Origin of the sequence: Micromonospora halophytica, assembly GCF_900090245.1 — a bacterium.
GTDB lineage: Bacteria > Actinomycetota > Actinomycetes > Mycobacteriales > Micromonosporaceae > Micromonospora > Micromonospora halophytica.
Genome location: NZ_FMDN01000006.1, coordinates 171,403 through 226,563, shown reverse-complemented (window position 1 = coordinate 226,563; position 55,161 = coordinate 171,403). Strand labels below are relative to the sequence as shown.

The window sequence follows — 55,161 nt, the reverse complement described above, 5'->3', positions numbered from 1 at the left end:
CACGAGGTGGTCACCTACGCCTCGGCCGCGTCCCGCAGGGGTGGCACCCGTGGGACGATCATGCGGAGAGGCTTCCGCAGGCGTGGCGACCAGGCAACTCGATATTGGTGACGCGGTGTGCGGGCCGACGGCCGCATGAGCGACATTTTCGCAGGTGCGAGACCATGCAGATATGAGTGCTGTCGTCCTTTCCCCGTTGATCCTTTAGGCTTCGACGCGTGACAACCCGGTCCGCGCTCGGCGGCCGAGCGGTCTATCCCGGCACCTTCGACCCGCTCACGCCCGGGCACCTCGACATCATCGATCGGGCCCGCCGACTGTTCGGGCAAGTCACTGTGCTTGTCGCCATCAACCGAGCCAAGACGCCCGCGACGGCACCGACTGCCAGAGCGGCGGCGATCCGGGACGCTCTTCCGAGTGACTGGGACAACGTCGACGGAGACGGCATGATCATGCAAGTCACGGCCATTCCGGGTGCTCCGCCGCAGGTCGGAGCACCCGACGTGATCACTTGGCGTTGAAGTAGTTCGCCTCCGGGTGGTGCACCACGATCGCGTCGGTGGCCTGCTCCGGCACCAACTGGAACTCCTCCGACAGCTGCACCCCGATCCGCTCCGCGCCCAACAGCTCCACGATCTTCGCCCGGTCCTCCAACTCCGGGCAGGCCGGGTAGCCGAACGCGTACCGGCAGCCCCGGTAGTCGTTGCGCAGCAGGCCGGCCAGGTCCGCCGGGTCGTCGGCAGCGACCGTACGCCCGCCGGGCAGGGTCAGCTCACTGCGGATGCGCCGGTGCCAGTACTCGGCGAGCGCCTCGGTGAGCTGCACGGACAGGCCGTGCACCTCCAGATAGTCGCGGTACTCGTTGGCGGCGAACATCTTCGCGGTGTACTCGCTGATCGGCTGCCCGACGGTGACCAGCTGCAACGCCACCACGTCGAGCTGGTCGCCCCTGGGCCGGAAGAAGTCGGCCAGGCAGAGCCGGCGCTCCTGCCGCTGCCGGGGGAAGGAGAACCGGGCCCGCTCGGTGCTGGCGTTCTCGTCCAGCACCACCAGGTCGTTGCCCTCGGCGTACGCGGGGAAGTAGCCGTAGACGACGGCCGCCTCCAGGACCTGGTCGGCGATCAGCCGGTCCAGCCAGTAGCGCAGTCGCGGGCGACCCTCGGTCTCCACCAGCTCCTCGTACGACGGGCCCTGGCCGCCGCGCGCGCCGCGCAGCCCCCACTGGCCGAGGAAGGTGGCCCGCTCGTCGAGCAGCGCCGAGTAGTCGGCCAGCGGCACACCCTTGACCACCCGGGTGCCGAAGAACGGCGGGGTGGGCACCTCCACGTCGGTGGCCACGTCCGAGCGGACCGAGGCGTCGTCCAGCTCGGGCAGGACCTCGCTGACCATCGCCTTCTGCCGCTCCCGGCGGGCCCGCCGCGCCTCGAGCGCCGCCTCCCGCTCGGGGTCGACGACCGGCGCGCCGCCACGCTTGGCGGTCATCACCCGGTCCATCAGGGACAGCCCCTCGAAGGCGTCGCGGGCGTAGTGCACCTGGCCGGGGAACATGCTCCGCAGGTCGTCCTCGACGTACGCGCGGGTGAGCGCGGCGCCGCCGAGCAGCACGGGCCAGCGCTCGGCGACCCCGCGCGAGGCCATCTCGGCGAGGTTCTCCTTCATGATCACAGTGCTCTTGACCAGCAGCCCGGACATCCCGATCGCGTCGGCCCGATGCTCCTCGGCAGCGTCGAGGATCGCGTTGATCGGCTGTTTGATGCCGATGTTGACGACCTCGTAGCCGTTGTTGGACAGGATGATGTCGACCAGGTTCTTACCGATGTCGTGCACGTCGCCCTTGACGGTGGCGAGCACGATGCGGCCCTTGCCCTCGTCGTCGGCCTTGTCCATGTGCGGTTCCAGGTAGGCCACCGCGGTCTTCATCACCTCGGCGGACTGGAGCACGAACGGCAGCTGCATCTGCCCGGAGCCGAACAGCTCACCGACGACCTTCATCCCGTCGAGCAGGATGTCGTTGATGATGGACAGCGGCGTGCGGCCCTCGGCCATCGCGGTGTCCAGATCGGCCTCCAGGCCGTTGCGCTCCCCGTCGATGATCCGCCGCTTCAGCCGCTCGTCCAGCGGCAGCGCGGCCAACTCCTCGGCCCGGCCGGCCCGCGCCGAGGCGGCGTCGACGCCCTCGAAGACCTCGATGAACCGCTGCACCGGGTCGTACCCCTCGCGGCGCCGGTCGTAGACCAGGTCCAGCGCGATCTGCCGTTGCTCGTCGGGGATCTTCGACATCGGCAGGATCTTGCTGGCGTGCACGATCGCCGAGGTGAGCCCCGCCTGCACACACTCGTGCAGGAAGACCGAGTTGAGCACCTGCCGGGCGGCCGGGTTGAGCCCGAAGGAGACGTTGGAGATCCCGAGGGTGAAGTTGACCCCCGGATAGCGGGCGGCGATCTCCCGGATCGCCTCGATCGTCTCCAGCCCGTCCCGGCGGGTCTCCTCCTGACCGGTGGCGATGGGGAAGGTCAACGCGTCGATGAGGATGTCGGAGCGGCGCATCCCCCACCGGCCGGTCAGGTCGTCGATCAGCCGGGAGGCGATGCGTACCTTCCAGTCCCTGGTGCGGGCCTGGCCCTCCTCGTCGATGAGCAGCGCCACCACGGCGGCGCCGTGCTCCTTGACCACCGGCATCACCCGCGCGTAGCGGGACTCCGGGCCGTCACCGTCCTCGAAGTTGACCGAGTTGACCACGCACCGTCCGCCGAGCATCTCCAGCCCGGCCTCGACCACGGCCGGCTCGGTGGAGTCCAGCATGATCGGCAGGGTGGACGCCGTGGCGAACCGGCCGGCCAGCTCGCGCATGTCCGTGGTGCCGTCCCGGCCGACGTAGTCGACGCAGAGGTCCAGCAGGTGCGAGCCGTCCCGGGCCTGGCTGCGGGCGATCTCCACGCAGGCCTGCCAGTCGGCGGCGAGCATCGCCTCCCGGAACGCCTTCGAGCCGTTGGCGTTGGTCCGCTCCCCCACCATCAGCACGCTGGCGTCCTGGGCGAACGGCACGTGGTGGTAGATCGAGGAGACGCCCGGCTCGGGCCGGGGCTCGCGGGCCACCGGTGTCGCGCCGCGCAGCCGCTCGACGAGCATCCGGATGTGCTCCGGGGTGCTGCCGCAGCAGCCACCCACGAGCGAGACGCCGTACTCGGTGACGAAACGCTCCAGGGCGTCGGCCATCTCGACCGGGGTGAGCGGGAAGTACGCGCCGTCGGCGGTGAGCACGGGCAGGCCGGCGTTCGGCATCACCGACAGCGGGATCCGGGAGTTCTGGGACAGGTGGCGCAGGTGCTCGCCCATCTCGGCCGGGCCGGTGGAGCAGTTGAGCCCGATCAGGTCCACCCCGAGCGGCTCGATGGCGGTCAGCGCCGCACCGATCTCGCTGCCCAGCAGCATGGTGCCGGTGGTCTCGACGGCGACGTGGCAGATGATCGGCACCCGCTGACCCAGCTCGGCCATCGCCCGCTTCGAGCCGACCACTGCGGCCTTGACCTGGAGCAGGTCCTGACAGGTCTCGACGATCAGGGCGTCCGCGCCGCCGGCGATCAGGCCGGTGGCGTTCTCCTGGTACGCGTCGCGCAGCGTCGCGTAGGCCGTGTGGCCCAGGGTGGGCAGCTTGGTGCCCGGGCCGATCGAGCCGAGCACGAAGCGGGGCTGCTCGGGAGTGGCGTACGCGTCGGCGGCCTCCCGGGCCAGCCGGGCGCCCGTCTCGGACAGCTCCCGGATCCGCCCCTCGATGCCGTACTCGGCCAGGTTGGCCAGGTTGGCGCCGAAGGTGTTCGTCTCGATGCAGTCCGCCCCGACCGCCAGGTACGCCTCGTGCACCCCGCGCACCACGTCGGGACGGGTGACGTTGAGGATCTCGCTGCATCCTTCGAGGCCGTCGTAGTCGTCGAGGGTCAGGTCCGCGGCATGCAGCATCGTCCCCATCGCGCCGTCGGCGATGAGGATCCGGTCGGCAAGCACATCCAGCAACGAAGTCCGCACGCCTTCAGGTTAATCCGACCATCCGGGCGACCGCTGCAACCCACTGGCGGGTCCCACATTCTGTCAGCGGAATCACCGTTTCCGATTCGTACCGGTTCGCCGCCTGGCGGATCGGCGGACCGGCGCGGCCGACGGGCCGTGTCCAGCCACGGCACGTAGGCTGACGGACGTGAAGGACATCAGCGACGCGACCGTGCGACAGCTCCAGGTCGCGGCGCGGCGTCAGACGCGCCGAGCTGGAGTTGTCGTAGGCGGACGGACGAGCGGGCGGACGCCCGGCGCCGTCCCCGACGAGCAGGGTGAGGTGACGGCGTGACCGAGTTCGACGGGCTGCCGGTGCTGCGGTCCCCGGTGGCGATCGCCGCCTTCGAGGGGTGGAACGACGCCGCGGACGCCTCGACCGCCGCCGTGGAGCACCTGGAACAGGTCTGGCAGGCCCGACCGGTCACCGAGCTGGACCCGGAGGACTTCTACGACTTCCAGGTCAGCCGACCGACGATCAGCATGGCCGACGGCGAGACCCGGCGGGTCGAGTGGCCCACCACGCGGTTCATGGTGGCCAGCCCGGAGGGCACCGAGCGGGACGTGGTGCTGATCCGGGGCATCGAGCCGAGCATGCGCTGGCGCACCTTCTGCGAGCAGGTGCTGGAGATCTGCCACAGCCTGGAGGTGGAACGGGTGGTGCTGCTCGGCGCGCTGCTGGCCGACGTGCCGTACACCCGACCGTTGCCGATCAGCGGCAGTGCCTCCGACGCGGCGGCAGCCGAGCGCTACCAGCTCACCCCCACCCGCTACGACGGACCGACCGGAATCGTCGGGGTACTGCACGACGCGTGCATCCGGGCCCAGGTGGACGCCGTCTCGTTCTGGGTGCACGTACCGCACTACGCGAACAACCCGCCCTGCCCGAAGGCCACCCTCGCGCTGCTGCACCGGGTGGAGGACGTGCTGGATCTGCCGGTGCCGATGGCCGACCTGGCCGAGGAGGCCGCCGAGTGGGAGCAGCGGGTGCGCGGCGCGGCCGAGCAGGACGCCGAGCTGGGCGAGTACGTCCGTGAGCTGGAGGAGCGCGTCGGCGACGCCGGCATCACCCCGCTGACCGGCGACGAGATCGCCCAGGAGTTCGAGAAGTACCTGCGCCGCCGGGGTGGCTCGGCGGGCCCGACCGCAGGCTCCTGGTAGCCCCTCCCCCTACACCGACCCGGCCCCCGGACGACGAAACGTCCGGGGGCCGGGTCTTTTCGCGTGTCCGGGGTGGCGACGTCACCACCTCTACGGCATCCTAGGAACCTAGCTGTCAAGAGGAGGCGGGCGTGCAGATCAACCCGGGGGCCGCCGAGTTCCCGCACCGGCAGATCGCCGCGCAGCTCAAGGCCCAGGTGCGCCGCGGCGACTGGGCACCGGGCGAGCGGCTGCCGTCCATCCCGGCCATCGCCGAGATGTTCGGCGTGGCGAAGCAGACCGTGCAGCGCGCCGTCGACCAGTTGCGGGTCGAGGGCATCCTGATCACCAAGCCCGGCTCCGGCACGTACGTCCGCGGCACCCGGCGCCGGCTCAACCGGCTCTCCCGCGGCCGGTACGGCGGCTTCCGCGGCTACCACACCGACCTCGCCGCCCGATACCGACAGCAACTCGTCCAGGTCGGCCGCGCGCCGGCCCCGCCGGAGGTGGCCGACGCGTTCGGCGTACCCGACGGCACCGACCTGCTCTGCCGCCGGCACCTGGTGCGCACCGACGACTCACCGGTCGAGGTGGGCGCCTCCTGGTTCCTGCCGAAGGACACCGCCGGCACCTCGCTGGAACGCGCCGAGGCGTTCGGCCGGCCGCTCTACCAGGAGGCCGAAGAGGCCACCGGCCGGCGGTACGTCTCGGCGACCGACACCATCAGCGCCCGGCAGCCCAGCCGGGAGGAGGCCGAGACCCTCCAGATCCGCCCCGACACACCGGTGCTGCACCTGCTGCACGTCGCCTACGACGGTGACCGCAAGCCGATCGAGGTCGCCCAGGCCACCTGGCCCGGCCCGATGACCACCCTCACCGAGGAGTACCGCATCCCCGCCCCGGCCCCGGAACAGGACCCCGACCCCGGCCTGGTGCTCGGCTGACCGCGGCTTCGACGATCTTGCAGTTCGGGCCGCGACGAAAGGTGCGGAAGCCGCGAGTCGGCGGCCGGAACTGCAAGATCGACGGCAGGCAGGGGCGAGCGACGGGGCGAGGGTTCAGAGGCGGACGCCGAGCAGGGCGTCCACGGTGGTGGTGAAGAGCGCCGGGGCCTGCGGGTCGTCGGCGGCGCCGGCGAGGGTCCGCTCGGCCCAGTCGTCGGCCAGCGCGAGCGCTCCCGGGGTGTCCAGGTCGTCGGCGAGCCGGGCGCGTACCCCCGCCAGGAACGCCTCCCCGGACGGCCCGATCGGCGCGGCGGCAGCCCGCCGCCAGCGGGCCAGCCGCGCCTGCGCGGCATCGAGCAGCTCGTCGGTCCAGGTGCGGTCGGCGCGGTAGTGGCCGGACATCAGCCCGAGCCGGACAGCCATCGGGTCGACCCGGTCGGCCCGCAGCCGGGAGACGAAGACCAGGTTGCCCTTGGACTTCGACATCTTCTCGCCGTTGAGGCCGATCATGCCGGCGTGCACGTAGTGATCGGCGAAGGGCGCCGCGTCGGTGAGCCGTTCGGCGTGCGCGGCGGAGCACTCGTGGTGCGGGAAGAGCAGGTCGTTGCCGCCGCCCTGCACGTCGATCCGGTCGCCGAGCAGGTTCAGCGCGATCACCGCGCACTCGATGTGCCAGCCGGGGCGGCCGGCCCCCAGCTCGCCACCGGGCCAGGACGGCTCCCCCTCGCGGGCCCCGCGCCAGAGCAGCGGATCCAGTGGGTCACGCTTGCCGGCCCGGTCGGGGTCGCCACCACGCTCCGGGAAGATCTCCAGCATCTGCTCCCGGGTCAGGTTGGACTCGTAGCCGAACGCCGGTGCGGCGCTGACGTCGAAGTAGACGTCGCCGGTACCGTCGTCGAGCCGGTACGCCGCGCCGTCCTTGAGCAGCACCTGCACCTTCTCGGCGATGTCCGGGATCGACTCCACCGCGCCGACGTAGTGCGCCGGCGGGATGATCCGCAGCGCCTCCATGTCCTCGCGGAACAGCGCGGTCTCCCGCATGGCCAGGACCTTCCAGTCCTCGCCGTCGCGCTCGGCCCGCTCCAGCAACGGATCGTCGATGTCGGTGACGTTCTGCACGTACCGGACGGTCAGGCCGGCGTCGCGCCACATCCGCTGCACCAGATCAAAAGTGATCATGGTGGCGGCGTGCCCCAGGTGGGTGGCGTCGTAAGGGGTGATACCGCAGACGTACATGCGGGCCGCGCCGTCGGGCCGGCTGGGGTGGACACCGCGCCGGGCCGAGTCGTACAAGCTCAGCGGCCCGCCGTTCCCCGGCAGCCGTGGCACCTCGTGTCCCGCCCAAGACTCCATGACCGTCAGCCTAACGAGCCGTCAGGCCGCGGGTGGGCACCCTCCGGGTGATCAACACGACAACGGCTCACATGGGCGGCCAGGGCATCGCCGGCCAGTCCTGCGGTGGTTGCGGGTAGCGACCGGTCTCGCGCAGCCGGTCGATACGGGCGGCCAGCTCGGCGACCTCACCGAGGGTCAGGTGCTCGGCCAGCTCCTCGCCCAGCTCACCGGCGACCAGACCGGCGAGGGTGTCGAGCATCTGGACCACGTCCGGCGGCAACTGTCGGCCCGCCCAGCCCCACAGGACCGTACGCAGCTTCTCCTCGACGTGGAAGCAGACGCCGTGGTCGACGCCGTAGAGCCGGTCGTCCGGGCCGACCAGCACATGCCCACCCTTGCGGTCGGCGTTGTTGAGCACCGCGTCGAGCACCGCGAGCCGGGCCAGCCGCGGGTCGTCGGCGTGGGCGAGCGCGTACGCGGCCCCGTCGTCGTCCCGGGCGGCCGCGACCGGGAACCAGCGCGGCGGCACCGCCGCGGCGGGGACGAACCCGACCAGCGGCTCCGCGTCCTCCGGCTCGTCGATCCAGAGCTGGCAGGAGCCGGGGCCGAACGGCCCGTCCCGCAGCACCGTCGGCGGCACCAGGCCCCACCCGGTGGCCCGGGAGACCAGGTACGCCGAGACCTCCCGCCCGGCCAGGGTGCCGTCGGGGAAGTCCCAGAGTGGACGCTCCCCGCGTACCGGCTTGTAGACGCAGCGGGCGGTTCGCCCGTCGAGGGTCAGAATCCCGCGCAGGGTCGTGTTGGAGGCGTCGACCAGCCGCCCCTCGATGTCGAGCTCGCCGTCGCGCAGCAGCCGGAGCGCCGCACTGCCGTCGTGGCGGGGCTGCAACTCCGACGAGGTCACCGGTGGTAGCCGTTGTGCCGCGGGCAGAGGTGACCGGCGGGGTCGAGTGGCTGCCCGCAGAGCGGGCAGGGTGGCCGACCGGCGTTGACCACCCGGCGGGCCCGCTCGATGAACTCACGGGTCGCCTCGGGGGTCAGCCGCACCCGGAGCCGGTCGAGATCCTCGTCCGGCTCCTCGTCGTCCTCGTCGTCCTCGTCGTCGCCGCCGAGCTCGACCTCGACCTCCGTCTCACCGGCGGCGATCGCCTCGATCACCACGGTCGCGCTGTCGACGTCGAAGGCCAGGCCGAGGGTGCCGACCCGGAACTCCTCGTCGACCGGGGTGTCCAGCGGGTCGTTGTCACCGAGCGCGGCCGACGCCTCGGGCAGCTGGACACCGAAGCGGCGCTGGGCCTCGGCGAGCAGCTCCTCCAGCTTCTCGGCGAGCAGGGACACCTGCACCTTCTCCAGCGCGACGCTGACCAGCCGGCCGCCGCCGCGCGCCTGCAGGAAGAACGTGCGCTCCCCCGGCGGCCCGACGGTCCCGGCGACGAACCGCTCCGGCGGCTCGAAGGCGTGCACCTGGTGGGTCATGCCCACGACCCTATCCGGCGGGCGGAAGCGTCGCGTACCGCACCGAGGGTGGTTCAGCCGAGGGCGAAACGCCGCGGGCGGCGCGCGAACGCCCCCGGCGTGGCGGCGCCGCTCAGCCGGCGGCCCCCGCGCCGCCACCCACGGCGGCGTCGGAGTCGGCCCGCCGACTGGCCCGCCGGCGCCGCTTCGGCGGCGGCGGCACCAGCGCGGCCAGGTCACCGCCGGTGTCGTTGAGCCGGACCAGGAAGGGGCGCAGCGGGGTGTAGCGGATCGCGGTGACCGACGCCGGGTCGGCGACGATGCGCTGGAACAGATCCAGGTGTACGCCGAGCGCGTCCGCCACGATGGCCTTGATCACATCGCCGTGGCTGCACGCCAGCCAGACCGCCTCGGGGCCGTGCTCGGCGGTCACCCGGGCGTCCCAGGTGCGCACCGCGGCGACCGCCCGGGCGGCCATCGCGGCCATCGACTCCCCCGCCGGGAAGACCACGGCGCTGGGGTGCTGCTGCACGACCGGCCAGAGCGGCTCCTTGGCCAGCTTCTTCAGCGGCTGCCCCTCCCAGGCGCCGTAGCCGCACTCGATCAGCCCCTCCTCGACCACCGGCGCGGCCTGCGGCAGCGCCAGCTCCAGGGTCTGCCGGCAGCGGATCAGCGGGCTGGTGACCACCGTCGCCAACGGCAGCCCGCGCAGCCGCTCGCCGACGGCGGCGGCCTGGGCACGGCCGGTGTCGTCGAGCTCGACCGGCTGGCGGCCGGCCAGCCCGCCGTCGGCGTTCGCCGTCGTCCGGCCGTGTCGCAGAAGCAGAAGGGTCGCCACGCCGTCCACCCTACGGGCGGCCCGGACAGCCGGCGGCCCCCGGCACACAGGTGGTGTCGGGGGCCGCCGGCGATGTCGCGTCCACCCGGCGTACCGACGCCGGGCGGCTGGCTCAGGTGGCGCTGATCGTGCCGGTGAGCAGCAGCGCGAGCACCAGCGTGCCGAGCGCCACCCGGTAGAGCACGAAGACGTACAGGGTGTGGTGGGCGACGTAGCGCAGCAGCCAGGCGATGGCCGCGTAGCCGATCGCGAAGGCGATCACGGTGGCCACCACCATCTGCGCCACGGTCGGCACCGAGGTGCCCGGCGCGGCCGGTTCGAACACGTCACCGACGCTGAAGATCCCCGACATCACCACCGCCGGGATGGCCAGCAGGAAGGAGTACCGCGCCGCCGCCTCCCGGGTCAGGTTGAGCAGCAGGCCGGCGGTGAGCGTGCCGCCGGAGCGGGACACCCCCGGGATCAGCGCCATCGCCTGGGCGAAGCCCATCACGACGCCGTCGCGCATCCGGAAGTTCTCCAGCGTGCGGGTCTGCCGGCCCCAGTACTCGGCGAAGGCCAGCACGAAGGCGAAGACGATCAGCGTGGTGGCGACCACCCACAGGTTGCGGGCGGTCTCCCGGATCTGGTCCTTGAAGAGGAACCCGAACAGCCCGATCGGGATCGAGCCGACGATGACGTACCAGCCCATCCGGTAGTCGAGGCTGGCGCGCACCGAGCGGTCCCGCAGGCCGACCAGCCAGGTCCGGGTGATCCGCCAGATGTCCTTGGCGAAGTAGATCAGCACCGCCGCCTCGGTACCCAGCTGGGTGACCGCGGTGAAGGAGGCGCCGGCGTCCCGGTCGAAGAAGATCGCGGAGGTGATCCGCAGGTGTCCCGACGAGCTGACCGGCAGGAACTCGGTGAGTCCCTGGACGATGCCCAGGACGATGGCTTCGACCCAGGTCACTCGCCGACCCCGGAGAGGTCGAGGGCCTCGGCCACGGTACGCAGGGTCTGCACGCCGCTGTCCCGGTCGGCCACGAAGAGGGTCACCGACAGGGTGGTCACCCCGGCGGCGGCGTACTCCCGCATCCGCTCGGCGATACGCTCCTTCGGGCCGAGCAGCGAGGTGCGGTCGATGAACTCCATCGGCACCGCCGCGGCGGCGTCACGCTGCCGCTTGGCCAGGTAGAGGTCCTGCACCTCGCGGGCCGCGTCGCCGTAGCCCATCCGGGTGGCGAGCTGGTTGTAGAAGTTCTGCTGCCGGCTGCCCATGCCGCCGACGTAGAGGGCGGCGTACCACCGGACCAGCTCCGCGCAGGAGGCGATGTCGTCGCCGACCACCACCGGCACCGAGGGGACGACGTCGAAGCCGGCCAGCTCCTTGCCGGCCTTCGCCCGGCCGGCGCTGACCGAGGCGAGCTGCTCCTCGGCGAACTCGGGAGCGTAGAAGACGGCGAGCCAGCCGTCGGCGATCTCGCCGGCCAGTTCGAGGTTCTTCGGGCCGACGGCGGCCAGGTAGATCGGGATGTGCTCGCGCGGCGGGTGGAAACCCAGCCGCAGCGCCTTGCCCGGCCCGTCGGGCAGCGGCAGGGTGTAGTGCTCGCCGTCGTAGGCGACCTCCTTGCGGGCCACCGCGAGCTTCACGATGTCGACGTACTCCCGGGTCCGCGCGAGCGGCTTGGCGAAGCGTACGCCGTGCCAGCCCTCGGAGACCTGAGGACCGGAGACGCCCAGGCCGAGCCGGAACCGGCCGCCGGAGAGCGCGTCGATGGTGGCCGCGGTCATCGCGGTCATCGCCGGGGTCCGGGCGGGGATCTGCATCACCGCGCTGCCCACGTCGATCCGCTCGGTCTGGCCGGCCATCCAGGCCAGCATGCTCGGCGAGTCGGAGCCGTAGGCCTCGGCGGCCCACACCACCGAGTAGCCGAGCCGGTCCGCCTCCTGGGCGAGCGCGAGGTGGTCGGCGGGTGTGCTCCACGCCGTCTGATATCCGAGGCTGAGCCCGAGTCGCACTGGTCCTCCCCCATCCGCAGCACAGGTCGCACCAGGGTACGCAATGGCGGAGGTGGCCCCGATCACCGGCTCACCCCACCCGTGCGGGCGGTCGACGACCGGCACGGACCCCGCCGACGGTCGGATCGGCGACGCAGGGGCCAGACATGACGGGAGCGAGGATATCCGTGACGCCGGGTTCGAAATAAGGTTCACCCATGCAACAGCGACCGCTCGGCCGAAGCGGGCTGGCGGTTTCCCGGCTCGCGCTCGGCACCATGACCTGGGGTCGGGACACCGATGCCGACGACGCGGCCGCCCAGCTGAAGAGTTACCTCGACGCGGGCGGCAACCTGGTCGACACCGCCGACGTCTTCGGCGACGGCGACGCCGAGTCGGTGCTCGGCTCGCTGCTCGGTGCTCTCGTCCCCCGCGACGAGGTGCTCATCGCCACCAAGGCGGGCCTGCGGCCGGGCAGCGGACGGCGGCGCGACGGCTCCCGGGGCCACCTGCTGCGCACCCTCGACGCGTCGCTGCGCCGGCTGGGCACCGACCACGTCGACCTGTGGCAGGTGCACGGGTACGACCCGGACACCCCGCTGGAGGAGACCCTGGCGGCGCTGGATCACGCGGTGGCCAGCGGCCGGGTCCGCTACGTCGGCGTGTCGAACTTCTCCGGCTGGCAGACCGCCCGCGCCGCCGCCTGGCAGGCCGCCTGGCCGGGGCGGGCTCCGGTGGTCGCCGCACAGGTGGAGTACTCGCTGCTGGAGCGGGGCGTGGAGCGGGAGGTGCTGCCGGCGTGCGCGGCGCTCGGGCTGGGCGTGCTGCCCTGGTCGCCGCTGGGCCGGGGGGTGCTCACCGGCAAGTACCGCAACGGGCGGCCCGCGGACTCCCGGGCCGCCTCGGCGCACTTCGAACGCTTCGTCACCACCTACCTGGAACCGCGCTGCTCCAGCATCGTGGAGGCGGTCGCCATCGCGGCCGGCGGGCTGGGCGTCTCACCGCTGGAGGTGGCGCTGGCCTGGATCCGGGACCGGCCCGGGGTGACCGCGCCGATCCTGGGCGCGCGCACGGTGGGTCAACTGCTCGGCGCGTTGCAGGTGGAACGAATGACCCTGCCGGAGGAGATCACCACCGCGCTGGACGACGTCTCCGCCGTGCCGGTGGGCTACCCCGAGCGGGACGGCTGAGCGCTCAGCGGCCGGCGGGCCGCTTGCCGGGGACGCCCTCCAACGCCTGGAGGAAGCGGTTCTGGTCGTCCCTGGTGGTCGGGTTCACCACGTGGATCCAGGAGCCGTCGTCGAAGACGATCGTCGCCGGGAACTGCAGCAGCCGGGTGGGGCCGTAGTCGAAGTCGATCCGGGCCAGGCGGCGCCGCTCGACGCTCCACAACAGCCGGGGCCGACGCCCGTCCGGCTGGCCCGGGGCGGGACGCTCGGGCAGCTCCAGCACGTGCAGGTGGGTGTCGGTGACCGCGACCGGGGTGTCGGTGAACCGGGCCAGGAACAGCAGCATGCCGCCGGCGAGGCTGGTCAGGTCGCCGCTGAACGCGTACCGGTAGTGGTAGGTGAACTCGGCGAGCTGGTCGGCGAGCGGCTCGTACGCGTCGAAGCCGAACAGGGCCCGGAACGCCTCCTGCTCTCCGGTGAGCGGCAGCGGCCGCCTCGGCGGCACGAGCTGCCCGTCCCGTACCCGCCCGGCATCCGTCCCGCCTGCCACCACCGCCTTGGCGGGCAGGGTGAGCACACCGGCGGCGATCCGCACCGGGGTGATCACCGCGTCGACCCAGGCGACCGGGTTGACGATGTTCAGCAGCCCGAACAGCACCCGGGGGTCGAACGAGTCGGCGAGGGCGTCGCCCACCTGGTCGGCGAACTGCGCGCCCATCTTGTGGTACTCGTCGCTGTAGAAGCCGAACTGGCTGACGTAGCGGACCTGCTGGCCGGGCACCAGGGGCGCCACCAGCAGCCGCTCCGGCTCGTCGGTGCCGCGGAATTCCTCGCGCAGCTCCCGGGCCTTGTCGCGGACGCTGCGCGCCTGACCCACCACCGAGCCGGTCAGCCGGGTGATCCGGTTCCACGCTCCGGTCATGTCGTCCTCTCCGTCATGGCGGTCGCCTGCGCGCCGGTGGCCGGGCCCGGTGGGTGGTCCGAGGACATTGTGGCCGACCCGGTCGAGCCGGACCCACCGCCGGGCGAGCGCGGCGCGTGCTCGTGTCCGTGCCCGCCGCGACCGTGCCGGTGCCCGCGGTGGAGCGGCCCCTCGCCGACACCGGCGATCCCGATCGGATGATCCCCCGCCGGGACGGCCCGGACGGCTACCGGCCCGCCGGTTGCCCGGCGGGCGGCTGCCCGAAGACGTTCTGGTCGATCCAGTCGGCCCCGCTCTGCACGGCCTCCTGCACCTGGTCGCCGACCTGCTCGGAGCCGGGCACGGACAGCCCGGTGCCGATCGCGACGGTGCCCCAGGTGACGCCGTGGATGACGGTGTTGGGGATGTTCCAGGGCAGGTTGGTCGCCCAGTCCCGGGCGATGATCTTGCCGCCGTCGACGAGGCCGTTGTTGCGCAGCGCGCCCATCCGGTCGAACATGCCCATGTCGAACGGCGAGCCGGACTTGCCGAGCTTGAAGGTGCCCTTCGCCGGGTCGGTAACCTTGTGGTACCACTTGTCCGCCTTGCCGGCGGCAGCCCGCTTGTCGGCGTACTTCTGGCCCTTCATCAGGGCCTTCTGCTTGTCCGCGAGCTTGTTCAGGTGCCGGCCCAGCTTCTGCAGCTGGGTGATGATCTTCTCCAGCTTGAGGATGATCCGCTCCAGCAGCCGGACCACCTTCGGCAGGTGGGTCGCCAGCGGCCGGATGGCCTTCACGGCCCGGGCCAGAGTGATCATGAAGCGGGTGGCGGTGACCGCCATGCCGGTGGCCCAGGACGCGCCGGCCGTGAACGGCGCCATCAGCAACGCGGTGATCAGGGTGACCAGCAGGAAGTTGACGAACTCGACGCAGATGTCGACCAGCACCTCGTGGGTGATCTGCAACCCGTCGGCGACCCCCCGGAGGTACTCCGCGGTCGCCGTGAACTGGTCTGCCACGTCCAGCAACTGCTGCTCGGTCCCGGCGAGGCGCTGCCCGTACGCGTCGCCCGCCGGTGAACGCCAGCCGGACCGCTCGGCCTCACGGACGCTGCGGTGGTTGAGCGCGATCTCGCGTACCCGGGCTGCGACCGCGTCCCACTGCGTCGCGTGCGCCCGCAGCACCTCGGGGTCGCCGTCGACCATGTCGACCAGCTGGATCAGCGGCCAGGCGAGGGTACGACAGACACTGTCGACCGCCTTGTCCACCGTGGACAGTGCGCCGTCGATGTTGTTCCAGAGCTCGACGGCGCTGCCCGCGGGCCCGCTCATCGGCCCAGCCCCGAGCGGATCGCGGTGAAGCCGGCGTCGATCTGCTGCTCGTTGCGCTCGTACGAGTCCGCCGTGGCCCCGAGCGAGGTCCCCACCCGGTCGAAGGCGTCCTGCCCGGCACGGAACATCTCCATGCCGCCGCGCACCTGCTCGGCGTACTTGTCGCGCAGGATGTCGCTGGCGAAGGGCAGGTGACCGAACGCACCGGGGGGCACCTCCGCGGCCCCCGCGATGGCGGTGTGCAGCCCGCCCAGCCCGGCGGCGGCCTCCGCCGCGGCAGCCTGCAGGCGACGGACCGTCGCCACGTCCACTTCGATGTCCGGCATCGCCGCTTCCCCCTGTCAGTCGGCGCAGTGACGATACGATCCACCGGCCGTCGGCCGCCACCCCGGTCGACGCCAGGACGGGGAGGAACGAGGGATGACCGATCCAGCATCCGCTTTCGACGCGCTCGCCGGCCGGCTGGCCGCCATCGAGCAGCAGTTCGCCGGCCTGCAGGACGAACTGGCCGCCTTCCGTGCGACCGGGACCGACGACACCGGCCTGGTCACGGTGACGGTCGACGTGGCCGGAGAGCTGACCGACGTGACGTTCGAGCCGGTCGCCCTGCGCGCCGGCAGCCAGGGACTGTCCGACATGGTCCTTCAGGCGTACCGCAAGGCCCGGACCGCGGCGACGGAGCAGATCCAGGAGCGCACCGAGGGGCTGGACGTGAAGCTGGGGTCGAGCCTCGGCGACCTGTTCGGCGCGCCCGGCGACTTCTCCGCGCTCGGCCGCCTCGACGAGACGATGGGCCGACTGGAACGGTTGGAGCGCCGCCTGCCGGGGCAGTCGGCATGACCTCCCCGGGCTGGCCGCAGATCGTGGCACGGCTGCACGACTCGCTGGTCCGCTGCGACCGCGACACCGACCTCGAACTCGCCGTCGGGACCCGCCGCCTGCACCTGGCGGTGCGGCGGGCGACCGTGCGGGGGATCTGCCCGCCGCACGACGCGCGGCAGTTGGCCGACCTCGGCTGGCACGCCACACCGGACGGCAGCGCCTTCTGGTACGAGACACCCCGCACGCCGGAGGCGCTGCGTTGGTGGAGCGGCTTCGCCTGCCGTACCGCGGCGGCCGTGCTGACCACCGACCCCGCCGCGCTGGCCTGCCGGGTCCTGCCGGCGGGCGAGCCGATCACCGACCCCGTCGCGGCCACCCCGGTCGCGGACCCACCACCGGGACACGGCGGGACCTCACCCGCCGACGCCGTGCCGCCCGGCGGCGGGGCGGACCGGACGGCCGGGGGACGGCACCGGGCCGACGACGACCCCGGGCCGGACGCCGGCTCCCCGGCGGGGCGGGAGGCCACGGCCGACGCCACCGGCCTGCTCGCCGAGGCGGCGGCCCGCCACGACCTGCCCGGCTACCTGGGCGTGCTGCTCACCGGCGGGGTGTGCGTGCCGTTGGCCGGCGAGCCGACGCCCGACCGGGAGTTCCCCTGGACCGTCGTGCTGGGCGCGGGCGGAGAGCCACTGCTGCCGGTCTTCACCTCGCCGGACACGCTCACCGCGTTCGCCGGCGCCGGCGTGCCGTTCGTCGCGGCACCCGCCGCCGACCTGCTGGCCGACTGGCCGGACCGGGGCTGGGGGCTGTCCGTCGACCCGGGCGCCCCGCACGGGCTGACGCTCAGCGCGCCGGCGCTGAGCGCACTGCTGGCCGCCAACGACGTCGCCGGGCTCGTCGCACCGGACGGCGCGCGCACCGCGCCGAGCCCGGCCGGGGTCGGCAGCGCGCCCGACCCTGCCGGTGCCGCGCCCGGCCCGGCCGGACTCGGCGCCGCCCCGCCCGGGCCGTCCGCCGACGGAGGTCGGTAGCCGGGCCGAGGGTCCGGTCGCACTCGCCGGTCCGTGGTGGCGGGGCAGGCCAGGACGGTGACCCTGCGTGCCCTCGTCGTCCCGGATCGTGGCAAAGACGCGCGCAGCGGGGTCATGTCGACCGATCCCCATTTACCGACCGTCGGGCACCCATAATTCGATCAACCCGGCAGGGCTGTTGTGCCCCGAAACCCGGGGTTGAGCCACACAGCGGCACTCACGGGGCATTTATCTCGTCCGTTTTCCGACACCCGCCACGGATATCCGAATACAGACCATCAGCGCGTCCAGGTTTTGACAGAACTAAATATTGAGAGCCATTGTTCGCGGTGCTCTAATGAGTGCGACGTGAGCAAGCTCGCCGCGTCGTCCCTCTCAATTCGTTGGAGGAAACCGTGGACCGTAAGACCGACGTCAAGCGCAAGCCGGCCAAGGTCGTCGTGCGCAAGCTGGAGAAGCTCGAGACCACCGCCGCCATCATCGACCCGGGCTGCCGCAACGACCTCTGCGGCTGATCACGTTCCCGACCGGGGCGCGGCTCGCCGCGCCCCGGTCACCCTTCGCGGAGGAGGTCACGGATGCTGCGCCCCCGGATCAAGGGCATCCACAAACCCGTACGGCTGAGCCCCACGCTGATCAGCATCGGCGGTCGGCAGATGGGCATCGGGGCGGAGATCGACGACGAGGACGGCTCGCTGTGGGCGCTGCTCGCCCTGATGGACGGCACCCGCACCCGCGCGGAGATCATCGCCGCGATGCTCGCCCGGCACCCCGGGATGGAGCCGGAGGAGGCGGACGACGCGCTGCGGACGATCATCGACGCCGGCTACGTGGAGGACGCCGCCGCCCCCGTGCCACCCGCCCTGAGCCCGGCCGAGATCGACCGCTACGACCGCGCGCTGACCTACCACGCCTGGGTCGACCTGACCCCCCGTCGGTCCCGGTACGAGGTGCAGGCCCGGCTGAAGGCGAGCAGCGTCGTGGTCGTCGGGCTGGGCGGCACCGGCTCGGCCGTCGCCTCGTCCCTGGTCGCCGCCGGCATCGGGACGGTGCACTGCGTCGACTTCGACCGGATCGAGCCGGCCAACCTGACCCGGCAGCTGCTCTACACCGAGGACGACGTGGGCCGGCCGAAGCTCGACGTGGCCGTGCGGCGGTTGGCCCGGATGAACCCGTACGTGACGGTCACCGGCACGGAGACCCGGGTGGACTCCGTCGAGTCGGTCGCCGCGCTGATGGCCGGGCGGGACCTGCTGGTGCTCTGCGCCGACCAGCCACTGCACGCGATCCGGGACTGGACGAACCGGGCCGCCCTGGAGACCGGCACACCCTGGATGATCGCCCAGTACGCCGGTCCGATGGCGGTGGTCGGCCTCTTCGTACCCGGGCAGACCTGCTGCCAGGCCTGCCTGCCCAGCGTCAACGACCGGCTGCGGGAGCACCACGGCGCCGAGCCGGAGGAACTCTTCCCGTTCACCGGCCACGCGGTGATCGCCCCGACGGCCAACCTCACCGGCCACCTGGCCGCGCTGGACGCGGTCTACCACCTCGGCGGCATCCCCACGACGACCCGGGGGCGGATGTTCCACCTGAGCCTGACCGACCTGACCTACCACTACGTGGTGAACCCGCGCCCGGGGCGCACGTGCGGAACCTGCGGCTGGGTCGAGGAGGAGGCGTGAGTGGGCTCGGGCTCGACAGCCGGCCCCGCGTCGGCAACCTGGTCGTCCGGCAGGAGGACGAGGACGAGTACGTCGTCGGCGACCCCGCCACCGGCACCTTCGTCGTCGTCGGCGAGGTGGGGGCCCGGCTGGTCGAACTCTTCGCCGCCGGCCGCTCGGTGGCCGAGGCCGCCGACGAGGTGGAGCGCCAGACCGGCGAGCCGGTCGATGCCCTGGACTTCGTCGAGGTGCTGGTCGAGGCGGGCGTCATCGACGGCCGTCCGGACGACGCGGCGGCGGCCCCGCCGGCCCGGTACTGGTCGGTGTCGCGGATCCCCGCCCGCCTGGTCCGGCCCCTGTTCGGCCGGGTGGCATGGACCGGTTACGTCGCCGCGCTGCTGGCCACGCTGGTGATGTTCGCCGCCGAGCCGTCCCTGCTGCCGCACTACGAGGACACCTTCATCTTCCCGGACGTGGTGCTGAGCCTGCTGATCACCAACGTGGTGGTGGTCGTCCTGACGATCGTGCACGAGGTGTGGCACGCCCTGGCCGGGGCGGCCGTCGGGGTGCCGTCCCGGTTGCGCGTGGAGCGGCGGGGCATCTTCCCGGTGCTGGAGACCGACCTGACCGGGCTGTGGGCGCTACCGCCGGAGCGGCGCTACGGTCCGTTCCTCGCCGGCATGGCCATCGACTCGGTACTGCTCTTCGCCGCGGTCGCGCCCCGTTTCGCCTGGTCGCGCGGCTGGGTCGAGCTGCCGCCGGAGCTGGTCCGGTTCCTCGCCATGGTGGTGTTCAGCCAGGCGGTCAAGCTGGCCTTCCAGACGCTGGCCTACCTGCGCACCGACATGTACCTGGTGATGGCGACCGCCACCGGGTGCCGGAACCTGCATCAGATCACCCGGTTGTCCCTCAAACGCCGGATACGCCGGCTCACCGCCGAGGAGAACGCCATTCTGCACAACGCGCACGGAACCGATCTTCGGGTGTCGCGCTGGTACCGGCTGCTCTACCTGGCCGGTCTGATCTGGATGATCTGGTTCGCGATCCACTTTCTGTGGCCGAGCGCGAAAGTCACGTTCGGCTGGGCCGCCGGAGTGCTCATCGGCGCACCACTCGCCAGCGCGTACTGGTGGGAAGGGATCGCGCTACTCGTATTCGCCTCCTTCAACATCCTGCTGCCCCTCGGCGTGATCGTGCGCAATCGTCGCCGGACGAGAAAGGCCCTCGCATGAAACGCAGATGGCTCGGCACGGTGGTCAGCGCCGTCGTCACCGTGCTCAGCGTCGCCACCATGTCGAGCCTGGGCGTCGGGGTGCTCCTCGGCCTGACCGACGACACCGCCGCGCTTTCCTGCGACCGGGTGCCCGGCACCCCGCAGCCGTTCGAGGGCGAGCGGCACATCCCGTACGAGGGCGCGCCGCACGAGCCGTACCGGACCATGCCGCCCACCTCCGGGCCGCACTCCCCCCGGGTGGTCGTCCCGGGCATCTACCGCGACCCGGTGCCGGCGGAGTTGCAGGTGCACGTGCTGGAGCACGGACATGTGCTGGTGCAGTACGCCCCGGACGTCCCGGCGGCCGACGTCGACGCGCTGGAACGCCTCGGCCGACGCCACCCCCGGGACGTGGTGGTCGCGCCGTACCCGGCCCTCGGGCAGGGCATCGGGCTCACCGGCTGGCAGCGCCTGCACCGGCTCGACCGGCTCGACGAGCGGGCCGTCGAGGAGTTCGTCACGAAGGTGGCGGGGCGCTACGACCACGGCTGGCAGGACGGGGCCACCGACTGCGTGTCGTCGTGAGCCGCCGCGTGCTCACAGCCGCTTGCGCATCTGCACCGCGGTGACCTCGTAGCCCAGCTTCTCGTACAGGGCGCGCGCCCCGGTGTTGAAGCCGAAGACGCTCAGCCCGATCGACACCGCGCCCCACTCCCGGCACACCTGCTCGGCCGCCTCGGCGATCGCCCGGCCGTAGCCGCGCCGGCGCAGCTCGGGGCGGACCTCGAAGTCGTAGCCGAAGGCGTGCAGGCCGTCGGAGCGCCGCTCGACGTGCAGCCACAGCACGCCGACCTCGTCGTCGCGGTCGTACGCCGTCCAGAGGTGGTGGCCCTCGGTACGCAGCCCGTCGGGCAGCAGCCGAGCGCAGTCCTCACCCGCCTTGCGCCGTGCCTCGGGCAGGGCCATTGCGCCGCTGGCGGCGATGTTCGCGGCGTAGTCGTCCTCGGCCCGCTCGCGGTAGCGGAGGTACTGCGCGTCGGTCATCGGCTCCAGCCGGACGGTCACCATGCCCGCACCCTAGGCGCCGGTCCGGGCGGCGGGCCGCCCTGGGGGACGAATCGGACACGACGCCCGGGCCCGCCCGCCGGACGCGGCGTCGGGCAGCGGCGCGAGCCAACCACCGGGGGTGGCGAACGGCCGCCGGGCTGGGCAGCATGGAACACATGGACTACGAGTACGCGCCGCTGCGGTTGCCGCCGAACGTCGACCGGTTGACCGCCGCGGCGCAGCTGGCGATCCAGGCGGAGTTCTCCGGATGGGAGCTGGCCCGGGTACGGCTGTTCCGGGACGGTACGCGGCAGGTCGTGCTGCGCCGTCGCCGGGTCGCCCAGCCGCAGCCGGGCCTGTCCTACTGAGCGGGTACGCCGACCGGCGTGGCCGCGCGCGTCCCCGGGACCCGGACCAGCCGGTCGGGCCCCGGGAACGGCATGACCAGGTGTGCCTAGTGCTGGTGCCCGGCGTGGTCGTGCTCGTGCTCGTCCTCGTCGAGGAAGGGGTGCTCGTCGAGCCGCCCCACCAGGCGGTCGTCGGCAGCCGGCTGGAACGGACCCACCGCGTCGTCGTCGTCGAAGGACTCCAGGTCGACCGGGGTGCCGACCTCGCTGACCATCACCACGCCGTCGAGCGGCTCCAGCTCCGGCACGTCCAGCGCGCTCAGCGAGCCGTCGCCGCTCTGCAGCAGCTCCAGCACCGCCTCGCCGACCCCCTCGACCGGCGCCGGCTCGTCGTCCTCGGGCGTGCCCTCGCGGCGGGCCGCCTCGGCGACCCGGATCAGCGCGGAGACACTCGGCACCCGGTAGTCGCGGCGCTGGCGCACCGAGATGACCTGCGGGTGCGCGTCGGTGGCCTCGGCCCCCTCGGCGCCGCCGAACCGCTCGTCGGCCTCGTCCGGGTCGATCGACTCGACGTCCCAGGGGGTGACCTCGCCGAACGCGTCGAGCAGCTGCTCGTCGTAGGCGTACGAGGCGTTGTTCAACGCCACGTACGCCTGCCAGACGTCGTCGTCGTCGATCCGCCCCTGGGCCGCGCGCACGGCCGCCAGGTGGGCCCGGGCGGCGTCGATCACACGCTCGAGAGCGGCGTCCAGCTCACCGTGCTGGTCGGTCATGAGGTGATCCCTTCGAAAATGGAGCAGGTCGCGGCACCGGACGAGGTCAGCAGGCGCGCAGGAACCGGTCCAGAACCCGCACGCCGAACTGTAGCCCGTCCACCGGTACCCGCTCGTCGATGCCGTGGAACAGGGCGGAGAAGTTGAGATCGGCCGGCAGCCGCAGCGGGGAGAAGCCGAAACAGCGGATGCCGAGCTGCGAGAACGCCTTCGCGTCGGTGCCGCCGGAGAGCATGTAGGGCACCGGCCGGGCGCCCGGGTCCTCCGCCCGCAGCGCCGCGGACATCGCCTCGACCAGGTCACCGTCGAAGGTGGTCTCCAGGGCCGGCTGACGCTGGACGTACTCGATCTCGATGTCCGGACCGACCAGCTCGCGCAGCTGGCGCTCCAGCATCTCCGACTGGCCGGGCAGGCTGCGGCAGTCGATGGTGGCGGTGGCCCGGCCGGGGATGACGTTGTCCTTGTAGCCGGCGGCGAGCCGGGTCGGGTTGGCGGTGCTGCGGATGGTCGCGCCGATGATGTTGGCGATCGGGCCGAGCTTCGCGATCGCGGTCTCCGGGTCGTCCGGGTCCAGCTCCACGCCGAGGACGTCGGAGACCTCCTCCAGGAAGGCCCGCACGGTCGGGGTGACGGTGACCGGGAACTTGTGCCGCCCCACCCGGGCGACCGCCTCGGCCAGTGCGGTGACGGCGTTGTCGTCGTGGACGAACGAGCCGTGCCCGGGGCGGCCCTTGGCGTGCAGGCGCAGCCAGTCCAGCCCCTTCTCGGCCGTCTCGATCAGGTAGAGCCGCTGCGAGTCGTTGATCGAGTAGGAGAAGCCGCCGACCTCGCCGATCGCCTCGGTGCAGCCGTCGAAGAGCTCCCGGTGGCGCTGCACCAGGAAGTGCGCGCCGTAGTCGCTGCCCGCCTCCTCGTCGGCGGTGTAGGCGAGCACGATGTCGCGCGGCGGGCGGACCCCGGTGCGCTGCCAGTGCCGCACCACGGCCAGCACCATCGCGTCGAAGTCCTTCATGTCGATCGCGCCCCGGCCCCAGAGGTAGCCGTCGCGGACCTCGCCGGAGAACGGGTGGACCGACCACTCGTCGGCGTCGGCCGGCACCACGTCGAGGTGGCCGTGCACCAGCAGGGCGTCGCGGCCCGGGTCGGTGCCGGCGATCCGGGCGACCACGTTGGCCCGCCCCGGCGCCGACTCGTGGATCTGGGCGTCGAGACCGACCTCGGCGAGCTTCTCCGCGACGTACTCGGCCGCGCGGCGCTCCCCGGCGCTGGTGGCGTTGTCACCGGTGTTGGTGGTGTCGATACGCAGCAGGTCACGGCAGAGTTCCACGACCTCGTCGGTGGGGTCGGGTCGGGCGGAAGCGGCGTCGCTCGTCATCGCCTCTTTCTACCAGTCGGCCCGTGCGCCACGGCGGCCCGGCCGCCGGTGGCCGGGCCCGCGTGCCCGGCGCGGCGAGTTTCACCATCAGCGGGTACGGGTACCGCGTCGGCGTCCCCGCACCGCCCGTCGCGCCGGCCGTTCCCCCAACGCCCCCGGCCGCCCGCCGAGGAGGGCACCATGTCCGTTCCCCTGCCCCCGCTGCCCCCCGCCGCCGACGACGCCTACCGGCCCGGCGGTCACAGCGTGGCCGACCTCGCCGACACCGAGCACCGTCAACTGCTCGGCCTCGCCGGCCAGGTCGACGACCCGGAGCTGGACGGCGAAGGACGCCGGGAGGTCGTCGAGGTGCTGACCGCCGCGGTCTCGCGCCACCTCTCCGCCGAGGAGCAGTACCTGCTGCCGGCCGTGCGGGCCGCGCTGCCCGAGGCCGCCGACCGCGTCGAGGCGGTGCTGGCGGGGGACGCCGCGCTGCTCACCGTGCTGAAGGCGGTCACCGGCCCGCAGGACGGCACGTTGGCCGAGGTGGCCGAACGGGTACGCCACCACGTCGACGAGGTGCGGGTGCTGACCGCGCGGCTGCGCGAGGTGACCTCCGACGCCGACCTGATCCGGCTGGGCAACCGCTGGGAGATCGCCGAGGAGGCCGCCCCGACCCGCCCGCACCCCGGCACCCCGGCGAGCCCGCCGTGGAACCGGGTGGTCGAACCGGCGCTGGGTGTGGTGGACAAGGTGCGCGATGCGGTCACCGGACGGCGCACGTACCCGGCCGATCTCCACCGCGACTCGGGGGAATGACGTACGCCGATCCGTTCGGGGCCTTCCCCCGGCCGGTGCGTGGTCCTACCGTCACCTTATGAACCTGGAGCTGCGGCACCTGCGGGTGGTCTGCGCGATCGCCGAGACGGGGAGCGTGACCAAGGCGGCATCCACCCTCGGCCTGGCACAACCGGCCCTGACCGCGCAGCTCCAGCGCATCGAGCGCACACTCGGTGGGCCGCTGTTCGAACGGGACCGGCGAGGCGCCCGCCCGACCGCGCTCGGCGAGCTGGTGCTGGCCCGGGCCCGGGTGCTGCTGCCGGCGATGAAGGGCCTGCAGGACGAGGCGGCCCGGCTGGCCGGGCAGGACGGCGCCCTCGGGCGGTACCGCTTCGGCGGGGTGAACAGCCCGATCCTCGGACGGCTGGTGCACCGGCTCACCGCGGAGCAGCCCCAGGCGCAGATCACCACGTACGCCTCCTGGTCCGGCGACGAGCTGGCCTCGCTGGTGGCCGGCGGACGGCTGGACTTCGCGTTGACCGGCGTCTGCGGCGACGCTGCCCCGCCGACCGAGTTCGGCCTCAGCTGGCGGGAGGTGGCGGTCGACCCGGTGCTGGTGCTGCTGCCCGAGTCGCATCCGATGGCCGACCGGGACGAGGTCAGCCTGGCCGAGCTGCGCCGCGAGCAGTGGGTCGCCGCGCCCGGCGACGGATGCTTCGGCGACTGCTTCGCCGCCGCCTGCGCCCGCGCCGGCTTCACCCCACGCAAGGTGTACGAGGCCGACGTACGTGGCTGCATGGACCTGGTGGACGCCGGGGAGGCGGTGGCGCTCTGCCAGGCCACCTTCCGCCCGGTGGCCGGCCTGGTGACCCGCCGGCTGGCGGGCACGCCACTGCGCTGGCGGCTGCTGCTCGGCTGGCACCCCGACTCCCCCGCCGCCCGGGTCGCCGAATCGGTGCTGGAGCACGCGGTGGCCGCGTACACCGACTCCCTGGCCGCGCACCCCGACTACCTGGCCTGGCTGCTGCGGCACCCGGACTTCGGCGCCCGTACGGTGCCCGCCCAGCCGGGGGTGCGAACGGCGTGACGACGGGTATCAGGCCGGTATGACCGATCTCTACCCCGCCGCCGACCAGCGGGAACTGCTGCGTCAGGCCGCCGCCGCCCACACCGCCGCCGCTCGTGACGTGGAGGCTTTCCTGCGTCGACTGCCGGAGGTGCCCGACCCGGCCGACATCACCGAGTACGCCACCCTGCTCAGCCGGGAGGAACGCACCCTGGCCGACCGTCAGGCCGCCGCCGACGCCGCCGGCCTGCAACTGCCCAGCGTGGAGTCCTGACCCCGACAGCGGTGGGGCCGTCGTCGGGCTCGCCGCCGCCGGGTGCGACGAGCGGCGCCCGCGGACCGCAGCGGTCCGCGGGCGCACGCCGTGGCCGGGTCAGCGTTCGACGAGGACGTCGTGGCCCAGGTCCAGCAGGGAGTGCCGCCACTCGTCGTCGGCGTTCCCGCCGCGCGGCTTCTCCGCGGTCAGCGCCCGGATGCGGTCGATCGCCTCCCGCATCACCGCGATGTCCTCCGGGGTCAGGTCCACCTTGCGTTTGCTGAGCACCCGCAGGATTTGCCGGCCGGGCTCGGGCAGGTCGAGATCCGGGTTCGGCCCGAACGACTCCTCCCCGGAGCCCCGGGTCAGCAGCCACTGCCGCAGCTGCTCGGAGGGGACGTTCACCTCGGCGTGGAAGTCGTCCCAGATCACCTCGACCTCGGGGTCGAGTCGCTTCTCGCGTACCATCACGCCTCCTCTTCCGGTCGCCCGGACGGCACCGGGTCCCCGTCGTCGCTCTGCTGCTTCAGGCCCTCCGGCGGCACCTGGACCCGGGCCGGGTTCGCCGTCGGAGGCGCGAGGATCGGTTCGGTGCGCTCGGTGCTCTCCCTGGTCTCCTCCGGTTCGGTCATGTCGTCCGCCCTCCGGATCATCGTGGGTGGGACGTGGTGGCCGCGGTGTAGCCACGGTCACCGGCGGCCACCTCGAAGGCGAGCCGGCCGTCACGCGCGTCGACGGTGACCTTCTGGCCGGGAGAGATCTCGCTCTCCAGCAGCATCCGGGAAAGCCGGTTGTCCACCTCGCGCTGGATCACCCGGCGCAGCGGGCGGGCCCCGAACTCCGGCTGGTAGCCGTGCTCGGCGAGCCAGTCGACGCCGGCCGGGGTGAAGTCGACCTGGACGTCCTGGGCGTGCAGGCGGCGGCGGGTCTCCTCCAGCAGCAGCCCGGTGATCTGGCGCAGCTGCTCGGCCTCCAGCCGGCGGAAGATGATGGTCTCGTCGATCCGGTTGAGGAACTCGGGGCGGAAGGTCTCCTGGAGCCGGCGCATCAGCCGCTCGCGCAGCTCGTCGGTCTCCGCCGTACCGCCCGGCTCGCCCGCGCCGAAGCCCACCGCGCGCTGGGTACCGGTGATCAGCTCCGCGCCCAGGTTGCTCGTCATGATCAGCACGGTGTTCTTGAAGTTGACCGTCCGGCCCTGCCCGTCGGTGAGCCGACCGTCGTCGAGCACCTGGAGCAGGACGTTGAACACGTCCGGGTGCGCCTTCTCGATCTCGTCGAGCAGCACCACCGCGTACGGGCGCCGGCGCACCGCCTCGGTGAGCTGGCCGGCCTCCTCGTACCCGACGTATCCGGGGGGCGCCCCGACCAGCCGGGCCACGGTGTGCCGCTCCTGGAACTCGCTCATGTCCACCCGGACCATCCGGTCGGCCTCGCCGAAGAGCGCCTCGGCCAGGGCCCGGGCCAGCTCCGTCTTGCCGACACCGGTGGGGCCGAGGAAGAGGAAGCTGCCCATCGGCCGTTCCGGGTCGGCCAACCCGGTCCGCGACCGGCGCACCGCCTCGGCGACCGCGGTGACCGCGTCGTCCTGCCCGACGACCTTCGCGTGCAGCTGGCCCTCCAGCCGCAGCAGCCGGTCCCGCTCCTCCTCGGTGAGCTGGCTGACCGGGATGCCGGTGGCCCGGGACACCACCTCGGCGATCTCCTGCGGGCCGACCGACGGTACGTGGTTGCCGACCTCCCCGTCGCCGCGGGCCCGACGGATCTGCTCCTCGATCTCGGCGAGCCGGTCGCGCAGCGCGGACGCCTTCTCGTACTGCTCGTCGGCGACGGCCTGCTCCTTGTCCCGGCGTACCTCGTCGAGCTGCTGTTCCAGCTCCCGCACGTCCGAGGCGGGGGTGCGGGTACGCAGCCGCACCCGCGCGCCGGCCTGGTCGATGAGGTCGATCGCCTTGTCCGGCAGGAACCGGTCGGTGACATACCGGTCGGAGAGCTCGGCGGCGGCGACCAGCGCCTCGTCGGTGAAGCGGACCTGGTGGTGCGCCTCGTACCGGTCGCGCAGGCCACGCAGGATGGCCACGGTGTCCTCGACGGTGGGCTCGGGCACCAGCACCGGCTGGAAGCGCCGGGCCAGCGCCGCGTCCTTCTCGATGCTGCGCCGGTACTCGTCCAGCGTGGTCGCGCCGATCACCCGCAGCTCGCCCCGGGCCAGGGCCGGCTTGAGCATGTTCGACGCGTCCATGCCCCCCTCGCTGCCGGCGCCGCCCGCGCCGACCAGGGTGTGGATCTCGTCCAGGAAGATGATCAGCTCGTCCCGGTGGGCCCGGATCTCCTCGATCACCTTCTTGAGGCGCTCCTCGAAGTCGCCCCGGTACCGGGTGCCGGCGACCAGGCCGGCGAGGTCGAGCTGCACCACCCGCTTGCCGAGCAGCGTCTGCGGCACGTCGCCGTCGCAGATCCGCTCGGCCAGCCCTTCGACGATGGCGGTCTTGCCGACACCCGCCTCGCCGATGAGCACCGGGTTGTTCTTGGTCCGCCGCGACAGGATCTCCACCGCCTGCTCGATCTCGTCGGCCCGTCCGATCACCGGGTCGATCTGGTCGTTGCGGGCCAGGTCGGTGAGGTCCTGGCCGTACTGGTCGAGGGTGGGGGTGCCCCGGTCGGGCTTCGGGCCGGGCATCGGGCCGCGCTCGGCGCTGGCCGCCTGCAACGACTCGGGCTGGATGCGACCGGCGGCGAGCATCCGACCGGCGGGCGACTCCGGGTTCAGCGGCAGCGCCATCAGGATGTGCTCGGGTCCGATGTAGTTCGCCCCCATCGCGCGGGACAACTGGTGGGCGTCGAGCAGCGCCCGCTTCGCCGCCGGGGTGAGCGAGAGGTTCGGCGGCACCTCGCCCCGGGGCGCGCCCTCGCCCCGGCCGCCGAGGGCGTTGACCAGGGCGTCCGGGTCGGCACCGGCCCGGCGTACCAGGTCGCGCAGCGGCTCGCGCTGCAACGCCGCCCAGAGCAGGTGGTCGGTGTCCAGGTCGTTGCTGTGCTTCTCGGCGGCCCGGCGGGCCGCGTCGGCCAGCATCTCCCGGGCGTCGGCGGTCATCAGCCGGGTGATGTCGACCCGGTGGGCCGGTCGGCGTCCGCCCTCTCCCCGGCCGAAGTACCGGGCCAGGAACTCGTCCCACGGGTCCGAGCCGAAGTCACCGGGTCCCATCATCTCTGTCCTCCGCAGTCGGGGCGCGGCACGGTCGCCGAGGCGACACCGCGGGCGCGGCACGGTCGCCGGTGGCTACCCGGCGGCCGGCGCGGCAAACGCCACCGAGTGGCAGGCTGGGGGCATGGACAACCGCCCCCTGCTGATCGTCGACGGCGCCAACGTGGTCGGCTCCCGGCCCGACGGGTGGTGGCGGGACCGGGCCGGCGCGGCGGCCCGGCTGCGCGACGCGCTGGCCCCGCTGGCCGTTCGGGGCCTGCCGCCCGAGTTGCCGCCGCCGCTGGAGGTGGTGCTGGTGGTGGAGGGGGCGGCCCGGGAGGTCCCCGGGGCCGAGGGGGTGCGCACCGTCCCCGCGCCCGGGTCCGGCGACGACACGATCGTCGCCCTGGTCCGCGACGCCCCGCAGCGCCGCCGCCTGGTGGTCACCGCCGACCGCGAGCTGCGTACCCGGGTCACCGCCCTCGGTGCCGAGGTCCACGGCCCCCGCTGGCTCCCCCGCCCCTGACCGCCCCCGCCCGGCCCCACGCCGACATCTTCATGATCGACGCGACGGGGGGCGGGGGCGGGTCCTGTGGGTGGGACCGGGTGGGGCTCGGGTGGGACCGGGAAATCGGGCGATGGACGGGTTCGCGCACGTCGGGGACGGAACGGGACAGCCGGGCCGGGACACCCGCAGGCCGGATGTTCTCCACCGCGCAGGGATGCGTTGTAATGGACGTCTCCCCGCCCCCAGGAGGTCATCGTGGCGAGCGTCGCCGAGCTGAAGGCAGCCATCGAGGTCGCCCTCCAACAGATCGGGGACGGTCAGACAGCGGTGCAGGCTGCCGGGGAGAAGCTCTCCGAGGCGCAGCAGACCCTGGCCGGAGCCTTGGAGGGCAGCGGGCACGAGACCGTGGAGGCCGCCCAGGCCTCGCTCACCCAGGCCGGCCAGGAGCTGGAGGAATGCCTCGCCGCGACCCTGGTCGCGGTGGAGCAGGCGCAGCTCTACGTCTCGACGCTCTGAGCGGCCGCCGTGTCCATCGTGGAGGACGTCGGGGCGCAGGTACGCGCCGCCGCGGAGGAGTTCCCCCTCGCCCAGCTCGCGCTCGCGCTGGAGAAGTTCGGCCAGGCCACCGAACGGCTGCGCTGGGTCCGGCAGGAGTCGGCCGACCCGATGGGGGTGCCGGAGCTCTCCGCCGCCGTCGAGCACGCCGAGGCGGCCGGGCACGCGCTGCGGGTGGCCCAGGAGCAGCTCACCGCGTACCTGGCGGCGATCGGGCTCGCCCCCGACGGCGCGTCCCCGCCACCGGCCACCGACCGGGCCCCGAAACACGACGCGCCCCGCGAGGACGGGCCGCCACCCGCCGCGCCGGCGGCCGAGCCGACGGCCGACCCGACGGTCAAGCGCTGGTGGTCGGTCCGGGTGGCCGAGCTGACCGGCAGGACGGAGGGCCCACCGGACGAGCCGGACGAGCGGGTCGCCGATTCCCGGGAGCTGCTGCGCCGGGTGGTGGACGGCGTCCGCTCCGGCGACCGGGACCGGCTGCACCGGGAGCTGCGGCGCGCGCACGCCGACGTCGGCCTCGGCATGGCGGCCCTCGCCCCGCCCCTGCTGCGCGACCTGGCCGGGGAACTGCTCGGGCATCCGCCCCGCGCCGACGACCTGGGCCGGCTGCGCGGCGAACTCGACGGCCGGGTGCGCGACCTGCTGCCCGGCCTGCCGCCGCCGGTGCTGGGCACCCTGCTCACCCGGATCTGCCGGATGCCCCCGCCACGCCGGGGCGAGGGCGAGGAGCAGCCACACGCCGCCGACCCCGCCGTGACGGCCGGGGTGGCGACCGGGGTGCTGCTGGCCCGGCTGGGCCGGGACCTGCCCCGCGCCGACGAGCCCGACCCGCGCCGCCAGCCGGTGCCCGACCGCCGGCCCGACGGCGGACGCCGTGGTTGACCTGCGCGGGCACCTCGTCTCCCGGGTACGCGGGATGCTCTCCGAGGCCCTCGGCGCCACCCGTACCCGGTTGGCCGCCGCCGAGACGGAGCTGACCGGCGCCCGGGAGCGGCTGGCCCGGACGCGGCGGGCCGCTGCCGCCGTACCGCAGCGGGTCGCCGCGGAGCGGGACCGGCGGTTGGCCGAGATCGACGACCGGCACGCCGCACGGATCGGCGAGCTGGCCCGCCGCACGGCCGCCGCCGCGCTGCGGGAGGCTCCGGGTGCGGCGTCCGCGCCCTGGCCGGACTGGCAGGCGACGCCGGCCGCGCGGGGCGAGCCGGTCGGTCCGGTACGGGTGGGCACGCTGCGCATCCCCGGCGCGGAACCGGTCCCGGCGCTGGTGCCGCTGCTGGACGCCGGGCACGTGCACCTGGCCGGGACCGACCGCCACGGCGGCGACGCCGTGGTGTCCGCGCTGCTGCTGCGCGGCGTCGGCCGAGTCGACCCCGGCGCGGTGCGGCTGCACGGGTACGACCCGGAGCACCTGGGCGGCGGGCTGGCCGGGTTCGCCCCGCTCGGCACCGCCGGGCTGCTCACCTTCGTCGGCCCCGGCGGCCTGGGGCGGCTCTTGGACGACCTGGTCGAGCAGATCCGCCGGATCAACGAGACCGTCCTCGCCGGCGAGTACGCCTCGCTGCGCGAACTGGCCGCGGCGACCGGCCGCCGGCCCGAGCCGTGGCGGGTGGCGGTGCTGCTCGGCGGGGACGAGTTGTCCCGGCACGAGCGCGGCCAACTCGACCGGGTGGTGCGCACCGGAGCGGCCTGCGGCGTGCACCTGGTGGTCCGGGGAATCGACCTGCCGGACGACCCGACGCTCATCCGGATCACCGCCGACCCGGGCCAGGCCCGGGTGGGTGGCCCGAGCGGCCTGCCGGTACGCCTCGACCCGCCGCCGCCGGCCACGCTGGTCACCGAGACCTGCCGGGAGATCGCCTCCCGGGTCAACGCCGGCCCCCCGCCGACCCCCTTCACCGACCTGCTGCCCCCGCCGGAGCAGATGTGGAAGGACGACTCGGCGCACGGGCTCACCGCGCCGATCGGTGAGGGACCGCACGGCCGCCCGGTCCTGCTGACCCTGGGCGACTACCCGCCGCACGCGCTGATCGGGGGCCCGTCCGGCACCGGCAAGACCAACCTGATCTTCGCCTGGATCGGCGCGCTGGCCGCCCGGTACTCCCCCTCCGAGCTGGAGTTCTACCTGCTCGACTTCAAGGAGGGGGTGTCCTTCGCCCGGTTCGCGCAGGGCCGGCGCGACCCGAGCTGGCTGCCGCACATGCGACTGGTCGGCATCAACGTCAACACCGACCGGGAGTTCGGGCTGGCGCTGCTGCGCTTCCTCGCCGAGGAGCTGCGCCGACGCGCCGACGCGGCGAAGAAGCACGAGGTCACCAAGCTCGCCGAACTGCGGGCGGTGGACCCGACCGGGCACTGGCCGCGGATCGTGGCGGTGGTGGACGAGTTCCAGGCGCTGCTGGCCGGCCGGGACGTGGTGGCCCGGGAGGCCGCGGACCTGCTGGAGGACCTGGCCCGGCGTGGCCGCTCGCAGGGCATCCACCTGGTGCTCGCCTCGCAGGACGTGCGCGGCATCGAGGCGCTGTGGGGGCGGCCGGCGCTGGTCGCCCAGTTCACCCTGCGGATCGCGCTGCCGAAGGCGCTGCGGATCCTGGCCGAGCGCAACGACGCCGCGCAGGCACTGCCGAAGTACCACGCGGTGGTCAACGCCGAGTCGGGGATGACCGAGGGCAACCAGGTGGCGCGGATCCCGTCGGCCAGCGACTGGGAGACCTGGAGCGAGTTGCAGCACCGGCTGTGGCGGATGCGCCCGGCCGACGCCGCCCCGGCCCGGCTCTTCGACGGCGACGCGGTCCCCCGGCTGGCCGACGCGCCGGACTTCCGGGCGCTGACCGCGCCGACCGGTGACAGCCCACCCCGAGGTCCGGTGGCGCTGCTCGGGGAGATCATCGACGTGCAGGCCCGCTCGGCGGCGCTGCGGCTGCCCCGGGCGCCCGGACGTAACCTGGCGGTGCTCGGCACCCGGGTCGACGAGGCGTGCGCGGTGCTCGACGCCGCCGCCCGCTCCCTCGCCCGGCAGCACCGGCCCGGCACCGCCCGGTTCTCCATCGCCTGCCTCGACCCGGACGCCGACCCGGCGGCCCGCGCCCTCTACGAGGACCTGGCCGACGACGCCTCCTGGTACGACGAGGAGACGGTGCCGGAGCTGATGGCCGAGACGGCTGAGACGCTGACCCGGCCGGGCACCCCGGCCACCCCGCACTACGTGCTGCTGTTCGCCGTCGACGCGGCGGCCGGGGCGCTGTCGGTGTCGGTCGGCGGGCGTACCGGCCTGGACCGGCTGCGCCGGATCCTGCACGACGGGCCGGAGCGGCGTACCCACGTGCTGGCCTGGTGGCGCGGAGTGGCCCGGATGCGGGCGGACCTGGGTGGGCCGGCCGCCCGCACCGACCAGATCGGGGCGTGGGTGGCGCTCGACGTGCAGGGCGGTGAGCTGGGCTCGGCGCTGTACCCGGGCAGCGGTGGGCCGGACTGGTACCCCCGTCCGTGGCGCGGGCTCTTCTTCGACCGCGCGGTGCACCGCACCGGACAGGTCATCATCCCTTATGGTCCGTCCCGATGAACGAACCGGTCGCCAGTGACTCGTACGCCGCTCACGTCCGCCGCCTCGCCGAGCTGACCGGCCGGGTCCGGGCCCAGCGCGCCGAGGCGCAGGCGTGGCACGACCAGCAGTGCGCCGCCGCCGACCGGGCGGTGGCCGAGGCGGCCGAGCAGCTGCGCCGGGCCGAGGCGGAGGTGGCCGAGGCGCGGGCCATGGTGGACCGGGTGGACGCCGAGGTGGGTCACCTCTGGGCGGAGCTGCGCGGCCGGGTGGGGCTGGGCACCCGTCGCCTGGGGCCGCCGCCGGGGCCGGCGCGGGACGCCACCGGCGACCCGGTGGCGTCGCTGCGCGCGGTACGGAACCTGTTGGACCGGGCCGGGCAGCCGGGCGAGCTGCCGGGCTCGGCGAACCCGCTGCTGGCGCTCTGCGGGGTGGCCGGCGCGCTGCTCGCGTACGCCCTGGGGGCCGGCGCCCGCGCACTCGGGCTGCGCTACGGCGGCGACCTGGCGGCGGGGATGCCGGTGCTGGCTCTGGTGGTGACGCTGCTCGGCCCGCTGGTGGGGTTGGCCCCGGCGAAGCGGCTGGCGGACCGGCGGCACGCGCTGCTCGGCCCGCGCCCGGCCGCGATCGTGCTGATCGCCGGGTTGGCGACCACCGTGACGCTGCTGGTGGCGACCCGCTGACACCTGCGCTCCCGGGTCACCGCGGTCGGTGGCAGGTGGCTACCGCGGTTGCCGCTACTGACCGTGCGGCTCACCGTCCGTGACGTCGACGGTGGGAGGCAGGTGGGGATCATCGACGCTTTGCTCTGCACCCGCGGACGCACCATCGCGTTGACCAGGGCTTTTCGGGGTCGCGGCCATCCTCCGGGTTACCCCTCCCGGTGACGCTCCGCGTCTGGCGCGTCGGCGGGTGCAGAGCAAAGGCGGTGCTGGAAGGAACCGGAGCCGGCAGGCCGGTCACTCCGGGTGACCTGCCCGCCCAGCGCATCGGAGAGGTGCGGGGCGCACCGCCCGGCCACCCTTGGAGACCTGCCGGCGGGAGGGGACGCGCCTGTGCCCCGGGTGAGCGGCTGAGCACGCCGGCCGGCAGGACGGTGCCGATGGAGTCCGACCCACCGCCGCCACCGCTGCGTGGGCCCGCCCGCCCCGGCAGAGGGCTGGCCGCGGGCGCGTCACTGGGCCGGAACGGCGACCGCCTCGCGCAGCAGCCGGCGGGCCAGCACCAGCCGGTCGGCGTCATCGTCCAGTCCGGGCAGGTCCCCCACCCGGGTCACCTCGCCGGTGAGCAGCGCGCGCAGCGCCGCCTCGCACTGTCCGGGCAGGGTGATCGTCCGGTCGACCAGACGCAGCGCGACCCTGCCGTCGCCGGCCGGGGCGAGCTGCCAGCGCAGTCCGCCGCGCAGGGCGATCCGGTGGTCCGGGTCGAGCGCGGCGAGCGCGGCCGCCTGCGCGAGGGGCCGGATCGGCGCCGGCCGGGCCGCCGGCCACGCCCGTCGGCGCAGCCCGGCGGCCACCGCGGCCGGGTCGGCACGCAGCAGCCAGTCCCGCAGCGCCTCGACGATCTCGGTGAGTTCGGGCTCGATCGCGTCCGGGTCGGCGACGTCGGTGCCGAAGGGCAGGCCGGCCCGCAGCCGGGGGTCCTCGGCGGCGAGCGCCATCAACTCCTCGACCAGGGCGTACCGGGTCAGCGCCCGGATGCCGACGGTCAGGTGCAGCGAACTGGACTCCTGCGCCTGGGCGCTGTGCAGCCAGCCGCGCGGCAGGTAGAGCGCGTCCCCCGGTTCCAGGACCACGTCGAGGGCGGCCGGGCCGGTGGCGGTGGCGGAGACCTCGTGGGCCCGGCCACCCCACGGCTGCTTCTCCAGCGGGTCGGGCAGCACCGGCGGATGGATCCGCCAGTGCTTACGGCCGTCGACCTGCAGGACGAACACGTCGTGGGTGTCGTAGTGGGTGGCGAAACCCTGGCTGCCGGCCGGGGTCAGGTAGGCGTTGACCTGGAGCGGCTGGGCGAGCGCGGCGCCCAGGTCGCGGGCGAAGTCGACCAGGGCGGGCCAGGTGCGGTGCAGGCCCTGCAACACCAGGGTCGCGCCGGAGGCGTACAGCTGAAGGACCTTCTCGTCGAGGACCTGGTCACCGATCTCGGCACCCGCGCCACCCCCACCGGTGTAGCGGGCCGCAGGCACGAGCTGGCCGTCCTTGGCCACCCGCAGGAACGGGGTACGCAGGCCGCGTCGGCTGAGCAGCTCGTCGGCGTCGGCAGGGCTGAGCAGGTCGGTGAAGCCGTGCGGGTGGGGCAGCTCGTCGGCCCGGGAGAGCAGCGGCTCCCGGCCCCAGTACGCGGCGGCGAACTTGGCCGGCTCGACGCTGACGCAGCGCGCGAGGGCCGATGCGGCGGTAGACGGAACCGCCGGGCGGCAGTGGCCGCCCGGCGGGTCGATGCTCGTCACGACGCTCCGTCAGGAGGCGCTGCCGTCGGCGCCACCGTCCTGGTGACCCGGGGTCGCGCCACCGTCGGCCGGACCCTCGGCACCACCATCGGCGCCACCGTCCTGCTGGCCCGGGGTCGCGCCACCGTCGGCCGGACCCTCGGCACCACCATCGGCGCCACCGTCCTGCTGGCCCGGGGTCGCGCCACCGTCGGCCGGACCCTCGGCACCACCATCGGCGCCACCGTCCTGGTGACCCGGGGTCGCGCCGCCGTCGGCCGGGCCCTCGAGGCCGCCGCCGCTGGTGGTCTGCATGTCATCGTCGTTGAGTGCCATGGGTGCTCCCTCGGGTGTGCCGCCCCGCCGTAGGTCGGGGTTCGTCGTGCAGCGGGTGGTACCCCACGCGCAATCTTCTCTAACCACACCGTAGACGGCCGGGCCCGGCGTTCGGGACGGTTCGCCGGGCCTCGCCGTCGTTCAGCCGTTGCGGCAGGTCGCGCCGTTGAGGGTGAAGGAGGCAGGAGTCGGGTTGGACCCGCCGTGGGTGCCCTGGAACCCGAAGCTCACCGTGCCGCCGGCCGGCACCGTCGCGTTCCAGCCGGCGTTGCGGGCGGTCACCTGGGCGCCGGACTGGGTCACCGTGGCGTTCCAGGCGTTGGTCACCTGCTGGCCGGCGGTGAAGGCGAAGCCGACGGTCCAGCCGTCGAGCGCGGGGCCGTCGTTGCGGACCCGGACCTCGGCGGTGAAGCCGTTGTTCCAGGAGTTCGGGACGTAGCTGACCACGCACCCCACCGGGGCCGGGGTGGTGGGGCCGGGCGTGGTCGGCGACGGTGAGGTGTTCGGCGTGCTGGGTGGGGTGGTCACTCCCCCGCCGAGCGCCTCGGCCACCGCCTGGTACGCCGGCTTCGGCGCGTAGTTGTCGTCCCAGATCAGCGCCGCGCCCTGCCCGGGGAAGACCTGCGGGATCCAGGAGTACCGGTCGGTGATGCCCCAGGTGGTGACGCCGGCGCAGCGGCTCACCGCCAGGCAGGCGGTGACCACCTTCCGGTAGTCGGCGGCCTGGGTGGCGAGGTTGGCCGCGGTGGCCGGGGTGGGCATCCGGATGTCCAACTCGGTGATCCGGACGTCGACGCCGAGGTCGGCGAAGCGCTGGAGGTTGGCCTGCAGGTCGCCGGGCACCTGACCGACGATCAGGTGCGCCTGGAAGCCGACGCAGTCGATCGGCACGCCCCGGGACTTGAAGTCCCGGACCAGGTTGTAGATCGCGGTGCTCTTCGCGTTGACGCCGTCGGTGCTGTAGTCGTTGATGCAGAGGTCGGCGGCCGGGTCGACGGCGCGGGCCGCGCGGAACGCCTCCTCGATCCAGCCGTTGCCGATCCGCTGCTGGAAGACGCTGTCCCGGCGTCCACCCGAGCCGCCGTCGGCGAACGCCTCGTTCACCACGTCCCAGGCGAACACCTTGCCCCGGTAGTGACCGGCCACCCCGGCGATATGGTCCCGCATCGCCTGCAGCAGCTCGGGCCCGGACAGGCCGGACGCCCAGCCCGGGAGCTGGGAGTGCCAGACCAGGGTGTGACCGTACAGCTTCTTGCCGCCGGCCGCCGCGTAGTCGGCGACGGCGTCGCCCTGGGCGAAGGTGAACTGGCCACGGGTGGGTTCGGTGGCGTCCCACTTCATCGCGTTCTCGGCGACGACCAGGTTGAACTCGGCGTCGGCGATCTGCCGGTACGCGCTCTCGGCGAGCCGGTCGGGGGCCAGTGCGAAACCGATGTCGCGGCCCTTGGCGTCGGCCAGGCTCTTCAGGCTGGTGGCGGCCTCGGCGGTGCCGGGTCGGCTGACTGTGACGCCGACGGCGAGCACGGTGGCGGCGGCGAGCACGGTGGCCAGCACGGCCGACCGGGCCCGACGGGAGGTGTGGTGGATGCGCATGCGGTCCCTGTCCTTCGTGGAGGTCGGCACGACGGTGACGACCGGTGACGAACGACGATGGGAGCGCTTCCGCGATCCTTGCACCGGCCCCGGTCGACGTCAAGGCGACCGGCGGGCCGGCGTCGGTGCCAGGATGGCGGGAGGAGCCGAGGGAGAGGGGACTTGATGGGGCAGCCGCAACCGGAGCCGTTGACGCCGCTGGCAGAGGACTGGCAGCGTGCGCTCGCCGTGGTGGCCCACCCCGACGACCTGGAGTTCGGCGCCGCCGCCGCGGTCGCCCGCTGGACCGGGCAGGGCAAGGAGGTCGTCTACTGCCTGGTGACCAGCGGCGAGGCCGGGATCGACGCGATCACCCCGGAGCGGGCCCGCGTGGTCCGTGAGGAGGAGCAGCGGCTCTCCGCCCGGCTGGTCGGGGTGGAGACGGTGGACTTCCTCGGCCTTCCCGACGGCCTGCTGGAGTACGGCGTGCCGCTGCGCCGGGCGATCACCGAGGTGATCCGCCGGCACCGGCCGGACGTGGTGATCACCAACAACTTTCGGGAGACCTGGGACGGGGCGTACACGCTCAACCAGGCCGACCACATCGCCACCGGGCGGGCGGTGCTCGACGCCGCCCGGGACGCGGGCAACCGCTGGATCTTCCCCGAACAGCTGACCGGCGGCGTGCAGCCCTGGAACCGGGTACGCGAGGTGTGGGCCGCCGCCTCACCGCTGGCCCGGCACGGCGTGGACGTGACCGACACCTTCGACGCAGGGCTGGCGTCGCTGCGGGCGCACGACGCGTACCTGCGCGGGCTGGGAGACGGCGGCTTCGACCCGGAGGAGTTCCTGGAGGGGATCAGCCGGCCTGCGGGCAGCCGGCTGGGCGTGCGCCACGGCGCCGCCTTCGAGATCTTCCCGCTGGGCCTGCACTAGGGCGTGGTGTTCCTGGTCGGCACGCGTCGGCAGCACCGCGACCGGCGGGAGCGGTCATCCGTGACGAGGCCCGCCCCGCCTGACACGGCGGGACGGGCGGGATGTCATCCGGTCACGGGATCAGCTGCTGCATGTCCTTGGGCATGGTGGACCTGACGTCCTCCCACTCCCCCTGGGTGATGTGCCGGCGCAGGGTGTCGAGCACCACCTGCGTCACCCGCTCGGCGCCGCCCTCCACGTCGTACGGGAAGCCCTGGCGGACCTCGTAGAGGAAGTCGTCCCGGTTGAGCTTGATCGGGACGTTGTCCGGCTGCCACCCGTCGAAGTAGATCCCGCGGACCAGCACCGGCAACTGCGCGGCGAACTCGGCGCTCTCCTGCACCGTCATCCGGTCGCGCAGCAGGTGCAGGACGGTCCGCAGCGCCGCGTAGGACTGGTTGCGCTGTGCCTTGGGCCAGCCGTACGCCTGCTCGATGTCCTTGAGGATCAGGTTGGTCTTGTCCATCGAGGTCTCGAATGCCGAATGCAGCTGCTCAGCCATCACGCCACCCCCGCGTCTCGTTCTCCCACCGTCGGTCGTCGTCGCGTCGCGGTGGCCCGGACGGCCCCCGCTCCTGCCGGACCGGACTGAGCCGGTCGGTCCGCGCCGGCCGCCGGATGCTGCTGCCACCACCCGAGCCGACGACGTGCAGCACGGCACCACGCCGTGGGTCCGCCACCACCCGCACTCCCATACCGGTCACCTCCGTACCTCGTCGGTGTCGGCCGGTCGCTCGGTGACCGGCACCGCCCATGCTGCGCGGGAACCGGGTGAGCCCACCTCACCCGCTGCGGGTGAAGCCGGCGGACGGCGCCCGGCGTCACGCCGCGAGCAGTCCCTGCAACTGCTGGCCGTTGGTCTGCGCGTAGTCCCGATAGCAGTTGTTCATCAGCACGTGCGTCTGCGCGGCGTCCCTCGCCAGCTCCCGCAGCTTCGGCGCCCAGTCCCGCAGCTCACGGTCGGAGTAGCGGTAGCCGAACTTCTCGTGGATGTCCCTGCTGGTCCACTTGTCGCTGTGCCCGTGGAAGCGCACCACGGCCAGGTCCGCGGTCGCGGCCAGCACCGGCGGCACCGAGTTCCGGTGGCCCTGCGGCATGTCCACGCAGACGTACGCCAGCTCGTGCCGGCGCAGGAAGTCCAGGGTCTCGCCGGCGTTGTCGCCGTCGAACCAGGAGGCGTGGCGGAACTCGAAGACCGGCCGCAGCGGGTGGCAGCGCCGCTGGACCTCCAGCAGGTACTCCCTGTTGGCCCGCCTGATGGTGAACCAGGGCGGGAACTGGAACAGCACCGCGCCCAGCTTGCCGGCCTCGACCAGTGGGTCGAGCGCGGCCAGGAACCGGGTCCAGACCTCCTCGTACGCCTGCGCGGGCAGGTCGTCCGGGTAGAGGTTGCGCTTGTCGGTGTCCGGCCGCAGGTCCTTGTAGAGCGCGGAGACCCGGGTGGGGTGGCCGGTCAGCAGGCTGAACGCCTTGATGTTGAAGGTGAACCCGGGCGGGGTCCGCTCCGCCCACAGCCGCGTGGTCCGCTCGGCCGGCGGCGAATAGTAGGTGGCGTCGACCTCGACCAGGGGGAACTGGCGCGCGTAGTACACCAGCCGTTTCTCCGGCGTGTCCGCGGTCTGCGGGTACCACCCCGAGTCCAGCAGGGTCCGGTCGGTCCAGGACGCGGTGCCCACTTTGATCTCACCCATGGGGATAGTCCACCGCGTCCCCGACCCGACCCGCGATCACGACGTCGCTCAGGCGGCCCGCCGCTCCCGCGTCTGCTTGCAGGTCACGCAGGAGGTGGCCGACGGGAAGATCTCCAACCGCTCGACCGGGATCGGCGCGGAGCAGCCCTCACAGAAGCCGTAGGTCCCCTCGTCGAGCCGGCTCAGAGCGTGCTCGAACTGGGCGCGGCGCTCCAGGATGGTCCGCAGCAGGGACTGCGCGGTGTCCCGCTCAGCGGTCTTGGTGCCGCTGTCGGCATGGTCGTCGCCGGCGGTGTCGCCGACCTCCACCAGCCGCAGCACCTGGCTCTGCGCGACCGCCTGCTCGTACTCCGCGGACAGCTCGTCGTGGCGGGCCTGCAGGGAGAGTCGGATCTGGTCGATCTCCGCCTGGGATCGGCCCGTACCGACCGTGTCGTGGACGAGCATCACTGCCTGCCTTTCGTGGGCCTGTGGCTGTCCGGGGCGGTTCGTCCCGGACCCGGTGCGCACGGGCGAGATCACCCGTGCCTTGTGAGCCGGGCGATTACCCACCCGCCGAGCCGACCAAACCGACGAATTCTCCCGAGGTTCCGTCTCCGGTCAGGCCGGCTCGACGAGCGCGGGGTGCCGGGGGTCGTCGACGCGGACCACGACGTCGGCGAACGAGGCGGGGTCGACCTCGTCGGCGTACCGGTGGAAGGCGGGCAGCGTCCAGCGCAGCTGCGGGTCGGTCCGCCGGGCCAGGGCGGCCGGGGAGAGCGCCAGGTGCACGGCCAGGTCGAAGGGCAGGCCGCCGCCGAGCAGCAGCGCCCCGCTGACCAGCAGCACCGCGCCGGCGGGCAGCTCGAGGTACGGGGCGCGGCTGGCCCGGTCGGCCCGGTCGTCCCACAGGGACGGCACGACCCGCCCGGAGCCGCCCGGGCCGGCCGGCTCGAGCACCTCCCGGCGTAGCCCGGCCTCGTCGGTCCAGCCCTCGTAGTAGGCGTCCGGGTTGGTCCGGCCATGCTCGTACCGGACCGAAGCGGGACGCAGGAAGTCCTCGGCGCGGATCCGCAGCACCGGACGGCCGCCCGCGCGCAGCGGGTCGACCAGGGCGTCGGCGAGCCGGTCCGGGTCGGCGGCGGGCGGACCGTCGACGGCTACCCGGAGCCGGGGCGGCGGCTGCTCGGCGGCCGGACCCGCGCCGGACGGCGACGCGGCGGCGGCCAGGTCGGCGGCGGCGAGGACGCGTTCGGTCAGCTCGGCGACGAGCCGCTCGGGCGAGATGGGTCGGACACGCATCCGACCATGGTGCCCCGGCCGGGGTCGGCGCGGTCGGGGCGTCCCCTCGCCGACCACTCCGGTGCGACGGCGTGGACGGCCACGGCGGGGCCGGTGGTGGGCCGGTCGGCGTGCCGGCCGCTCAGCCGGTGCGGTCGATGGTGACCCGGGCGTCGTCGGCGAGCCGGTAGCCGACGCCGTAGACGGTGGTGACCAGCGGGACGTCCACCCCCACCTTGCCGCGCAGCCGCCGCACGTGCACGTCGACCGTCCGGACCCCGGCGTGTTCGTAGCCCCAGACCGCGTTGAGCAGCTGCAACCGGGTGAAGACCCGGCGCGGATGGGCCACCAGGTGCAGCAGCAGGTCGAACTCCAGCCGGGTCAGCGGCAACGGCTCGCCGTCACGCAGCACCGAGCGGGAGGCGGCCAGGATGTGCAGGGCGGGGATGGCCGGCGCGAGCGACCGGCCCGGGGAACGGCCGGCGGGCAGCGGCTCGGGCCGCCGTTCGGCCGGCACGCCGGTGGTGGTGATGGTGCCCTCGCCCCGCTCCAGCATCTCCCGCGCGGCCTCCAGCAGCCGCCGAGCCGGCGGGGTCAGGGACTCCTCGTTGGCCAGCGGGATGGACAGGGTCACGGTGAGGACGGGCACGGCGGTGTTGGCCGGGCGGCGCTGGCCGCCGGGGGGACGACCGGGGACCGCAGGTTGGGACGTATGCCATCCGGCGCGCGACGAGGCGGGGCTGACCGACATGGTCCTCCTTGGCTGGTCCGGGTAATCCCACGGCCCGGGACGCCGCTTCATCGATGCTTCCGGGCCCCTGAGCGGGGGTCAAGGGGCGGCCGCGTTGCATGAATGTGACAAATGACGAACACATCGCATCCGAACCCTCGCTCTGCGTACGAGCCAGATGATTACAGCAGAGTCACGGGGTGGACGTGGACGGGGGGTACCCCCGCACCGATCACATTGGCCGGTGCCGGCCCGGCGCACCAGGGCGGAAGGTCCTGGACACGCCGCGCCGGCAGCGGTCAGCGCACCACGGGCGGGTCCACCCGGTAGCCGGGCACCGAGGGCCAACGCACGGCGAGCACGACCGACTCCTGCTCGGCGTACCAGCTGTGGTCGACTCCACGCCCCCAGACGACGTAGTCGCCCGGACTGGCGAGCACCACCGTGCGGTCCGGGAACTCCAGCCGGAACCGACCGCTGACCAGCACCAGCAGCGTCGTGCGTCGCTCACTCGTCGCCCACCGCGACCGGGCCTGCCCCGGCGGGTGCACACCCCACTTCACCTCGACGTCGGTGCTGTGCCGGGGATCGCCGGCGGGCATGAAGTGGCCGAGCAGCCAGCCGGCGTTGGTGGCCCCGTCCACACCGGCGTTGCCCACGTACACGTCGTCCATGATCCTCCCCCTCGTGGGCTGGCAAGCTACCAGCCCCGCCCGGCGGTCCGGGCCACTAGCCTGGACGGGTGACCGACGACCTGGACGCCGAGACGCTGGCCTTCGCCCATCGGATGTTCGACCTGGCGCGCAGCGGCGGGGCCGAGGAGCTCAGCGGGTACGTCGACGCCGGGTTGCCGGTGAACATGACCAACGACAAGGGCGACACGTTGCTGATCCTGGCCGCGTACCACGCCCACCCGGAGACGGTGGCGGCCCTGCTGGCCCGGGGCGCGGACCACACCCGTTCCAACGACCGGGGTCAGACCGCCCTCGCCGCGGCGGTGTTCCGGCGCGACGCCGACGCCGTCCGGGCCCTGCTCGACGCCGGGGCCGACCCGGCGCACGGCAGCCCGTCCGCCGTGGAGACCGCCCGCTTCTTCGACCTGCCGGAGATGCTCACCCTGCTCACCTCCCACTGAGGCGTCACCATGGACGATCCCGTACCCGAGCGGATGCGCACGGCGGCCACCGTGCTGCTGGGCGCCCTCGGCGAGCCGGCCCGGGCCGCCGCCGGCCACCGCTTCGACGACGAGGGGCGGCGGTGGCTGGAGTACCGGCCCCGGCCGCGGCCCGGCGTCTGCCTGGCCGACCTGGACACCGCCGGCCGCAAGGCCGCCCACCGGCTGCTCGCCACCGCACTCAGCCCGGGCGCGTACGCCCAGGCGATGGCGGTCGTGGCGCTGGAGGAGGTGCTGGACCGGGCGGAGGGGTGGCGACGCGGGCGACACAGCGGCGACTACTGGGTGGCCGTCTTCGGCGACCCGGCCGCCGACGACCGGTGGGCCTGGCGGTTCGAGGGGCACCACCTGTCGGTGAGCATGACCGTGGTCGACGACGAGGTCTCCCCCGCCCCGGTGTTCCTCGGCGCCAACCCGGCCACCGTCACACACGCCGGCCGCCCCGTCTCCCGCCCGCTCGGGGTCGAGGAGGACCTGGCTCGGGAGCTGCTGGCGGCGATCGGCCCGGCCGGGCGCGCGGCGGCGGTCATCGCCGACGACGCGCCGGAGGACATCGTCAGCGCCACCCGGGCCTCGGTGCCGGCCCCGCTCACCCCGCTGGGTGTGTCGCGCGGGCGGCTCGGCGTCACCGGCCGGGCGCTGCTGGACCAGCTCGTCGCGCTCTACCTGGACCGGCTCCCCGCCGAGCTGGCCGCCCGGGAGGCCGACCGGGTCGCCGGCGGCGAGACGCACTTCGCCTGGGCCGGCCCGGTGCGGCCGGGCGGTCGCCACTACTACCGGATCCAGGGCGAGGACCTGCTCATCGAGTACGACAACACCGCCGACGACGGCAACCACGCGCACACCGTGCTGCGCCGCCCGGCCGGTGACTTCGGCGCCGACGTCCTCGCCGCCCACCACGCCCAGTCCCACTGACCCACCCCACCCCCGCCCCGCCCCACCTCCAGTGATCACGAAGTTGTTGTCGTCCACATCGGCGTGTCGTGACAGCAACTTCATGATCACCGCGGGTGGGGGCGGGCAGGGCGGGTCAGGGGGCGGGGTTGCGGGCCTCGATGAGGAAGCGGCGGGCGTGGGCGACGAAGGGGCCCTCGGCGCGGATCCGCTCGTGCAGCGTGGCGAGCTGCGGCCGGTACCGCTCCACGTCGAAGTCCGGCACGGTCCACACCACCTTGCGCAGGAACCAGACCACCGCGCCGACGTCGTGGAAGACCGCCCGGAGGGTGGCCTCCTCCAGGCGTACCACCGTCAGCCCGGCCGCCTCGGCGGCGGCGACGGCGTGCGCCGGGTGCCGGCCGGTCGCGGGTGGCAGCGGGCCGAGGATCGCCTCGCTCAGCTCACGCATGGTGCCCGGGCCGATCTGCTGGGACAGGTACGTCCCACCGGGTCGCAGCACCCGGGCGATCTCGTCCCACCAGGTGTCGATCGGGTGGCGGCTGGTGACCAGCTCGAAGGTGCCGTCGCGGAACGGCAGGACGGGGGCCCGGCCGACCCGCACCACGGTGGCGCCGAGCCGGCGCAGCGTACGCCGGGCGAGCGCGGCGTTCGGTGGCCAACCCTCGGTGGCGACCAGCAGCGGCGGCGGGGTCGGCACCCCGGCGAGCACCTCTCCCCCACCGGTGTCGACGTCCAGCGCGGCGGACACCTGCGCCATCCGGGTCGCCATCAGGCGGGCGTAGCCCCACGGGGGTCGTTCCTCGGTGGCCCGGCCGTCGAGCCAGGAGAAGCCCCACCCGGTCACGGGTGCCCCGGTCGCCTCGGCGACCAGCTCGGCGAAGCTGCGCTCGGTCACCGGCCCACCGTCCTCGACCCGGCCACCCACGGCAACCGGTTTGCCGCCGCCGGACCGTCGGCCCCTGACGGCCCGGCACGAGCGGCCGGCGGCGCGGTCGGACTGTTCAGGCGCGCGGGCGGACGATCTCGACGGTCGAACCGCCGGCCGGCACCCCGTCGAGCGCCTCGAAGCCGCTGGGCTCGCGGCGACCGGGGTCGAACTGGCGTATCAGCCGGGCGCCGAGCCAGACCCCGACCGTGCCGACCGCCAGGGCGACCAGCTCGGTCAGCAGCAGCACGCCGGTGGCGCCGCGCTGCGGCGCGTCGGCCCGGATCAGGCAGCTGAGCAGGAACAGCGCGGCCATGCCGGCGTTGACCAGGTTGAAGGTGACCATGGTGCGGCGGGTCCGGGAAGCGCGGACGTCCCACAGGTCGACCATGCCGGCGACCGCGGCGAGCGCGGCGGCGACCAGCGCGGCCACCGACGTCCAGTAGCCGACCTCGCCGAGGAACGCCGGCCCGCCGGCCACGTCCGCGAGGTCGAAGACGGTGGCACTGACGAAGAGCCCGAACGGGAACGTCACCAGCATCGGTTGGATGGGGTGCCCCTGCACCCGCAGACGGCTCTCCATCGCGTCCTCCCAGGATCGTCACGTGCCCACGAATCCAGGGTGCTACCCGCACGCGGGCGGGACGAAACGACGCGCGGGTTCCGGACGGACCGAAACCCGACTCCTCAGCCCTCGCGGGGACGCGACACGGTGGTGACCAACCGCTCGGCCACCTCGCGCAACGGGATGTCCAGTGAGGACGCGGCGCTGCGCAGCACCTCCAGGGCCTCCGGGGCCGGGCAGCCGCGCTGCGTCATGATCACCCCGATCGCCTGGCTCACCACGCCCTCGCCGAGCAGCGCGCCGTCGACCTCACCGGCCCGCTCGGCCTGCTTCGCCCGGTCCCGCACCGCGGCCAGCAGCAGCCCGGCGTGCTCGGCGAGGAGCATCGCGGTGAGCTGGTGCCGGGTGGAGAGGATGCCGGCGGCGTCGGCGTACAGGTTGATCGCGCCGATCGCCTGCTCGTCGACGTCGACCGGCGCGGAGATCACCCCGCGCACGCCGAGGCCGCGCGCCCGGTCCGTCCAGGCCGGCCAGCGCTGCTCACCGTCGAGGTCCGGCGCGATGGTCATCTCGCGGCGTCGGATCGCGGTCATCGGCGGCGAGTCCGGGCCGTGGCGCAGGTCGTCCAGCTCCGCCAGAGCCGGGTCGGAGGCGGCCGCCCCGGCCGGCTGCCCGGCACGCAGCGCCGTGAAGCCGCACCAGGCGACCTCCGGTACGGCGTCGCGCGCGATGCGGACCAGCCGGCCCAGCGCGTCGTCGAAGTCGTCGACCGCGATCAGCCCCGCGGTCAGCTCCCGCAGCAGGGCGGCCGTCTCCAGCACGCCGAGGGTGTCGATCGTCGGCTCCCGTGTGTCCAGGTTCACCGGGTCACGACCCCCGTGCACCACCAGGTGCCCTCCGCGACCGGTGCCATTGCCTGTGTCATCGTCTTCCGATCTCCCCCGCGTTGTGAGCCCCGGGCTACTACCCTCGCAAACCGGGATCGAAACCGCGCACGGGCTCCCTTCCGGCGGGGTGCCGCCGGAAGGGAACCGGGGCAGCTCAGCGCGAGCCGGCGAGCCGCCGGCCCACCGAGGCGATCAGCCGGTCCAGCTCCGAGCCGAACGGGTTGTCGTGGACCAGGTACGTCCAGGTGGCGCTGGGTCGGACCAGCTTCGCGGCGTCCGGCTCCCAGTCGTCGGCGAACTCGGTCTCCTCGAAGGTGGCGATGGTCCGGATCTCGATCTCGGGGACCAGGTCGTTGAACGCCGGCACCGCCGCCCGGTGGAACTCGTCGAGCGGGTCGAGACGGCCCAGCGCACGCAGGTGCACGCCCTCGCGGACCTCCGACAGCTCGGCCAGGTGCTCCGCCCAGAGCCGGTCGAGGTGGTAGAGGGCGATCGAGCGGGCCACCCGGGCCAGCAGGTCCTCGTCCATCTCGCCGGCCTTCTCCGGCACCCGGTCGAGCAGCATCAGCGCCGCCACGTCGGTGGTGAGCAGCCGCTCGCGCCGCTCGGCCAGAGCCTTGCGCTGCTGCTCGACGACCACGCTGTAGCGCCAGGTGTTGCGGTGGATCTCGTGGTTGACGCCCTCGGCCACCCGCTGGGCGTGCTCCACGGCGTAGTCGACCTGGTCGTCGGTGACCAGACCGTCGGCGTTCATCCGCGGCGAGGCCGGTACGGTGTCGCCGGCGTGCCGGACGACCAGGTCGTCCTCCAGGCTGACGAAGAAGACGGAGCCACCCGGGTCGCCCTGCCGGCCGGCCCGGCCGCGCAGCTGGTCGTCCACCCGGCGGCTGTCGTGCCGGCCGCTGCCGATCACGTACAGGCCGCCCAGCTCGGCGACCCGCTCCCGGTCGACCTGGTCGCTGCCGCCCAACCGGATGTCGACGCCCCGGCCGGCCATCTGGGTGGAGACGGTGACCGCGCCGTACGCGCCGGCCTCAGCGATGATCGCCGCCTCCTCGTCGTCGTTCTTGGCGTTGAGCACGACGCAGGGCACCCCGGCGGCGTTCAGCCCGGCGGCCAGGCCCTCGGACTCCTTGACGTCCAGGGTGCCGACCAGCACCGGGCGGCCGCGCTCGTGGTTGCGCCTGATCTCGTCGATCAGCGCCTCCTCCTTCTCCGCCCGGGTGGCGTAGATGCGGTCCGGCTCGTCCTCGCGGATGCACGGGGTGTTCGGCGGGATCACCGCCACCTCCAGCCCGAAGAACTCGCGCAGCTGGTCGCCGACGAGCACCGCGGTCGCGGTCATCCCGCAGACCGTCGGGTAGAGCGCGATGTACGCCTGCACGGCGATGGTGCCGAGCACCTCGCCCTCGGCGGTGGCGTCGAGCCCCTCCTTCGCCTCGACCGCGGCCTGCAGGCCGTCCGGCCAGCGGCGGCGCTGGGCGACCCGGCCGCGCATCTCGTCGATCAGCTCGACGGTGCCGTCGCGGACGATGTAGTCGACGTCGCGGTGCAGCAGGGCGTGCGCGTGCAGGGCCACGTTGACCGCGGAGAGCTGCCCGACGTGCTCGGTGTCGTACAGGTCGATGCCGCCGAGCTTGGCCTCGACGGTGGCCAGGCCGGCGCTGGTGAAGGCGACGCTGCGGCCGTCCTCGGCGACGGTGTAGTGCTTGCCCTTGCGCAGGCCGCGAACCAGCGCCGCCGCGGCGTGCACCGGATCCTGCTCGCCGACCACCGAGCCGGCCAGGACCATCGGCACCCGGGCCTCATCGATCAGGATCGAGTCGGCCTCGTCGACGATCGCGGTCTTCAGCGGCGGCTGGACCCGGTCGGCGAGGTCGGTGACGAGCTGGTCGCGGAGGAAGTCGAAGCCGGCCTCGCTGACCGCGACGTAGGTGACGTCGCAGGCGTACGCGGCGCGCCGCTCCTCAGGGGTGGATGCCTCGTTGACCCAGCCGACGGTGAGCCCGAGCAGCCGGTAGACCGGGGACATCCACTCGGCGTCCCGGCGGGCCAGATAGTCGTTGACGGTGAGCACGTGCACCGGGCCGTTGCCGAGCCGGACGTGCCCGTACGCGGCGATGGTGGCGGTCAGGGTCTTGCCCTCACCGGTGGCCATCTCCGCGACCTTGCCGGAGAGCAACGACATCGCGCCGAGCAGCTGCACGTCGTACGGCCGCTGCTCCAGCCCGCGCCGGGCGGCCTCCCGGCCGATCGCGCAGATCTCCACGTACTCCGAGGCGGTGGCGGCGGCCTCGGTGAGCGCGGCGTCGTCGAGGGCGGACAGCTCCTCCTCGCGCGCGGCGATCCGTGGCAGCAGCTTCTCCAGCGGGGCCAGGTCCACCGTCGTCCCCGGGCGCTGGAGGAACCGCCGGAACCTGCTCTTCAAGCGTTGCGACACACCCATGAGCGGCAACGGTACGCGAACCGGGCGGGTAATCGCTGCCCGGCTCGTCCGGGGCGCGCCGCCGAGCCGGCCGGCCGGGCGTCCGCGCAGCTCAGCGGGGTGGGCCGGGTCAGCTCACCAGGAGCTGGTGGGCGGCGAGCTCACGGTAGAGCGGACTGGTGACCGTCAATTCGTCGTATGTGCCGACCGCGACCACCCGCCCGCCGTCGAGCACCACGATCTGGTCGGCGTCGACGACGGTGGCCAACCGGTGGGCGACGATCAGCAGGGTGCGCCGCCGGGCCACCGCGTCGATGGCCCGGCGCAGCGCCGCCTCGTTGCGGGCGTCGAGGTTGCTGGTCGGCTCGTCGAGCAGCAGCACCGGCGACCCGGCGAGCAGCGCGCGGGCGATGGCCAGCCGCTGCCGCTCACCGCCGGAGAGCAGCACACCGCCCTCCCCCACCTGCACGTCCAGCCCCTGCGGGGCGCGGGTGGCGAGGTGGGTCAGGTTGACCTGGTCGAGTGCGTCGCGCAGGGCGGCCTCGGTGGCGTCGGGGGCGCCGATGAGCAGGTTGTCGCGCAGCGTCCCGGCGAGCACGGGGGCCTCCTGCTCGACGTAGCCGAGCCGGGCCCGCAGCGCGTCGCGGGGCAGGTCACGCACGTCGACGCCGTCGATGCGCAACGCTCCGGCGGTGACCTCGTAGAAGCGCTCCATCAGCGCCAGCAGGGTCGACTTGCCGGCGCCGGAGGGGCCGACCAGGGCGGTGCGGGTGCCGGCGGGCACGGTGAAGCTCACCTCGTGCAGCACCGCCGGACCGTCCGGGTAGCCGAACCCCACCCGGTCGAACTCGATCATCGCCGGGCCGGCGGGCGGCGCGGCCGCCGGCCCGGCACGGTCCACGGCCGCCTCCACCGGTACGGCCAGCACCTCCTCGATCCGCTGCAACGCGCCGAGCCCGGTCTGCAACTGGGTGTACGCGTGCACCGCCTGGCCCAGCGGCAGGACCAGGAAGAACAGGAACATCACGAAGGCGACCAGATCGCCGACGGTGATCGCGCCGGCCGCCACCCGGGCCCCGCCGACGCCGAGGACCAGCAGGAACGCGCCCTGGATGGTGACCGCGCTGACCGGTCCGACGACGGCCTGCACCCGGGCCACCCGCAGCCCGGCCGCGTACGCCGCCTGCGCGCTGGCCCCGACCGTGGCGGCCTCCCGGCCCTCGGCCCGGGCGGCGCGGATGGTGCGGGCGGCGGAGATGGCCCGCTCCACGGCGGAGGTCATCTCGCCGACCCGTTCCTGGGCGGCGCGGGACAGCCCGCGCACCCGACGGGCCACGGTGAGCGCGAAGCCCACGCCGGCGGTGACCCCGAGCAGGGTCACCCCGAACAGCACCGGGTCGAGCAGGGCCATCGCGGTGGCGGCGCCGAGGACCATCACCGCCCCGGTGACGGTCTCGAAGAGCCCGGAGGTGACCACCGCCCGCAGCAGGGTGGTGTCGGAGCCGACCCGGGAGAGCAGGTCGCCGGTGCGACGCCGGTCGTACTCCACGATCGGCAGCCGCAGCAGGTGCCCGGCGAGCCGGCGGCGGGTGCTCAGCACCACCCCCTCGGCGGTGCGTTGCAGCAGGTAGTCGCGGAGCCCGCCGAGGGCCGCGCCGGCCACCACCAGGACGACCAGCACGACGACCAGGCCGGCGACCGGGCGGGCCGCGGCCAGCGCGTCGAGCACCTGCCGGGTCAGCAGCGGCTGGGCCAGCGCCGCCCCGGCGCCGACGAGCGACAACGCGCCCACCGCGACGAGAGTGCCGCGATGGGCGCGCAGGTAGGGCAGCAGGGCGGCCAGACCCGGCCGTCCGGCGGTCTCGACGGTCATGCGCCGACCGTAGCCGCCCCCGGCCAGGGTCGGTTCAGCCGGTGAAGACCACCTGGAGTTCCTGCCGGCGGCGCTCGGCCAGGTCGGTCAGCAGCCCCGGCGCCTCGTCGAACGGCACCACCGCGGAGACCAGGTGCTCGCGGACCACGTCGCCGTACTGCCGCAGCAGCTCGACGGTCTCGGCGGAGAGCCGTTCCCGGTCCCAGGTCGGGGCGAGCCCACGCGGCACCCGGCCGATCTGGGCGCAGCGCAGCGACAGCCCGTTGTGGTGGAACTCCTCGCCGAGCCGCACCGCGTCCGCGCCGTCCTGGTAGAAGGCCAGGTCGATCACGGTGCCCTGGGGGCGCAGCAGGCGCAGCGCCAGGTGCAGCGCCCACGCCTGCCCCCGGCACTGGAACACCACGTCGGCGCCGCGGTCGGAGGCGGCATGGTTCCAGCGGGTCTTCAGCACCACGGCCGGGTCGTCGGCCTCCGGGTCGAGGGTCTGAAGGCCGAGCGCCTCGGCGACCTGCCGCCGCTGCGGCGTCGGATCCAGCACCACCACCGAGGCCGCCCCGTGCCGCTTGGCGAACAGGGCGGTGAGCAGCGCCACCACCCCGCTGCCGACCACCGCGACCCGCCGGCCGCGTACCCCGTCGCCGAGCGAGCGCACGTCGGCGCCGCACAGGTCGGCGGCGGCGTGCAGCAGGCCGTTGGCGCAGATCGGGCCCATGTGGGCGACGTAGACGCCGAGCATCGGGTCCAGGTCGTCGGGGAGCGCGACGAAGCGTTCCGCGAGCGGGTCGGCGACGTGCCCGGTGCGGTGGCCGTACGTCATGGCGCCGACCGCGCCGACGGCCACGGCCGGGGTACGGCTCTGCACCACCCGGCCGACCTGCATGTAGCCGAGCCGGGTGACCGGGTACGGGGTGCTCGCCGCACCCGACTGGAACAGCCCCAGGTCCGGGTTCCAGGTGACGTTGAGGTACGGATTGGTGCCCTTGACGAAGCTCAGCTCGGTGCCGGCGGAGACTCCGCTGTAGAGCGTCTGAACCCGGAACGAGCCCTCGGGCAGCTCGGCGGCGTCCTGCTCGACCAGCTCGACCCGGCCGGGGCCGCTGACCACCACGACCTTGTCACGCATCGACGCTCACCCCCTCGGTGACGGCGGTCGGCACGGGAGCGAGCGACCGGGTGGCGGCCGGGCCGGTGGGCAACGTGACGCTGCGCCCGGTGCGGGCGCTCTCGGCGACCGCGAGGGCGAGCCGCTGGGTGCGCAGGGCCTCGGCGTACGGCACCCGGACGTCGTCGCCGACCCCGGTCACCGCGTCGATGAAGGCCCGGTCCACGGCGACCCGCGCGCCGTCCGGATCGGACTCGACCCGCCGCTCGCCGTCGGCGTCGCGGATCACCAGGCCGTCCTCGGCCAGCGACAGCGCCAGCCCGTCGGCGAGGATCTCCAGGCCCGCCCGGTGCTTCCAGGTCAGCACGCAGGCCGCGGCGAGGGTGCCGACCGCGCCGCCGGCGAACCGGAGGGTGGCGGCGGTCACCGAGTCGATGTCGGCGCCGTCGACCGGGGGTGGCGTGCCGTCGCCGTACGCGGTCACCTCGACCGCCTCGTCGACCAGCGAGCGGACCAGGTCCAGCACGTGCGCGGCCTGCTCGACGACCGGACCGCCGGACCGCTCCCGCACCGCCCACCAGGCCACCGGCGGGACCTTGTCCAGCCAGGAGCCGTTGACCATCCGCACCGGACGGTCGGCGAGCAGTTGCCGGGCCTGCTCGACGACGTGCAGGTAACGCCAGTGGTGCCCGACGGCGGTGAGCAGCCCCTTCTCCTGCACCAGCGCGGCGATCCGCTCGGCGGTGTCCAGGTCCACCGCGACCGGCTTCTCCACGAACATCGGGACCCCCGCGGCGATCACCGCCTCCTCCACCGGCCCGTGCGCGAAGGGTGGCACGCAGACGTACACCGCGTCCGGTCCGGCGGCGAGGAGCTCGTCGACGTCGGCGAAGGTACGGCCACCGTGCGCGCCGGCCAGCTCCGCCGCCGCGTCCCGGGCCACGTCGGTCACCCCGAGCAGTTCCACGTCCTCGAATCCGGCCAACACGCGGGCATGGCGTCGCGCCACCCCACCGGCCCCGACCAGTCCCACCCGGCACGTACGCATTCCACCGACCCTCTCGACGCTGTGTCACGACTAGCGGGCAGAGCACTCCCCCCGCCGGCCGACGGCGAAACCCGACGGGCGCGCAACGCACCGTTCATCTGACCGGAACCGGCCGGAGAACGCTTGGTGATCAAGCTGTTAGGCATGATCCGGTTAGCGCGCGGGCGGATTCGGGAAAACCCACTCCGCGTTTCCGCCACGATCTGGGGGTGTGTCAGTGCGGGATACAGAAGCGATCGTCTCACCCGTCGTGGAGGCATGGGCCACGTATCGGACGACGTCGGCGCAGGACTGGCCGGCACGCCGGCTCATCCGCGCCAAGGGTGACAGCCGGGTCAGCGTCGTGCTGCCCGCCCGTAACGAGGAGGCTACGGTCGGGGCGATCGTTTCGACGATCCGCGAACATCTGATGGACCGGGTCACCCTGGTCGACGAGTTGATCGTGGTCGACTCCCGGTCGACCGACCGGACCGCGCAGGTGGCCCGGGCCGCCGGCGCCGAGGTGGTCGGCCAGGACGAGATGACCCGGGGCCTGCCCCGGCTGACCGGTAAGGGCGACGCGCTCTGGGCCGGTCTGGCCGCCGCCGAGGGCGACGTCGTCGCGTTCGTCGACGCCGACCTGCGCGAGTTCCGGCCGCACTTCGTGACGGGCCTGATCGGGCCGTTGCTGACCGATCCGTCGGTCGACTTCGTGAAGGGCTTCTACCACCGGCCGCTGGTCGGTGCCCACAGCGTGGAGGCCGACGGCGGCGGGCGGGTGACGGAGCTGATGGCCCGGCCGCTGCTCAACCTCTTCTGGCCGGAGCTGGCCGGCTTCGTGCAGCCGCTGGCCGGCGAGTACGCCGGCCGGCGCGACGTGCTGGAGCGGGTGCCCTTCGTCTCCGGGTACGGCGTGGAGACGGCGATGCTCATCGACCTGCTGGAGCTGGTGGGGCTGGACGCGCTGGCCCAGGTGGACCTCGGCGAGCGCAAGCACCGCCACCAGGACACCGCGGCACTGGGCCGGATGTCGGCGCAGATCATGCAGACCGCCTGGTCGCGGCTGCAGCGACGCGGCTGGGCCAGCCCGGGCACGATGCCGGCCGCCCTGCTGACCCAGTTCCGCCGGGGCGGCTCGGACGCGCTGCCCAACCTGGACCGGGAGATCGTGGTCAGTGACGTGTCGGTGCAGGAGCGTCCGCCGTTGGCGCAGCTGCGCCACCGGGTGCCGCGGCGGCGGGTGGCGGCGTGAGGGACCGGTCGCGAGGACCGGCGCGGGACGGCCGGCCCCACGGGTCGGTCGACGGCGTGCAGCGGGTGGCCGACGGGGGCCCCGCCGAGGGAAGGAAGACAACGCGATGAGTCTCACGGTCCTGATGAACGCCGGCCCCTGGCTGTCCGTGCCGCCCCCCGGCTACGGCGGCATCGAGAACGTCATCGCCACCCTGGTGCCGGAGCTGCGGCGGCTCGGGGTGAAGGTGGTGCTCGCCTCGGTCGACACCAGCACCCTGCCGGTCGACGAGAAGTTCTCGGTCTTCCCCGACGGGCAGTTCCACGCCCTGCAACGGCCGTACAACCAGGTGTGCGGGGTTTCCCAGGCGCACCTCAACGGCGTCATCCGGCAGCTGCACGCCCGCGACGACATCGACCTGGTGCACGACCACGTGGAGGCGGTCGGCCTGGCCACCCTCTCGGCGATGGGCCCGGACGCCCCGCCGGTGCTGCACACCCTGCACTGGGACCTTGCCAAGCACCCGGAGCTGTACGGCAACCTGGACGCCGGTGAGCGGGTCCGGGTCAACGGCGTCTCCGCCGCCCAGCTCGCCCGCGCCCCCCGGGCGTTGCAGGCGCACTCCGTGGGGCACGTGCACCTGTCCACCCCGCTGGCCGTGGGCGCGGACCGCGCTCCCCGGCCGGAGAAGGGCGACCACGCGATCATCCTGGGCCGGATCAACCCGGGCAAGGGGCAGGATGTCGGCGCCCGGCTGGCCCAGCGGGTCGGGGTGCCGCTGGTGCTCGCCGG

At 73.7% G+C, this 55,161-nt stretch carries 55 protein-coding genes (1 of these 55 only partly in view); 23 read left to right on the top strand and 32 right to left on the bottom strand.

All coding sequences use genetic code 11. The annotated features are described in order from the left end of the window. Positions 1-218 precede the first annotated feature (218 nt). Positions 219-521, top strand: coding sequence for an adenylyltransferase/cytidyltransferase family protein (locus tag GA0070560_RS29430; RefSeq protein ID WP_091294820.1), 303 nt, complete (start codon positions 219-221; stop codon positions 519-521). On the opposite strand, the gene metH is transcribed toward GA0070560_RS29430, so the two are convergent. After that, positions 508-4,023: a methionine synthase gene (metH, locus tag GA0070560_RS11840; RefSeq protein WP_170839369.1), complete on the bottom strand. Its 3,516-nt coding sequence runs from the start codon at positions 4,021-4,023 to the stop codon at positions 508-510. The genes GA0070560_RS29430 and metH overlap by 14 nt on opposite strands. A gap of 312 nt (positions 4,024-4,335) precedes the next feature. On the opposite strand from metH, the gene GA0070560_RS11835 reads away from it, so the two are divergent. Beyond that, positions 4,336-5,205 carry a PAC2 family protein gene (locus GA0070560_RS11835; RefSeq protein WP_091294814.1) on the top strand — a complete coding sequence of 290 codons (870 nt, stop codon included), beginning with the start codon at positions 4,336-4,338 and terminating at the stop codon, positions 5,203-5,205. A 131-nt stretch (positions 5,206-5,336) separates the two neighbouring features. Then, a complete protein-coding gene (locus GA0070560_RS11830; RefSeq protein WP_091294810.1) occupies positions 5,337-6,128 on the top strand; it encodes a GntR family transcriptional regulator in 792 nt (263 codons plus the stop codon). Between the two features lie 114 nt (positions 6,129-6,242). Here GA0070560_RS11830 and mshC read toward each other — a convergent pair whose 3' ends face one another. The 6 genes from mshC to GA0070560_RS11800 form a co-directional block, all read right to left on the bottom strand. Next, complete coding sequence (mshC, locus tag GA0070560_RS11825) at positions 6,243-7,481, bottom strand: cysteine--1-D-myo-inosityl 2-amino-2-deoxy-alpha-D-glucopyranoside ligase (RefSeq protein ID WP_091294808.1); 1,239 nt, start codon at positions 7,479-7,481, stop codon at positions 6,243-6,245. A 67-nt stretch (positions 7,482-7,548) separates the two neighbouring features. Beyond that, the gene (locus tag GA0070560_RS11820; protein WP_091294806.1) at positions 7,549-8,367 is read right to left on the bottom strand and encodes an SCO1664 family protein; all 819 of its coding nucleotides are present in this window, start codon (positions 8,365-8,367) and stop codon (positions 7,549-7,551) included. Then, positions 8,364-8,939 (bottom strand): DUF3090 domain-containing protein, encoded by a 576-nt coding sequence (locus tag GA0070560_RS11815; RefSeq protein WP_091295053.1) that lies wholly within the window; start codon positions 8,937-8,939, stop codon positions 8,364-8,366. The genes GA0070560_RS11820 and GA0070560_RS11815 overlap by 4 nt, the downstream gene beginning before the upstream one ends. Positions 8,940-9,051: 112 nt before the next feature. Continuing rightward, positions 9,052-9,765, bottom strand: a complete 714-nt coding sequence (locus GA0070560_RS11810) for an MSMEG_4193 family putative phosphomutase (RefSeq protein WP_091294804.1) — start codon at positions 9,763-9,765, stop codon at positions 9,052-9,054. Between the two features lie 103 nt (positions 9,766-9,868). Next, a complete protein-coding gene (locus tag GA0070560_RS11805) occupies positions 9,869-10,705 on the bottom strand; it encodes an undecaprenyl-diphosphate phosphatase (RefSeq protein WP_091294803.1) in 837 nt (278 codons plus the stop codon). Beyond that, a complete protein-coding gene (locus tag GA0070560_RS11800; protein ID WP_091294800.1) occupies positions 10,702-11,754 on the bottom strand; it encodes an LLM class F420-dependent oxidoreductase in 1,053 nt (350 codons plus the stop codon). Before GA0070560_RS11800 ends, GA0070560_RS11805 begins: the two co-directional genes overlap by 4 nt. Positions 11,755-11,951: 197 nt before the next feature. On the opposite strand from GA0070560_RS11800, the gene GA0070560_RS11795 reads away from it, so the two are divergent. Next, positions 11,952-12,923, top strand: coding sequence for an aldo/keto reductase (locus tag GA0070560_RS11795; protein ID WP_091294798.1), 972 nt, complete (start codon positions 11,952-11,954; stop codon positions 12,921-12,923). Positions 12,924-12,927: 4 nt separating this feature from the next. On the opposite strand, the gene GA0070560_RS11790 is transcribed toward GA0070560_RS11795, so the two are convergent. From GA0070560_RS11790 to GA0070560_RS11780, 3 genes are all read right to left on the bottom strand, one after another. Then, positions 12,928-13,824, bottom strand: coding sequence for a hypothetical protein (locus tag GA0070560_RS11790; RefSeq protein ID WP_091294797.1), 897 nt, complete (start codon positions 13,822-13,824; stop codon positions 12,928-12,930). 226 nt (positions 13,825-14,050) lie between these two features. Then, positions 14,051-15,133 carry a WXG100 family type VII secretion target gene (locus GA0070560_RS11785; RefSeq protein ID WP_091294794.1) on the bottom strand — a complete coding sequence of 361 codons (1,083 nt, stop codon included), beginning with the start codon at positions 15,131-15,133 and terminating at the stop codon, positions 14,051-14,053. After that, positions 15,130-15,459 carry a hypothetical protein gene (locus tag GA0070560_RS11780; RefSeq protein ID WP_091294791.1) on the bottom strand — a complete coding sequence of 110 codons (330 nt, stop codon included), beginning with the start codon at positions 15,457-15,459 and terminating at the stop codon, positions 15,130-15,132. Before GA0070560_RS11780 ends, GA0070560_RS11785 begins: the two co-directional genes overlap by 4 nt. Before the next feature lie 94 nt (positions 15,460-15,553). Here GA0070560_RS11780 and GA0070560_RS11775 point away from each other — a divergent pair, with 94 nt between their 5' ends. The 5 genes from GA0070560_RS11775 (at position 15,554) to GA0070560_RS28675 (ending at position 20,448) form a co-directional block, all read left to right on the top strand. Then, entirely contained in the window at positions 15,554-15,973 is a 420-nt protein-coding gene (locus tag GA0070560_RS11775; RefSeq protein ID WP_091294788.1) for a YbaB/EbfC family nucleoid-associated protein, read from the top strand. Beyond that, positions 15,970-16,989, top strand: coding sequence for an SseB family protein (locus GA0070560_RS11770; protein ID WP_091294785.1), 1,020 nt, complete (start codon positions 15,970-15,972; stop codon positions 16,987-16,989). Before GA0070560_RS11775 ends, GA0070560_RS11770 begins: the two co-directional genes overlap by 4 nt. Before the next feature lie 578 nt (positions 16,990-17,567). Next, positions 17,568-18,671 carry a HesA/MoeB/ThiF family protein gene (locus GA0070560_RS11765; protein ID WP_091294783.1) on the top strand — a complete coding sequence of 368 codons (1,104 nt, stop codon included), beginning with the start codon at positions 17,568-17,570 and terminating at the stop codon, positions 18,669-18,671. Beyond that, the gene (locus GA0070560_RS28680) at positions 18,668-19,882 is read left to right on the top strand and encodes a PqqD family protein (RefSeq protein ID WP_091294781.1); all 1,215 of its coding nucleotides are present in this window, start codon (positions 18,668-18,670) and stop codon (positions 19,880-19,882) included. Before GA0070560_RS11765 ends, GA0070560_RS28680 begins: the two co-directional genes overlap by 4 nt. Then, positions 19,879-20,448, top strand: coding sequence for a thioredoxin-like domain-containing protein (locus GA0070560_RS28675; protein ID WP_091294779.1), 570 nt, complete (start codon positions 19,879-19,881; stop codon positions 20,446-20,448). Before GA0070560_RS28680 ends, GA0070560_RS28675 begins: the two co-directional genes overlap by 4 nt. Before the next feature lie 12 nt (positions 20,449-20,460). Here the strand turns inward: GA0070560_RS28675 and GA0070560_RS11750 are convergent, their stop codons facing one another. Beyond that, complete coding sequence (locus tag GA0070560_RS11750) at positions 20,461-20,931, bottom strand: GNAT family N-acetyltransferase (protein ID WP_091294776.1); 471 nt, start codon at positions 20,929-20,931, stop codon at positions 20,461-20,463. A gap of 155 nt (positions 20,932-21,086) precedes the next feature. Between GA0070560_RS11750 and GA0070560_RS11745 the strand changes: the two genes are divergently transcribed. Beyond that, positions 21,087-21,278, top strand: a complete 192-nt coding sequence (locus tag GA0070560_RS11745) for a DUF5703 family protein (protein WP_088978732.1) — start codon at positions 21,087-21,089, stop codon at positions 21,276-21,278. Between the two features lie 86 nt (positions 21,279-21,364). Here the strand turns inward: GA0070560_RS11745 and GA0070560_RS11740 are convergent, their stop codons facing one another. Then, positions 21,365-22,030, bottom strand: coding sequence for a hypothetical protein (locus GA0070560_RS11740; protein ID WP_091294774.1), 666 nt, complete (start codon positions 22,028-22,030; stop codon positions 21,365-21,367). Between the two features lie 46 nt (positions 22,031-22,076). After that, complete coding sequence (locus GA0070560_RS11735; RefSeq protein WP_091294771.1) at positions 22,077-23,405, bottom strand: M20/M25/M40 family metallo-hydrolase; 1,329 nt, start codon at positions 23,403-23,405, stop codon at positions 22,077-22,079. Between the two features lie 180 nt (positions 23,406-23,585). On the opposite strand from GA0070560_RS11735, the gene GA0070560_RS11730 reads away from it, so the two are divergent. Genes GA0070560_RS11730 through GA0070560_RS11720 form a run of 3 tightly spaced genes read left to right on the top strand, consistent with a single transcriptional unit; the run spans position 23,586 to position 25,504 of the window. Continuing rightward, entirely contained in the window at positions 23,586-24,203 is a 618-nt protein-coding gene (locus GA0070560_RS11730; protein WP_091294769.1) for a hemerythrin domain-containing protein, read from the top strand. Positions 24,204-24,261: 58 nt separating this feature from the next. Further along, the gene (locus tag GA0070560_RS11725) at positions 24,262-25,251 is read left to right on the top strand and encodes a LysR family transcriptional regulator (RefSeq protein ID WP_091294766.1); all 990 of its coding nucleotides are present in this window, start codon (positions 24,262-24,264) and stop codon (positions 25,249-25,251) included. Positions 25,252-25,270: 19 nt separating this feature from the next. Further along, the gene (locus GA0070560_RS11720) at positions 25,271-25,504 is read left to right on the top strand and encodes a hypothetical protein (protein ID WP_091294763.1); all 234 of its coding nucleotides are present in this window, start codon (positions 25,271-25,273) and stop codon (positions 25,502-25,504) included. A gap of 99 nt (positions 25,505-25,603) precedes the next feature. Here GA0070560_RS11720 and GA0070560_RS11715 read toward each other — a convergent pair whose 3' ends face one another. The 3 genes from GA0070560_RS11715 to GA0070560_RS11710 are packed head-to-tail and all read right to left on the bottom strand — an operon-like array spanning position 25,604 to position 28,691. After that, positions 25,604-25,954, bottom strand: a complete 351-nt coding sequence (locus tag GA0070560_RS11715) for a DUF3140 domain-containing protein (protein WP_091294761.1) — start codon at positions 25,952-25,954, stop codon at positions 25,604-25,606. Next, complete coding sequence (locus tag GA0070560_RS28670) at positions 25,954-26,118, bottom strand: hypothetical protein (protein WP_170839368.1); 165 nt, start codon at positions 26,116-26,118, stop codon at positions 25,954-25,956. The genes GA0070560_RS11715 and GA0070560_RS28670 overlap by 1 nt, the downstream gene beginning before the upstream one ends. A gap of 17 nt (positions 26,119-26,135) precedes the next feature. Further along, complete coding sequence (locus tag GA0070560_RS11710) at positions 26,136-28,691, bottom strand: ATP-dependent Clp protease ATP-binding subunit (protein WP_091294759.1); 2,556 nt, start codon at positions 28,689-28,691, stop codon at positions 26,136-26,138. A gap of 121 nt (positions 28,692-28,812) precedes the next feature. Here GA0070560_RS11710 and GA0070560_RS11705 point away from each other — a divergent pair, with 121 nt between their 5' ends. From GA0070560_RS11705 to GA0070560_RS11685, 5 genes are all read left to right on the top strand, one after another. Beyond that, positions 28,813-29,193 carry a hypothetical protein gene (locus GA0070560_RS11705; RefSeq protein WP_091294757.1) on the top strand — a complete coding sequence of 127 codons (381 nt, stop codon included), beginning with the start codon at positions 28,813-28,815 and terminating at the stop codon, positions 29,191-29,193. Positions 29,194-29,430: 237 nt separating this feature from the next. Next, the gene (locus GA0070560_RS11700; protein WP_088978723.1) at positions 29,431-29,691 is read left to right on the top strand and encodes a hypothetical protein; all 261 of its coding nucleotides are present in this window, start codon (positions 29,431-29,433) and stop codon (positions 29,689-29,691) included. Positions 29,692-29,700: 9 nt separating this feature from the next. Continuing rightward, entirely contained in the window at positions 29,701-30,615 is a 915-nt protein-coding gene (locus GA0070560_RS11695) for a hypothetical protein (RefSeq protein ID WP_091294755.1), read from the top strand. 34 nt (positions 30,616-30,649) lie between these two features. After that, positions 30,650-33,292, top strand: a complete 2,643-nt coding sequence (locus GA0070560_RS11690; protein ID WP_091295050.1) for an FtsK/SpoIIIE domain-containing protein — start codon at positions 30,650-30,652, stop codon at positions 33,290-33,292. After that, positions 33,289-33,954, top strand: coding sequence for a hypothetical protein (locus GA0070560_RS11685; RefSeq protein WP_091294752.1), 666 nt, complete (start codon positions 33,289-33,291; stop codon positions 33,952-33,954). Before GA0070560_RS11690 ends, GA0070560_RS11685 begins: the two co-directional genes overlap by 4 nt. A 491-nt stretch (positions 33,955-34,445) precedes the next feature. Here GA0070560_RS11685 and GA0070560_RS11680 read toward each other — a convergent pair whose 3' ends face one another. The 3 genes from GA0070560_RS11680 to GA0070560_RS11670 all read right to left on the bottom strand — a co-directional run bounded on the left by GA0070560_RS11680 (position 34,446) and on the right by GA0070560_RS11670 (position 37,628). Further along, positions 34,446-35,720 carry a cupin domain-containing protein gene (locus GA0070560_RS11680; RefSeq protein WP_091294750.1) on the bottom strand — a complete coding sequence of 425 codons (1,275 nt, stop codon included), beginning with the start codon at positions 35,718-35,720 and terminating at the stop codon, positions 34,446-34,448. Between the two features lie 9 nt (positions 35,721-35,729). Continuing rightward, positions 35,730-36,035 carry a hypothetical protein gene (locus tag GA0070560_RS29045; RefSeq protein WP_088978718.1) on the bottom strand — a complete coding sequence of 102 codons (306 nt, stop codon included), beginning with the start codon at positions 36,033-36,035 and terminating at the stop codon, positions 35,730-35,732. A 141-nt stretch (positions 36,036-36,176) separates the two neighbouring features. Further along, a complete protein-coding gene (locus GA0070560_RS11670) occupies positions 36,177-37,628 on the bottom strand; it encodes a glycoside hydrolase family 10 protein (RefSeq protein ID WP_139131479.1) in 1,452 nt (483 codons plus the stop codon). 165 nt (positions 37,629-37,793) lie between these two features. On the opposite strand from GA0070560_RS11670, the gene GA0070560_RS11665 reads away from it, so the two are divergent. Beyond that, positions 37,794-38,543 carry a PIG-L deacetylase family protein gene (locus tag GA0070560_RS11665; protein ID WP_091295047.1) on the top strand — a complete coding sequence of 250 codons (750 nt, stop codon included), beginning with the start codon at positions 37,794-37,796 and terminating at the stop codon, positions 38,541-38,543. 112 nt (positions 38,544-38,655) lie between these two features. On the opposite strand, the gene GA0070560_RS11660 is transcribed toward GA0070560_RS11665, so the two are convergent. The 6 genes from GA0070560_RS11660 to GA0070560_RS11630 form a co-directional block, all read right to left on the bottom strand. After that, positions 38,656-39,084 carry a DUF2267 domain-containing protein gene (locus GA0070560_RS11660; protein WP_091294747.1) on the bottom strand — a complete coding sequence of 143 codons (429 nt, stop codon included), beginning with the start codon at positions 39,082-39,084 and terminating at the stop codon, positions 38,656-38,658. 319 nt (positions 39,085-39,403) lie between these two features. Beyond that, positions 39,404-40,273, bottom strand: a complete 870-nt coding sequence (locus GA0070560_RS11650; RefSeq protein ID WP_091294743.1) for a DUF72 domain-containing protein — start codon at positions 40,271-40,273, stop codon at positions 39,404-39,406. A 48-nt stretch (positions 40,274-40,321) separates the two neighbouring features. Further along, positions 40,322-40,720 carry a TraR/DksA family transcriptional regulator gene (locus tag GA0070560_RS11645; protein WP_091294741.1) on the bottom strand — a complete coding sequence of 133 codons (399 nt, stop codon included), beginning with the start codon at positions 40,718-40,720 and terminating at the stop codon, positions 40,322-40,324. Positions 40,721-40,873: 153 nt separating this feature from the next. Further along, complete coding sequence (locus tag GA0070560_RS11640; RefSeq protein WP_091294739.1) at positions 40,874-41,554, bottom strand: nucleoside/nucleotide kinase family protein; 681 nt, start codon at positions 41,552-41,554, stop codon at positions 40,874-40,876. A gap of 121 nt (positions 41,555-41,675) precedes the next feature. Further along, on the bottom strand, positions 41,676-42,284 hold the full coding sequence (locus GA0070560_RS11635; RefSeq protein WP_091294737.1) for a winged helix-turn-helix domain-containing protein: 609 nt from the start codon (positions 42,282-42,284) through the stop codon (positions 41,676-41,678). A 278-nt stretch (positions 42,285-42,562) separates the two neighbouring features. Further along, positions 42,563-42,937: a cupin domain-containing protein gene (locus tag GA0070560_RS11630; RefSeq protein WP_091294735.1), complete on the bottom strand. Its 375-nt coding sequence runs from the start codon at positions 42,935-42,937 to the stop codon at positions 42,563-42,565. A 68-nt stretch (positions 42,938-43,005) separates the two neighbouring features. On the opposite strand from GA0070560_RS11630, the gene GA0070560_RS11625 reads away from it, so the two are divergent. After that, on the top strand, positions 43,006-43,398 hold the full coding sequence (locus GA0070560_RS11625) for an ankyrin repeat domain-containing protein (RefSeq protein WP_091294732.1): 393 nt from the start codon (positions 43,006-43,008) through the stop codon (positions 43,396-43,398). A 9-nt stretch (positions 43,399-43,407) separates the two neighbouring features. Next, entirely contained in the window at positions 43,408-44,352 is a 945-nt protein-coding gene (locus GA0070560_RS11620; RefSeq protein WP_091294729.1) for a DUF3500 domain-containing protein, read from the top strand. A 115-nt stretch (positions 44,353-44,467) separates the two neighbouring features. On the opposite strand, the gene GA0070560_RS11615 is transcribed toward GA0070560_RS11620, so the two are convergent. From GA0070560_RS11615 to GA0070560_RS11585, 7 genes are all read right to left on the bottom strand, one after another. Further along, positions 44,468-45,229 (bottom strand): class I SAM-dependent methyltransferase, encoded by a 762-nt coding sequence (locus GA0070560_RS11615; protein WP_091295043.1) that lies wholly within the window; start codon positions 45,227-45,229, stop codon positions 44,468-44,470. Positions 45,230-45,335: 106 nt separating this feature from the next. Continuing rightward, complete coding sequence (locus GA0070560_RS11610; protein WP_091294725.1) at positions 45,336-45,842, bottom strand: DUF2231 domain-containing protein; 507 nt, start codon at positions 45,840-45,842, stop codon at positions 45,336-45,338. 104 nt (positions 45,843-45,946) lie between these two features. Further along, the gene (locus GA0070560_RS11605) at positions 45,947-46,687 is read right to left on the bottom strand and encodes a GAF and ANTAR domain-containing protein (RefSeq protein ID WP_091295039.1); all 741 of its coding nucleotides are present in this window, start codon (positions 46,685-46,687) and stop codon (positions 45,947-45,949) included. 178 nt (positions 46,688-46,865) lie between these two features. Next, complete coding sequence (gene secA2, locus GA0070560_RS11600) at positions 46,866-49,157, bottom strand: accessory Sec system translocase SecA2 (RefSeq protein ID WP_091294723.1); 2,292 nt, start codon at positions 49,155-49,157, stop codon at positions 46,866-46,868. Between the two features lie 109 nt (positions 49,158-49,266). Further along, positions 49,267-51,009 carry an ABC transporter ATP-binding protein gene (locus tag GA0070560_RS11595; RefSeq protein WP_091294720.1) on the bottom strand — a complete coding sequence of 581 codons (1,743 nt, stop codon included), beginning with the start codon at positions 51,007-51,009 and terminating at the stop codon, positions 49,267-49,269. A 34-nt stretch (positions 51,010-51,043) separates the two neighbouring features. Continuing rightward, positions 51,044-52,132, bottom strand: a complete 1,089-nt coding sequence (locus GA0070560_RS11590; RefSeq protein WP_091294717.1) for a zinc-binding dehydrogenase — start codon at positions 52,130-52,132, stop codon at positions 51,044-51,046. Beyond that, positions 52,125-53,159, bottom strand: coding sequence for a Gfo/Idh/MocA family protein (locus tag GA0070560_RS11585; protein ID WP_091294715.1), 1,035 nt, complete (start codon positions 53,157-53,159; stop codon positions 52,125-52,127). Before GA0070560_RS11585 ends, GA0070560_RS11590 begins: the two co-directional genes overlap by 8 nt. Positions 53,160-53,409: 250 nt before the next feature. Here GA0070560_RS11585 and GA0070560_RS11580 point away from each other — a divergent pair, with 250 nt between their 5' ends. Together GA0070560_RS11580 and GA0070560_RS11575 are read left to right on the top strand one after the other, a co-directional pair. After that, positions 53,410-54,390: a glucosyl-3-phosphoglycerate synthase gene (locus GA0070560_RS11580; protein ID WP_245675486.1), complete on the top strand. Its 981-nt coding sequence runs from the start codon at positions 53,410-53,412 to the stop codon at positions 54,388-54,390. A gap of 106 nt (positions 54,391-54,496) precedes the next feature. Continuing rightward, positions 54,497-55,161, top strand: the 5' portion of a protein-coding gene (locus GA0070560_RS11575) for a glycosyltransferase (protein ID WP_091294709.1). 493 nt of this gene lie beyond the right edge of the window; the window shows 665 of its 1,158 coding nt (coding positions 1-665); the start codon lies at positions 54,497-54,499; its stop codon lies off the right edge, out of view.

What these genes read in the sequence shown, in the direction of transcription:
- mshC (WP_091294808.1), bottom strand. Translation starts at nt 7,481, where the DNA reads ATGGAGTCTTGGGCGGGACACGAGGTGCCACGGCTGCCGGGGAACGGC.
- GA0070560_RS11815 (WP_091295053.1), bottom strand. Translation starts at nt 8,939, where the DNA reads ATGACCCACCAGGTGCACGCCTTCGAGCCGCCGGAGCGGTTCGTCGCC.
- GA0070560_RS11795 (WP_091294798.1), top strand. Translation starts at nt 11,952, where the DNA reads ATGCAACAGCGACCGCTCGGCCGAAGCGGGCTGGCGGTTTCCCGGCTC.
- GA0070560_RS11790 (WP_091294797.1), bottom strand. Translation starts at nt 13,824, where the DNA reads ATGACCGGAGCGTGGAACCGGATCACCCGGCTGACCGGCTCGGTGGTG.
- GA0070560_RS11785 (WP_091294794.1), bottom strand. Translation starts at nt 15,133, where the DNA reads ATGAGCGGGCCCGCGGGCAGCGCCGTCGAGCTCTGGAACAACATCGAC.
- GA0070560_RS11780 (WP_091294791.1), bottom strand. Translation starts at nt 15,459, where the DNA reads ATGCCGGACATCGAAGTGGACGTGGCGACGGTCCGTCGCCTGCAGGCT.
- GA0070560_RS11775 (WP_091294788.1), top strand. Translation starts at nt 15,554, where the DNA reads ATGACCGATCCAGCATCCGCTTTCGACGCGCTCGCCGGCCGGCTGGCC.
- GA0070560_RS11770 (WP_091294785.1), top strand. Translation starts at nt 15,970, where the DNA reads ATGACCTCCCCGGGCTGGCCGCAGATCGTGGCACGGCTGCACGACTCG.
- GA0070560_RS11765 (WP_091294783.1), top strand. Translation starts at nt 17,568, where the DNA reads ATGCTGCGCCCCCGGATCAAGGGCATCCACAAACCCGTACGGCTGAGC.
- GA0070560_RS28675 (WP_091294779.1), top strand. Translation starts at nt 19,879, where the DNA reads ATGAAACGCAGATGGCTCGGCACGGTGGTCAGCGCCGTCGTCACCGTG.
- GA0070560_RS11750 (WP_091294776.1), bottom strand. Translation starts at nt 20,931, where the DNA reads ATGGTGACCGTCCGGCTGGAGCCGATGACCGACGCGCAGTACCTCCGC.
- GA0070560_RS11745 (WP_088978732.1), top strand. Translation starts at nt 21,087, where the DNA reads ATGGACTACGAGTACGCGCCGCTGCGGTTGCCGCCGAACGTCGACCGG.
- GA0070560_RS11740 (WP_091294774.1), bottom strand. Translation starts at nt 22,030, where the DNA reads ATGACCGACCAGCACGGTGAGCTGGACGCCGCTCTCGAGCGTGTGATC.
- GA0070560_RS11735 (WP_091294771.1), bottom strand. Translation starts at nt 23,405, where the DNA reads ATGACGAGCGACGCCGCTTCCGCCCGACCCGACCCCACCGACGAGGTC.
- GA0070560_RS11730 (WP_091294769.1), top strand. Translation starts at nt 23,586, where the DNA reads ATGTCCGTTCCCCTGCCCCCGCTGCCCCCCGCCGCCGACGACGCCTAC.
- GA0070560_RS11725 (WP_091294766.1), top strand. Translation starts at nt 24,262, where the DNA reads ATGAACCTGGAGCTGCGGCACCTGCGGGTGGTCTGCGCGATCGCCGAG.
- GA0070560_RS11720 (WP_091294763.1), top strand. Translation starts at nt 25,271, where the DNA reads ATGACCGATCTCTACCCCGCCGCCGACCAGCGGGAACTGCTGCGTCAG.
- GA0070560_RS11715 (WP_091294761.1), bottom strand. Translation starts at nt 25,954, where the DNA reads ATGGTACGCGAGAAGCGACTCGACCCCGAGGTCGAGGTGATCTGGGAC.
- GA0070560_RS28670 (WP_170839368.1), bottom strand. Translation starts at nt 26,118, where the DNA reads ATGACCGAACCGGAGGAGACCAGGGAGAGCACCGAGCGCACCGAACCG.
- GA0070560_RS11710 (WP_091294759.1), bottom strand. Translation starts at nt 28,691, where the DNA reads ATGATGGGACCCGGTGACTTCGGCTCGGACCCGTGGGACGAGTTCCTG.
- GA0070560_RS11705 (WP_091294757.1), top strand. Translation starts at nt 28,813, where the DNA reads ATGGACAACCGCCCCCTGCTGATCGTCGACGGCGCCAACGTGGTCGGC.
- GA0070560_RS11690 (WP_091295050.1), top strand. Translation starts at nt 30,650, where the DNA reads ATGCTCTCCGAGGCCCTCGGCGCCACCCGTACCCGGTTGGCCGCCGCC.
- GA0070560_RS11685 (WP_091294752.1), top strand. Translation starts at nt 33,289, where the DNA reads ATGAACGAACCGGTCGCCAGTGACTCGTACGCCGCTCACGTCCGCCGC.
- GA0070560_RS29045 (WP_088978718.1), bottom strand. Translation starts at nt 36,035, where the DNA reads ATGGCACTCAACGACGATGACATGCAGACCACCAGCGGCGGCGGCCTC.
- GA0070560_RS11670 (WP_139131479.1), bottom strand. Translation starts at nt 37,628, where the DNA reads ATGCGCATCCACCACACCTCCCGTCGGGCCCGGTCGGCCGTGCTGGCC.
- GA0070560_RS11665 (WP_091295047.1), top strand. Translation starts at nt 37,794, where the DNA reads ATGGGGCAGCCGCAACCGGAGCCGTTGACGCCGCTGGCAGAGGACTGG.
- GA0070560_RS11660 (WP_091294747.1), bottom strand. Translation starts at nt 39,084, where the DNA reads ATGGCTGAGCAGCTGCATTCGGCATTCGAGACCTCGATGGACAAGACC.
- GA0070560_RS11650 (WP_091294743.1), bottom strand. Translation starts at nt 40,273, where the DNA reads ATGGGTGAGATCAAAGTGGGCACCGCGTCCTGGACCGACCGGACCCTG.
- GA0070560_RS11645 (WP_091294741.1), bottom strand. Translation starts at nt 40,720, where the DNA reads ATGCTCGTCCACGACACGGTCGGTACGGGCCGATCCCAGGCGGAGATC.
- GA0070560_RS11640 (WP_091294739.1), bottom strand. Translation starts at nt 41,554, where the DNA reads ATGCGTGTCCGACCCATCTCGCCCGAGCGGCTCGTCGCCGAGCTGACC.
- GA0070560_RS11635 (WP_091294737.1), bottom strand. Translation starts at nt 42,284, where the DNA reads ATGTCGGTCAGCCCCGCCTCGTCGCGCGCCGGATGGCATACGTCCCAA.
- GA0070560_RS11630 (WP_091294735.1), bottom strand. Translation starts at nt 42,937, where the DNA reads ATGGACGACGTGTACGTGGGCAACGCCGGTGTGGACGGGGCCACCAAC.
- GA0070560_RS11620 (WP_091294729.1), top strand. Translation starts at nt 43,408, where the DNA reads ATGGACGATCCCGTACCCGAGCGGATGCGCACGGCGGCCACCGTGCTG.
- GA0070560_RS11610 (WP_091294725.1), bottom strand. Translation starts at nt 45,842, where the DNA reads ATGGAGAGCCGTCTGCGGGTGCAGGGGCACCCCATCCAACCGATGCTG.
- secA2 (WP_091294723.1), bottom strand. Translation starts at nt 49,157, where the DNA reads ATGGGTGTGTCGCAACGCTTGAAGAGCAGGTTCCGGCGGTTCCTCCAG.
- GA0070560_RS11595 (WP_091294720.1), bottom strand. Translation starts at nt 51,009, where the DNA reads ATGACCGTCGAGACCGCCGGACGGCCGGGTCTGGCCGCCCTGCTGCCC.
- GA0070560_RS11590 (WP_091294717.1), bottom strand. Translation starts at nt 52,132, where the DNA reads ATGCGTGACAAGGTCGTGGTGGTCAGCGGCCCCGGCCGGGTCGAGCTG.
- GA0070560_RS11585 (WP_091294715.1), bottom strand. Translation starts at nt 53,159, where the DNA reads ATGCGTACGTGCCGGGTGGGACTGGTCGGGGCCGGTGGGGTGGCGCGA.